We start from the raw sequence: 48899 nt of genomic DNA on the forward strand, positions 1-48899 counted from the left end.
CGGCCCAACATGGCCATCGGCGGCATAACACCTGCCACTAAACTAAAACTGGCAGCGTAACTCTACAGCCAAGCTCCTCCAAAAATGGGGGATTTCCCCTATAACTGATTGGGCCTTTATTCTAATATTTAAAACTAGTGTTATATTATCACATATAACTTCCACTAATAAGCTAAACTATAAGTAACATGATAATAAGTTAATAATATGTAAGATGAATACTTGATTTCTATTCTTGGTTGATATTAGAAATACCAATACTCTTATTGGGGATAGAAATGACAGAACAAACAATGAGCAATGCCACTATTGCCGCGCAATCAATGGCATTTTGTACAACTTGTGGTGAAAAAATAGCCAAAGCAGCTGTAGCTTGTCCAAAGTGTGGAGCACCAAACAGCTTGGCAGAACCGATGACTTCCGAAAAGCGTATGGTGCCAGCAGCTTTACTATGCTTCTTTTTAGGTGCGCTGGGGATCCATCGATTTTATGTAGGTAAAGTTGGTACGGGAATATTGATGCTTTTGACACTTGGTGGTTTGGGTATATGGACGCTAATTGATCTAATAATGATTATTGTTGGTGCTTTCAAAGACAAACAAGGCTTACCTTTGGCACGATGACAACGAATAACTCTTCAATCAATTTAAGTGGTTGGGGGTTTTGTGCCCATTGCGGGTGTAAAATAGCATTTACCGCTAAAATTTGCCCGCAATGTGGTGTACCTCAATTGTATTCATCAAGTAAAAAAGTTGATAATGTAAGTCCTAAAAATTATGGTGTTGCCGTAGCACTTTGTGGTATCTTCGGTATCCTGGGAATTCACCATTTTTATTTGGGTAATTTACTACATGGCCTTTTTGATTTTGGGTTATGCATCGCTGGAATTATGGCTTTCATCTCTGCTACAACTGAACCATCTATGCTTTTCGTTGCCCTTTTTCTGTTTTTATTAGATGCTATCCATACAGTTTTTGTATTTACTAAGCTGATAATTGGAAATCAAAAAGATGGTAAGGGTCGAATAGTATCTGCGCCCTAGCATGTAAAGAGCGTTTCCATCTGCATTCAGGGCTACAACCGATTGCTACTGAAAACGCTCTATAATAAATTATAGGCTCCTACATTTAATGTTTATAGTAAGGGCCTAAGAAACAATGAATAACACGCCAGACTTACCGCCATATTTGGTCGAAATTCAAAGCAGAATCGGCACCATGCCCAAAGGCATGCGCAACACCATCTGCGATGTGCCGGGAGTAAAACTGGCGCATCTCACCCTTAAGGAATGTGAGTGCCAAACCGGCGTCACCGCTTTAACGACACATAATGAGCATCCGTTTTATGTACGCACCCGTGCTGCTGCCCATGTGTTTAACGGCTTCGGTAAGTCCACTGGTCTTGTACAAGTAGAAGAACTGGGAGAGCTGGAAACACCGATTCTACTTACCAATACCTTAAGTGTCGGAGCCGCCAGTGAGGGGCTTATCCGCCACATGCTGGAAATTACACCGGAAATTGGTCTTGAAGCGGGCACAGTTAACCCCGTGGTGTTTGAATGTAATGATGGCTATTTGAACGATATTCGCGCCCTCAGTATACGGCCCGAACATGTGCTGGAAGCGCTGGGCAATGTCTCGCGGGATTTTGAACAAGGTGCTGTCGGGGCAGGGCGGGGCATGTCATGCTTTGGCTTGAAAGGCGGTATTGGTAGCGCATCGCGTCAGGTAAAAGTCGGCAATAATACATTCCATCTCGGCGTTCTGGTCCTATCCAATATGGGTCGGCTGCCAGACTTCATTTTAGCTGGTGAACCAATGGGTGAAGAGCTGCAACATTCAATTGATAAAATTGAAAATGGTCCTGAAAAAGGCTCGATTATTATGATCGTGGGTACGGACTTGCCTTTATCAGAGCGTCAGTTGAAGCGGGTCGCTAAACGCACAGGCGTTGGCTTGGCGCGTACCGGCTCCTATCTTGGCCATGGTAGCGGCGATATCGCGCTGGCATTCACAACCGCCGATCCGGTTTTATTCAAATCCCGCCGCAAAACCATGACAGTGGAACAGATTGACGAGCGGCGTATAGACCGTGTTTTCCGCGCAACTGCTGAAGCCACGGAAGAAGCTATCGTGAATTCAATGCTTTATGCGCAACCGGTCATAGGACGGGCTGGGAATAATCGTTATGCATTGGCCGATCTTCTTGCTGACTTGCAGAACAAGATGTGAACCGTGCCTATTAGGCAGGCGACGCCAGCGGTAAAATCGGCTATGAAACCATTTCAAAGTAAGATCGAACAAATTAGGGGCAGGGCCGCACTGTATGGATTGGTCACCACAACAGGATAACGCACTCAAGGAAGCCGCGGAATGGCTACGTTATGGCGGCCAACAGGTCTTCCGCCTCTTTGGCTACGCTGGGACAGGGAAAACAACACTGGCCCGCCATCTCGCCGAAGATGTGAACGGTGATGTGGCATTTGGCGCATTTACCGGCAAAGCGGCCCATGTTTTGCGGCAAAAAGGCTGTGAGGATGCCTCTACCATCCACTCGCTCATCTATCGTCCGAAAGGCACCAAACAAAGCGAAGAGGATGAAGACGAGGTCACGCCGCAGTTTACCATCAACCGCGACAGCGCTGCCGCCAAGTGTGATCTGATCATCATCGATGAATGCTCCATGGTCGATGAAGAGCTGGGGCGCGACTTGCTCTCCTTTGGCAAGAAAGTGCTCGTACTGGGCGATCCGGCCCAGTTGCCTCCAGTTAAGGGTGGCGGCTTTTTTACCGAGCAAGAACCGGATTTTATGCTCACCGAGGTACACCGCCAAGCACGCGACAACCCAATTGTCCGCCTTTCAATGGATATCCGCGAAGGGGGGGAGTTGAGTTATGGCCAGCATGGCGAAAGCGCGGTGATCTCAAGACGCGATATTAATAAGGATATCATCCTTGACGCCGATCAGGTGCTGGTAGGCACCAACAAAACCCGCAGGTTATATAACAACCGTATCCGCGAACTCAAAGGTTTTACAACGCAAATGCCTGCGGTTGATGACAAGCTGGTTTGTTTGCGCAACGACAAGCAAAAAGGCCTTCTCAATGGGGGGCTGTGGCACGTGAAGCGGTTGCGTCCGCCACGCGGCAATACCCTGCGCTTTGATGTGGTTTCGGAGGATGATTTTTCCAAATCCAGCGTTCAGGTTAAAGTACTCCCCTCCATGTTTGAAGAGGGAGCCGAACAACTGCCCTATGCCATTCGCCGCCGTGCAGACGAGTTTGATTACGGTTACGCCCTCACGGTGCATAAGTCACAAGGTTCGCAATGGGATAATGTGGTGCTGTTCGATGAAAGCTGGGCATTCCGCGATCATAAGCAACGCTGGCTCTACACAGCCGTAACGAGGGCCGCCCACAAAATCACTGTCGTGCGCTAACCCGCAATTCATTCTTTCATTCCTGGATCAAGCAAGAGAACTGCATGTCTGATTTCTCCGTTTCTTCAACACCATCTACACCAGCTGCTAAAGAGCTCTCTCCCGATATCGCACTGCGCATTGCCCGTAATATTGCCAGTGAAATTGGTTGTCAGCCCAATCAGGTAAACGCCACAGTACAGTTGTTGGATGAAGGCTCGACAGTACCGTTCATTGCCCGCTATCGTAAAGAGGTTACAGGCGGGTTAGATGATACACAGCTGCGCCAATTGGAAGAGCGCTTGATCTACATGCGCGAAATGGAAGATCGCCGTAAAGCCATTGTCAAATCGATCGATGAACAAGGCAAACTGACCGACGATCTGGCAAAGCTCATTGCGCAGGCAGATACCAAATCGGCATTGGAAGATTTATACCTGCCGTATCGCAAAAAGCGCCGTACCAAAGCCCAAATCGCCAAAGAAGCGGGCTTGGAACCTCTGGCAGATATGTTGTTGCAAGACCCCAACAAAACACCCGAGCAAGAGGCAACGGCCTTTATCGATGCCGAGAAAGGCTTTGCCGATAGCAAAGCGGTGCTGGATGGTGCGCGGCAAATTCTCATGGAACGCTTCTCCGAGGATGCCCAGCTGGTGGGTAAACTGCGTGATTACGTGTCCAAAAGCGGTACGGTCGGCTCATCTGTGGTCGAAGGCAAAGAGCAGGAAGGCGCGAAGTTCGCCGACTACTTCGACTATAATGAAAGCTGGAAGAATATTCCGAGCCACCGCGCCCTTGCGCTTCTGCGCGGGCGTAATGAAGGCATTCTGGCGATTGAGCTGAAGGTTGACGAAGACGACCAAAGCCCGGTGAAACCTGTAGAGCAGATGATTGCATCAGCCGCTGGGATAAAAAACAATGGCCGCCCGGCAGATAAATGGCTTTCCGATGTGGCCCGTTGGACTTGGAAGGTCAAGATCGGCTTGCACCTTGAGCTGGACCTTATGAATTCACTGCGTGAACGCGCCGAAGAAGAAGCCATTAACGTCTTCGCTCGTAATCTGAAAGACCTGCTACTAGCAGCTCCTGCCGGTGCTCGCGCTACGCTGGCGCTTGATCCGGGTATTCGTACCGGTGTTAAAGTGGCGGTGATTGATGCCACGGGTAAGCTGGTGGACACAGCAACCATATACCCATTTGCACCCAAGCACGATACCATGGGCTCGCTCGCCGTCCTTAAGGCGCTCATTGCCAAGCATGGTGTTTCGCTGATCGCCATTGGCAACGGTACAGCCAGCCGCGAAACCGATAAACTGGCAGCGGATCTCATCAAGGATATTCCGACAGAATTCCGCCCTACCAAGGTTGTGGTGAATGAAGCAGGCGCTTCGGTTTATTCAGCCTCCGCGCTGGCTGCAAAAGAAATGCCGGATGTGGACGTATCGCTGCGCGGTGCCGCTTCCATCGGTCGCCGTTTGCAAGACCCGCTTGCCGAGCTGGTAAAAATCGAACCCAAATCTATTGGTGTTGGCCAGTACCAGCACGATGTCAACCAAACCAAACTGGCCCGCTCGTTGGATGGTGTGGTAGAAGATGCAGTGAACGCCGTTGGTGTGGATTTGAATACCGCATCTGCAGCACTTCTTTCCCACATTTCTGGTTTAACCGAGTCGCTAGCCAAAGGCATCGTGGAATACCGTGATACGGTGGGGGCTTTTAAAAACCGCCGCGAAATTCTCAAAGTCTCGCGCTTGGGACCTAAAGCGTTTGAACAGTGCGCGGGCTTCCTGCGTATTACTGGTGGTGATAATCCGTTGGATGCTTCCTCAGTTCACCCCGAAGCATACCCTGTGGCGGAAAAAATCATCAAGGCTTGTGGCCGTGACCTAAGAGAAATAATGGGCTCTAAAGTGCTGGCGTCACTTGACCCGAAAGAGTTTATTTCCGAGCAATTCGGTCTGCCAACGGTAAAGGATATTTTTGCCGAGCTGGAAAAACCGGGCCGTGACCCGCGCCCAGAGTTTAAAACCGCCACCTTCCAAGAGGGCGTGGAAAAAATCTCCGACCTTAAACCGGGAATGATGCTTGAAGGCTCAGTGACCAATGTAACCAACTTCGGTGCCTTTGTGGATATCGGCGTGCATCAGGACGGTCTCGTCCACGTTTCGCAGCTCTCCGATAGCTTTGTTGATGACCCCCATAAAATCGTCAAGGCAGGCGATATCGTCAAGGTTAAGGTGGTTGAAGTCGATGTCCCGCGCAAGCGTATCGGTTTGACCATGAAAAGCGATAGTGCCGAAGCTCGTGAACAAGCCCGCGAGCGCGGTGCCGGTGGTCCGCGCTCTGGTGCCAACCGCAACAGCCCGCGTACTCACGCCGGACAAGGTGGCAAACCGCGCGGTGGTCAAGGGACACGCCAAAACCACGGTAAGGCAAATGCGGGGGGTCGTCAGGCACAAGATACCGGCAACAATGCCATGGCCGCAGCACTCGCAGCTGCATTCAACAAAAAGAAATAGGACCAAGGAGCATCCGCATGGCGCAAATTACCTCTAAAATCTATGTGGATGCCGACGCTTGCCCGGTAAAGGAGGAAATTTACCGGGTGGCAGAACGCTATAATCTGCCCGTCTATCTGGTCTCCAACAGCTTCATGCGTGTCCCGCGCGATCAGGAAGTCTTTTTCATTAAGGTGGAGGATGGTCCCGATGTGGCCGACGATTGGATCGCCGATACAGCCCAGCAGGGCGATGTGGTCATCACCCAAGATATTCCGCTAGCGCACCGCTGCTTGCAAAACAGTGTGCGGGTTCTCTCGCCCAAGGGCAAAGAATTTGATGACGCTTCTATCGGTATGGCATTGGCTACACGCGATTTGAAAGAGGACTTACGCTCGTTTGGCGAAATGACCGGTGGCCCCAAACCCTTCTCGGCGAAGGACCGTTCAACCTTTTTGCAGTCTTTGGACCGCGTACTCGTCTCGCTACGAAAATAACAGCGCTAATTCTATGATTTCCTCATAAAAGGCAAAAGAAAAGGGCGGTTCATGACCGCCCTTAATCATTTTAATCTTTGGAGCTTGGTTTGCCATCACGTGGCCCGCGCTCTCGGCGTTCACGACGCTCGCCGCGCTCACCACCACGTTCACGGTAAGGGCGCTTGCCACCGCCACCGCGATGACCACCACCACCGCCACCACGACGTGGCGGACGACGACCACCGCCTCCGCGGCCAGCTTCAGGGTTACCTTCAATACGGGTAATGGTGATGGACTTTTCGCCCGTACCATTTTCTTTAACCGCTTCAAGGAACTTGTCCGCGTGCTGTGGTGCCAGCTCAAAACGGCTGTCCGCATCAAAAATACGAATGGCACCAATATCTTTTTTGGTGATGTGGCCGGCACGGCAAATCATCGGTAGCAACCAGCGCGGCTCGGCATTGTGCTTACGGCCAACATTCAACCGGAACCAGACGCCACCTTCAAAGTCTTTGCGCTCACGCCGTTCACGTGGCTCACCACCTTCAACCTTTTCCAAAAGCTCTTCAGGTGCTGGCAGTGTCGCCTGCATTTGGCGCAGGTACGCAGCGGCCAGCTGCTCTGGAGAATACGCTTCCAGAAGCTCGGCAACAGCCTTGGCTTCGTCCTCACCAACAGGAGCAGATTCACTCAACGCTTCAAGCATACGCTTGTGGTCACGCTCCAAAATAGCATCGGCTGTCGGCGCGCTTTCCCACTCGGCTTTCACCTTGGCAAAGTGCAGCAAACGGCTGGCTGTACGCTTGCGGGTGTAAGGCACAATCAGTGCGCACACACCTTTACGGCCCGCACGGCCCGTACGACCGGAGCGGTGCAATAAAGTCTCGCCATTGGTTGGCAGATCAGCATGAACCACCAGATCAAGGTTCGGCAAATCGATACCACGGGCAGCAACGTCAGTTGCCACACAAATACGGGCACGACCATTACGCATGGCTTGTAGGGCGTTGTTACGCTCGGCCTGTGTCAATTCACCAGAAAGCGACACTACAGAGAAACCACGGTTGCCAAGGCGGGCAGACAGGTGCTTTACTGTTTCACGAGTACCGCAGAAGATTATTGTGTTTTGTGCTTCATGGTAGCGCAGCACGTTGATGATCGCGTTTTCACGGTCATTCGGCGCTACTTGTAGCACTTTGTAGCTGATGTCTTGGTGTTGCTCACGTGCCGCAATTGTTGAAATGCGCTTTGCGTCCCGCTGGAACTTCTTGGCAAGCGATTCAATTTGAGGGGGGACAGTTGCCGAAAATAGCAGTGTGCGGCGCTCGGAAGGCGCGGCACCTAAGATAAATTCAAGATCCTCGCGAAAACCCAGATCAAGCATTTCATCAGCTTCATCCAGCACGACAGTGCGCAAGGAAGACATGTCTAATGAACCGCGCTCAATATGGTCACGCAAGCGACCTGGCGTGCCGACCACGATATTGGCACCATGTTGCAGGTTGCGCCGCTCTCGGCGCATATCCATACCGCCAACACATGTTGCGATGCGTGCACCGGCTTCACCGTAAAGCCACTCAAGCTCGCGACTTACTTGTAGTGCCAACTCGCGTGTTGGAGCCACGGCAAGAGCAAGTGGTTCACGATTTTGGGAAATCTTTGATCCATCTGGCAGCAGTTCGGGGGCAATAGCCAGACCAAATGCAACTGTTTTACCAGACCCTGTTTGGGCAGATACCAGTAGATCTTGTCCTTGGAGCTCTTCAGCTAATACAGATTCCTGGACAGCAGTAAGGGTGGAATAACCTCGTTTTTCAAGCGCAGCAGTTAGGGTCGGGGCAACCCCTTCAGGTATCGTCATTCAGTTTTTTCTTTCAAAGGAAACCAGTGGTTGAAGCTGTTTCCGGGTGTTTGGCAACTGATGTCATCATATTCAGCCTAATCTTATAAAGATCATAAGGTCGTTGCACCGCGTATAAAACGCGGCAGCCGGTCCTCAAAGCGGTTCGTGCCATTTGCAAGAGTGTTTCTTGCAATTATATGACCTCACTGTCAGTATCTACTTAATGAATTCACAAAGTAGTCAGGAGGCAATCTGCGATGAACGCGTCGCCATTAGAGTAGGGTACATGCGCAGATAAACGAACCTGCGCCACATGCCTCAATACATAGGTTATTATCATTTCGTCAAGTGCGAACACGTTGCACAGGCAATAAGAATGCCGTATCCCTCTAACAAACAGCTATAAATACTCAATTGGGGAAACAAAGTAAGGTGCAAATGGGTGATTATCTAACGCAAATACCCAGCTGGTGGGGCGTGGTTTTTCTTGTAGTCTTTGCCATGGCAGGCAATCGCTTTCGCAACACATGGAAACAGCGCCCGAAAGGTTGGCAATTACACTGCTGGCTTTATGCAATTATAACCATATTGAGTTTTTCACTCATGGTATTTGGCAGTTTCGACTTCAGCCAAAACCTTACCAACGTAATGTAACCTGTTGATAGGATAAGCGAACTTATCGCTTGTCTATGCGAAAGTTAACAGGGCTTACCCTTTCCCACGAACCAGCCGTATTTAAGATGATAGGGTTTGATCGGCTTCAGCCTCAGCCTTTTGGCGGTTCTTACAAGGCTGCAGTTTTTCTTTAAGAGGGCTGTTTTTATCAATAGGCCGGTTACAAACCACACAATGGTCGGCATCGGAAATCGCGTTCAGCCCGCCACAACTACCGGTAATCGGTTTATTGCGAAACACTGCCCCAATAGACATACCGGCAACGATGAGCAACAGAACAACAAACGCAATGATAAAAGTCGACATTTCATTAATCCCTAACGCAAAAGCGTGATCTCGTTCACTAGCCCTTATGCCTTTCTGCGCGGATTTGCAAGGATATCTGTAGGGGCACAAGAAAAGAAGCGCCGCATAAGCAGCGCTTCACATAAAATTATTCAGCTTTTTCATAGGCCTTGAAGGCGGGTGAGCCAACCTGCCTGAAACCAGCACCATCACGGATAATCATAAACACAGGCAGCTGTAAACGTTCGGCTAAAGCCATGCCCTTTGTCTCGCCCAATGCAAATATTGCAGTGGCGAGGCCATCAGCACGAGTCGCATTTTCGGCAATAACAGTTACCGAGGCCAAACGATGTGCAATGGGCATACCCGTTACAGCATTAAGGATGTGTGAGGCTCGTTTGCCATTCACTTCCTTGTAATTCCGATAGTCACCTGAAGTCGCCATGCCTTTACCGCTGAGGTGAACAATGTGCTGCACACTGCCGGCAGCAGCATCCGGCTTTTCAATGCCAAGTACCCAGTCTTGTTTATGGGCATTATGACCTTTTGCAAATAAATCGCCGCCAATCTCGACCATATAATTGTCAAAGCCATTGGCTTCCAGAGTTGCCGCAACCTTATCAATACCGAAACCTTTGGCAATGGCAGAGAGGTTGACAGTGGTCTCGGGGTTCACCTTGCGCAGGGCAGGCGGATTATCTGCGTATTCCAGCATGCTGCTCATGCCAACGGAGGCTAATGCTTCTTGGATCGCTGCATCACTCGGGCGGGGTGGAGTGTCTTTTGAAGGTCCAAAGCCCCACAAGTCGATTAATGGGGCAAGAGTTACATCAAAATACCCGCTACTCTCGCGGTGTATTCTTAAGGCCTCGGACATCACCTTGCTAAAATCGCCGGAAATTGGGGTCCATTCTGTACTGCGTGATCGGTTGAAGTTTTCGACTTCAGAATCTTTGACCCAGTTAGAAAGACCCTGGTTTACTTTTTTCAAAGTCTGTTCAATCTCACGGTGGAGTACTTGCGCCGAAGCGGTTTTTTCGCCGACAATGGCTTTCACATGGTAAGTGGTACCCATTGTTTTGCCGGTTATAGTTATTTCTTCAAGGTTTGAAGAGCCTTGACCACAGCCGACTAAAACAAGGAAACAAATGATAACAATGAGTTTACGCATAAGCCGCCCCGACTATTAAAAGTGGGTTCCTTTTTCTAAGTACTTTTATATCTGTCAAGATACAAAATATGAGCAACAGGTGTTTAAAAGCAGTATATCTGTATCTAATCCTTCAACATAAATGCTGCCAGTACTAGAAAATAGCATAGATTCAAAACCTTATGACAGCACTTTCTGATATATTATAAATTATTGCAAAAACTAACCTATTAATTTTATGTAAGAAAATCTCAAGTTTTGTTGGTTCCCTTGGGTTATCCCTATTGAAAAATGTCGCAACTCAGGTTATTGCCCCGTAAAAATCCGTGTGACTTCATGTCAGTTAGGCAAAATCGACGCACTCTATTTGTGCGTGAGAGTTTTGCTTAGCGTGTGGATCTATGGATTGTCAGCCTTGAAAGATTGAGAAATACGCATTTAGGCCGTGCGTATTTCTGGACTGTAATTAACGTTATGAGACGCGATTGTGCTCTTGCATGGCTTTTGAGAGGGGCAATACAGCGAGCTGGAATATGAAGGCTCAGTTGTTTTGTAAAAGCCGGATGTATCGCTTCACAAAACCATATTTAGGTCACGCTAGAGCCAAGTAGGGCAAGGGATGAAAATAACAAAAGGTTTGGACCTGCCGATGACAGGCGCACCACTCCAAGAGATCTCAATGGGTCTCGCGGTGGGGCGTGTTGCCGTCAACGGTGGAGATTACATTGGGCTTAAACCGCGCATGCTGGTTGCCGAAGGTGAGACTGTCAAAAAAGGGCAACCTTTATTTGTCGACAAAAATTCACCGGAAATAAACTTTGTCGCACCAGGTGCTGGTGTGATTGAGGCGATCAACCGTGGGCCACGCCGCGTTTTGGAAACAGTTGTCATTCGCTTGGCTTCAACAGAAGAAGAGCTGGTTTTTGATAGCTATTCGGATGTCGAACTAAAAGCGGCTTCCGTTGATGCGGTGAAAAAGCAGTTGGCAGTCACAGGATTATGGAGTGCGTTCAAAACGCGCCCTTACTCCAAGATGCCAGCGCTGGAAAGTACGCCGCGCTCCATCTTTGTCACCGCGATGGATTCAAACCCATTGGCTGCTGATGCTGGCGTAATCATCAAGGCGAATGAAAAGGCATTTGAAGCGGGTTTACTTGTTCTGTCCAAATTGACAGAAGGCAAGGTTTTTGTCTGCCATTACTCTAAAGACAACCTGCCAGGCCAACAGGTAGAGCAAACCCAGTTTGCAGCCTTTGATGGCGTTCATCCAGCAGGTCTGGCTGGCACCCACATTCATTACCTTGATCCAGTCAATGAAGAAAAAACCGTTTGGTCCATCGGTTACCAAGACGTGATTGCTATTGGTAATCTGTTCTTGACCGGTAAGATCGACAGCCGCCGCACCATCGCTATTAGCGGTCCAATGGCCACAAAGCCGCGTCTTGTTACCACCCGTGAAGGTGCTGACCTTTCCAGCTTGCTAACTGGCGAATTCGATAAGGAACAGCCAACCCGGGTTATCTCCGGCTCGGTTCTGAGCGGCCGCCATGCACACGATCAGTTTGCCTATTTGGGACGTTTTCACACTCAAATTACTTTGATGGCAGAAGACACCAAACAAGATGTAATGGGCTGGGTACGCCCGTTCATGTCCAAGTGGTCGAATCTCAACGTCCATCCCTCCAGTTTGCTCCGCGGCAGCCTGAAGTTTCCGTTTGGCACCAATAAAAACGGTTCCATTCGTGCGATCGTGCCTTTGGGAACCTATGAAAAAGTCATGCCGCTTGATGTGCTGCCCACCCAATTGCTGCGTGCACTCATGGTGTTGGATACAGATATGGCACAAAAGCTGGGTGCACTTGAGCTGGACGAAGAAGATTTGGCTCTGTGTACCTTCATTTGTCATTCTAAAAACGAGTACGGTGCGGCCCTGCGTGCCAACCTCGAAAAAATCGAGAAAGAGGGCTGATCGTGGGATTACGTAATCAACTCGATAAAATAGCGCCGCTCTTTGAAAAGGGCGGTAAGTACGAGAAGTTCTACGCCATCTACGAGATGGTTGATACTTTCCTCTACACCCCCAAAACCGTAACCTCCGTTGCCCCGCATGCCCGTGATCACGCCGATTTGAAACGCGTGATGACTTACGTGGTACTGGCAACAATCCCCGCGATTTTGATGGGTATGTACAACACCGGCTATCAGGTAAACATGGCTATCTCAGCTGTGGGCTCTATTGAAGCTGGTGGCTGGCGTGCTGTTATCCTTGACATGTTGGGTGTTGGCTTCAATGCCAACAGCATTTTTGCAAATATTGCCCACGGCGCTCTTTACTTCCTGCCAATCTATATTGTCACGCTGGCTGTTGGCGGTATTTTCGAAGTAATCTTTGCCACCGTACGCGGCCATGAAGTCAACGAAGGCTTCTTCGTGACTTCCATGCTCTACACGCTCATCATGCCCGCAGGCACGCCATTGTGGCAGGTTGCCCTTGGCATCGCCTTTGGTGTGGTATTGGGTAAAGAAGTCTTTGGCGGTACCGGCAAAAACTTCCTCAACCCGGCACTGACAGGGCGTGCGTTCCTCTACTTCGCTTATCCGGCATCCATGACAGGTGATACCGTCTGGACGCCAGTTGACGGCTTCTCTGGTGCGACCGCACTGGGCATCACTGCAAACGAAGGCGTTGCCGGTCTTGCAGACCACGGCATCAACTGGATGGATGCATTTATTGGTACTGTTCAAGGCTCGTTTGGCGAAACCTCGGTTGTGGCAATTACAATCGGTATGGTGTTCTTGGTTGCCACAGGCATTGCCAACTACCGCCTGATTGTCGGCTGTTTAGCGGGCATGATCGGCTTTACACTGTTGCTCAATTTTGTCGGATCCGACACCAACCCGATGTTTGCCATGCCTTGGTATTGGCATCTGGTAACAGGCGGCTTCTACTTCGGTCTGGTGTTCATGGTCACCGAGCCGGTAACTGCTGCCATGACCAACCCGGGCCGTTATATTTACGGTGCCCTGATTGGCTTCATGTGCATCATGATCCGCGTCATCAACCCGGCGTTCCCGGAAGGCATGATGCTGGCCATCCTGTTTTCTAATATCTTCGCCCCGCTCATCGACTATTTCGTCGTAAAAGCCAACATCAAGCGGAGGATGCAGCGCCATGCTTAAGGCCAATCCTGAATTTACCCCAAAGCAGGGTTTATGGGCCCGCTTTATGGCAATGCCGCTGGATTCTGCCCCGCGTACCATTGCGATTACCGTTGTGCTTTGTCTGTTCTGCGCCATGATTGTGTCAGCTGCGGCTGTGATGCTCAAGCCACAGCAGGAACTGAACAAAACCCTCGATAAAAAAGTCAATATCCTCAAAGTTGCTGGCCTCTATAAAGAAGGCATCAACGTGGATGAGGTCTATAAAAGTGTCGAGCCACGCGTTGTCGATCTCAAGAGCGGCAAATTCGTCAAAGATATTGATGCAGCGTCCTTTGACCAGCGCAAGGCTGCCAAAAATCCGGCAACCAGCACCAAACTGGTAAACGATCCCGCTTCCATCAAGCGTCAGGCAAAACAGGCATCTGTTTACCTCATTCGCAACGATGCTGGTGATATCGAGCGCATTATACTGCCAGTTCATGGCTATGGTCTGTGGTCAACGCTGTACGGCTTCATTGCTCTGAACGCCGATGGCAACGACATCTACGGCCTGCGTTTCTACCAGCATGGTGAAACACCGGGTCTGGGTGCGGAAGTTGAGAATCCCAAATGGATGGCTCAATGGCCGGGCAAAAAGGTATATGGCGACAATGGCGATGTCCGCATCACCGTTTCTAAAACCGCGGGTCCGGATGCGGATAAATTCCACATCGATGCGCTGGCTGGTGCAACCTTGACCTCACGCGGCGTCGACAATCTTGTAAAATTCTGGATGGGCGAGCAGGGCTTCCAGCTCTTCCTTGATAATTTGAAGAAGGGAGCGGCATAAAATGGCTTTAAAAGACAAAACCATGCTTATCGACCCGCTTGTCGATAACAACCCAATTACCCTTCAGGTTCTGGGTATCTGTTCGGCACTGGCGGTAACCTCTTCACTCAAAGTGGCATTGGTGATGGCGATCGCCGTGACTTTGGTGACAGCGTTCTCCAACTTCTTCATCTCACTGATCCGTAACCAGATCCCGTCTTCTGTACGCATCATCATCCAGATGGTAATTATTGCCTCGCTGGTGATCTTGGTGGACCAGATCCTCAAAGCGTACTTCTTTGAAATCTCCAAAACCCTCGCGGTTTTTGTGGGTCTTATCATCACCAACTGTATCGTGATGGGCCGTGCAGAGGCATATGCCATGAAGAACCCGCCCATCCCGTCTTTCTTGGACGGTATCGGTAATGGTTTGGGCTATGGCCTCATTCTCATGCTGGTGGGTACCATCCGCGAGCTGTTTGGCTCCGGCTCTCTGTTTGGCGTTCAGATTCTGGAAACCGTTAACAACGGTGGCTGGTATGTGCCAAACGGCTTGTTGTTGCTGCCGCCTTCATCCTTCTTCGTGATTGGCCTGCTGATTTGGGCATTCCGCACATGGAAGCCGGGGCAGGTTGAAAAACGTGAATATAAAATCATGGAATCCGAGGGGTCGCACTAAGCCATGGAAGGTCTCGTATCTCTCTTCGTCAAGGCGATCTTTATCGAAAACCTTGCACTTTCCTTCTTCCTCGGCATGTGTACCTTCCTTGCCGTTTCCAAGAAGGTAGAAACCGCCCTTGGTCTGGGTATTTCAGTTGTCGTTGTGCAGGCCATCACCATACCGGTGAACAACCTGCTATACACCACACTGCTGAATGACGGGGCATTGGCTTGGGCTGGCCTGCCGGATGTTGATTTGCGCTTCTTGGGTCTAATCAGCTTTATTGGTGTGATTGCCGCTATTGTGCAGATTCTCGAAATGGTGCTCGATAAGTATGTGCCAGCGCTTTACAACGCGCTTGGCATCTTCTTGCCGCTGATTACCGTGAACTGCGCCATTATGGGTGGCTCGCTGTTCATGATGGAGCGCGATTACACATTCGTTGAATCATCCGTTTACGGTGTGTCCTCCGGTATTGGCTGGGCACTGGCGATTACTGCAATGGCCGGTGTGCGTGAAAAACTGAAATACTCTGACGTTCCAGATGGTCTGCAAGGCCTTGGCATCACCTTCATCACTGCGGGTTTGATGGCCATGGGCTTTATGGCCTTCTCTGGCGTCAAACTGTAAGGGGAGCTGAAAAATGATTGAGTTTTCAGCGGGTATTACCCTCTTTATCCTGATCGTGCTGGCTTTGGTCACCATTATTCTAATGGCGCGTAAAAAGCTGGTTTCCTCCGGTAACGTTAGCATTGATATTAACGGCGAAAAAACGATTTCCGTTCCTGCCGGTGGTAAGCTGCTCAACGTTCTGGCAGATCAGAAAATCTTCGTCCCCTCCGCTTGTGGTGGTGGCGGTACCTGTGCCCAGTGCCGCGTAAAGGTGCACGAAGGTGGCGGTTCTATTCTGGCAACAGAAGAAAGCCACATCACCAAGCGCGAAGCCCGCTCTGGTGACCGCTTATCCTGTCAGGTTGCTGTAAAGCAGGACATGAAAATCGAAGTGCCGGAAGAAGTATTTGGCGTGAAGAAGTGGGAGTGTACAGTGCGCTCCAACGAAAACGTTGCCACCTTCATCAAGGCACTGGTGTTGGATCTGCCAGAGGGCGAGGATGTTAACTTCCGCGCTGGTGGTTATATCCAGATCGAAGCACCAGCCCACAAGCTGAAGTATACCGATTTCGACATCGAAGAGCAGTACCGTGAAGACTGGGACAAGTTCAACCTGTGGCAGTACGAGTCCATCGTTGATGAGCCTGTCGAACGCGCCTACTCCATGGCCAACTATCCGGAAGAAAAAGGCATGATCATGCTGAACGTGCGTGTGGCTTCCCCACCGCCGGGTAGCACAGGCATTCCAGCCGGTAAGATGTCATCGTTCATCTTTAACCTGAAGCCGGGTGACAAGGTGACAATTTCCGGTCCGTTTGGTGAGTTCTTTGCCCGCGAAACCGACAAGGAAATGGTGTTCATAGGTGGTGGTGCCGGTATGGCGCCAATGCGCTCGCACATCTTCGACCAGCTCAAGCGTTTGGAAAACCGTGACCGTAAGATTACCTTCTGGTACGGTGCCCGCTCCAAGAAAGAAATGTTCTTCGTTGAAGATTTCGACCAGCTGGCCAAAGAATTCCCGAACTTCACATGGCATGTGGCGCTTTCTGATCCGCAGCCAGATGATGACTGGGACGGTTACACCGGCTTTATCCATAACGTACTCTACAACGAGTACCTGAAGGATCACGCCGCACCGGAAGACTGCGAATACTACATGTGTGGTCCGCCAATCATGAACTCCTCCGTGATCAACATGCTGCTTGATCTGGGCGTTGAGCGTGAAGACATCATGCTCGATGATTTCGGCGGCTAAACCACTTGCTTAAAAGCTGAAAACCGGCCTTCTGAACGAGGCCGGTTTTTTTGTCGCAAAATTACATCTTGCAGCCAAAAGCAAAAGCGACCAAATAAAGCAGGCATTAATAAAGGACAGGTCAACATGTTCGGTTTTGATAATCTCATTGAGCGGCAAATTCAAAAGGCGCAGCAAGAAGGGCAATTCGATAACCTCGAAGGGGCAGGCAAGCCGTTTCCCAAGCGCAACCCGCACGTTGACCCCATGGAAGAATTCCTCTATCGCGTGATGGCAGAAAATGGTGCCGTTCCTAAAGAAGTCGAGCTGAAAAAAGAAGTTGATGCACTTAGAGAGCAACTGGCGAGCTTGACAGATGAAACAGAGCGCAAGGCAATAATGCGCCAGATGGCCGATGTGCAACTGAAAATAGATATGGAACGCGAAGCCCGCCTCAAGCTCGCTAGGCATAAGTGATAGGTGCGGAGCTATTTACCAATTCATCTATGGGGGCTAGGCTAAGTCATTTCAAATAGTGAGTTAGCCAATGTATATTGATCGATTAAGCCTCATTTTCATTTTAAGGTTATTTTTTGTATTCTATTTTTTTATACGATGCCTTCCGTGGTATATTGGGCGGTATTTGAAAGCGAAGCCACATTACCACCCTTAGGTATTTCAGAAAATATGTGGCCTATGGTAGCTGTTTTTGCTTTTATGATGCCTTCATTACTTTATAAAGAACACAAATTACGCTTGAAACTGCCGGCAGTTTTCATCCTCACTACAATCGGGACAATTTGGGTTGTGTTTGCGAATGCACTTGCGGTTTACTTGAGTTTGTTTTTTGTGCAATCAGAGAGTATTACCGCTCTAAACATCCTACTTGATGCGATTCACATAATAAGTATCGCCCCCGCCCTTTTTCTGGGCCTTTGGTTGGGAGGGAAGTTTGAACACTGGCGGCATAATTAATTATTTATTTGAACATTATAAACGACAGTAAAAGGTGGGTTCTTGGTATCAATCAGAGACTTTAATTGCTCAAGTTCCTCTTGAGAACCAATCTTACCAACGACATAAATTTTGCAAACATCCTCGGCATTCCCGCTAATAAGAATGTCATCGTAGGCAGGGTTATTTCGAATTTTATTTGTATACCATGGCTCAAGCCAGCGATTTAGGACCAACACAGTTTTACCTAAATCGCTTTGCATATAGTCAATATCGCAAGACATTTCACGAACGGCAAAATTAAGATCATCACGCAGGTCTTTAGTTATAAAAGGTTTGATTTGTAATAGTATTTTTCGAATATTAGATAGCTCTTTTTTTGAGCTGACTGGCTTAAGAAGAGTACTTTCCATATCTTTGTTAAAGTTAGTACCGAGTTCCGTTCTTATTTCATCAATTAAGTTATCATCAAGTTGAATAGTTGATAAAAATTTTTCCCATGTACTCAAAACGATATACCCTCAAATTTGAAATGATAAATAATGAATGTTCTTAGTATTAGGCGGTATAGATATTATTATAATTTGTCTGCTTTTACTTTTAGCGTTTTGATGCCACATCGTCAAAACATGAATTGAAGAATACTATTGGATTTCAATAGAGACATTTATAAAGTATATCAGGTCGCGCTACTTAAAAACGCCATCTGGCACCAATATATCCATAGGGTGAGAAAAAGCCTATCGCGGAGGTTACCATGGCCAGAGGGTTGGACGCATTAATCGAACGTCAGATGATGAAAGCCAAAAGCCAAGGGCAGCTCTCTGATATTGCCGGTGAGGGCAAACCCCTGCCACGCCGTTATGGTGTACACCCCAAAGATGTCAGCGAAGCCCTGCAATTTCGAATGAAAGCTGATAACCAGCTCCACAAAGACCCACAGCAGCTGGATGAAGCTATTCAAATGGCCCGCCAGGCCGTCATGGCTGCAAGCGATGCAGCAACCAAAAAACTGGCACAAAAGAAACTTGCGACCCTGGAACTACAAAAAACCATCGAGGCTGAAGCGAGAGCAGGCCTACTGCGCTAAGCCTCTGTGCTAGCGCGATTACCAGCTATGAATGGCGTTGCTGGCGCAAGCGTTGTAAGGCGCGCCAAAAGGTTAAAAGCCCGGCAAGCATTGCGACAAACGCCAGTAAAAACGGCGCACCGGGGAAATAAACAGTTTCCTCATGGTGTGTCGCCGCTGTAAACAATTGCGTCATAACCAGCGTAGAAACCACCATCGTCAGCCCGAAGAGGCTGGAAAGCGCTCCTTGCATGGTGCCTTGATAATCTTGTGGCACCAAGCAGCTCATCAATCCGGTAAGGGCAGGGGGTACTAATGCCCCTAAAACAGAAAGCGGTAGCAACAGCATAATGGTTAGGTTGTTTTGCGCCAAAGCAAAACCCAAAAGTGCCAGTGTTGCGCATAAAAAGCCCACCAGTGCCGTGGTTGCTTCACCGTATTTGGGCACAACAAAACGAATAAGCCCGCCTTTCACGCCGGAAAAACCAAAACCGACAACAGCGAGCGAGAGCCCCACCTGTGTACTCGACCAACCAAACGCCTCCATCGTAAAATATGGCCAAATAACGGTATAAGCATTATTGGCAAACTGGAACAATACCAGCGCGGTCATAAACCAGCCTATGCGACTTAGCCGCACAATTTGCGTGACTGCACCAATCGGGTTGGCTTTATGAAAGGAAAAAGCGCGCCGCCGATCATTTGGCAATGTTTCAGGCATATAAAACAGCCCATAGGTCAAGGTTAGCGCCATTAAAATGGCGGCGCAATAAAACGGCACCCGCGTACCGATTTCCCCCAGCACACCGCCAATAACCGGCCCAAAAATAAACCCGGCCCCAATGCATGCTCCCACCATGCCAAAACGTTTGGCGCGGGTTCGGTTGCCAGAAATATCGGCAATCGAGGCATAGGCTGTGGCATAGGTTGCACTTGCAGCCCCCGCAATCAGCCTGCCAACAAATAATAGCCATAGGCTCTGCGTAAAAGTCATGATTAAATAATCAATCACCAGTACAAATAGCGAAAAGAGCAATACCGGCCGTCGTCCAAATCGGTCCGAAAGTGCGCCATAGGTCGAGCCACATAAAAATTGCATACCAGCATAAAGCGCCGCGATGTAGCCGCCAAGTGCTGCGGCCCCGCTAATATCGCGAGCACTGAGTTCGGTAATCAGTGAAGGCATTACGGGTATAATTAAACCCGCCCCCACAGCATTTAAAAAGCTGGTGCCACCAATGAAAATTAAAATTGCGATAGGGCGCTTGTTCTTTGCTTGGGGCACAGGGGAAGCAGGCATTGTTTTCTCTTTAAATCAACATGCCGCTATGTATCAGACAAGCCGGTGAAGTAAAGAAAAAACAATGCGCTTAATATAAGGACTAATCGGCAGCCTTTGCGTTTTTCATTTGCTCCTTAGCGCCCATTTGGGCAAAAAACGATGCAATTGCCTTCTGTGCTTCATCACTTTCCCATCGGTCTGCCAGTTTTTCTACTGAATGGGCCACCTGTTCCTTTTGAGAAGAGCGAGACAAGTACAGGCAAAGTTGCTTGGCTTCACTTACTGCCCCGGGTGCGCAGCGCAAGAACGCATCCGCTTCTTCCAATGTGGCATCTCCAAGCTGACGCGAGTTCACAACCTGGCTGACCAGCCCCAGCCGTTGCGCCTCATGCGCCGAAAAACTTTTAGCATTCATAAAAACTTGCCGTGCAGCACCTTCTCCGAGGCGGCGTACCACGTATGGGCCAATAGTTGCCGGTATAAGCCCAAGTCGGGTTTCGGTAAGCGCAAACTGGCAATCATCTGCAGCCACCACAATATCGCAAACGCTCAACAAACCAACGCCACCGCCGTAAGCTGGTCCATTGACCTTGGCAATAATCGGCTTAGTGAAATTGTCTATGCGCTCTAACATCTTGGCAAGGCGCGTTGCTTCGTCAATTTTTGCCTGCCGCGGTTTTCGTGCTTGGTCTTGCATCCACTTCAAATCGCCACCAGCACAAAAAGTTCTACCAATAGCTGCAAGTATAACCACACGGGTTTCCGTGTCTTTTTCAAGTATATTTAAAATTGAAACAAACTCATCCATCATTTGGGAATTGATGGCATTACGTTTTTCAGGCCGATCTAGGCTAATTGTTGTTATTCCAGATTCCAGATTTTCAATGCGCAGCGTTTCATAAAACATGGTTGCGTTCCTTCAACTGGTGGCAATATCTTTCCGCTTTCTCCAATGCATCTACGTCAAGCCCTGTAATATATCCTAAAGAATGCGCCAGCCTTGCAACTGCAACCGTACTAACGTTTCCCTTGGCTCCGGGCGCATAGGGGCAACCTCCCATACCGCCAATCGCGCTGTCAAAAACACGTAAACCTAGATTGAGTGACGCCGCCACATTTTCAAGCGCCCGATCTCCCGTATCATGAAAATGACCAGCTACTTGTGCTGCATCACATGTTTTCAGCACGGCGTTCAGCATTGCTTCTGTTGTTGCCGGTGTGCCAGCGCCAATCGTATCTCCAAGCGAAACCTCGTAGCAGCCCATATCCAGCAGCCGCCGTGTTACCTTTGCCACCTGCTCGGGCGTTGTTGGCCCATCATAAGGGCAGGCAATCACACAGGAAACATAGCCGCGCACGGGCATGCCCTCGGTGCGGGCGCGAGTAATAACGGGGGCAAAACGCCCAAACGCCTCATCAATGGAGCAATTGATGTTGGCCTTGCTAAACCCTTCAGAGGCAGAGCCAAACACAGCAACCTCGTCAGCGCCAGCTGCAACCGCCGCCTCATAGCCACGCATATTTGGGGTGAGGGCGGTATACTTCACCCCTTCCTTGCGCGTGATGCCCGCCATAACTTGTGCAGCGTCGGCCAGCTGTGGCACCCATTTAGGCGAAACAAAACTGGTTGCCTCTATCTTTTCATAGCCACAAGCTGAGAGCAGATTGATAAGTTCTATCTTTGCCTCGGTCGCAATGATGCGCTTTTCGTTCTGCAAGCCGTCACGCGGTGCCATTTCGACGATTTTTACCTGCTTACTCATGCCGCTTCCTCCTCTAGGGAAAGCAGCAGTTGCCCCTCATTGACTTGCGCGCCCTCTGCCACATGCACGCTGGCCACCACGCCATCTCGCGGGGCTTTGAGCGCATGTTCCATCTTCATTGCTTCGCTAATCACCAGCGTTTGCCCTGCTTGCACTGTGTCGCCTGCCGCCACTTGTACCGCCAAAACAAGCCCTGGCATGGCAGCGCAAATGCTATTGCCAGCCTCTGTGCTGTCATCCTCGGCAGTTAATTGGTCAAGCGCAGTGAAAGCGTAGTGCTCTGCCTCGCATGCAACTGAAATTTGCATTCTGTGTTGTGAAACGCGGTAGGTCCTTTGCTGCCCTTGGCTCTTCACGCGCAGGTTTTCGCCTTCCTTGGCGATGATTTGCAGCTCAACATGCTCATCACCAATCGCAGCAGTAAAGCGGTTTGCCGCTAGAATGCCAAGTGTGACATCAAGCAGCGCATCGCCCCATTGCAAATGGCAATGCTGTGTTGCAGATCCAAAGTGCCGCCAGCCGGTGAGCGATGCAAACGGCTCTTTTGCATCTTGTCCGGCTTGATCTTGTAGCAAACCCAGCTCGGCAATGGCAGCGAGCGCGATTATGAGAGATGACGGCTTTGCCGGCAGGGTGAGGCTCTCGAGCTGGCGGTCAATAAGCAGGGTGTTCATTTCGCCAGCCACAAATTCTGGCTGTTGTGATAGGCGAAGCAAAAACGCTGCGTTGGTTGTGGTGCCTTCTATATTCGTTGCGAGAAGGGCCGCTTTCAGCTTGGCAAGCGCGCTGGCGCGGTCATTTCCATGCACAATGAGCTTGGCGATCATCGGGTCGTAATAGGGAGTAATGCTATCACCAGCACGTACCCCGCTATCCACTCGCGCCAATTCAAAGGGTAAGTTAAGAGCCGCAATCTCGCCAATGGCTGGCAGAAAGTTGTTTGCTGGATCTTCTGCATAAACGCGCGCCTCAAAGCTGTGGCCGCGCATTTGCAACGCGTTCTGCCTTTTTGGCAAAGGAGCACCTGCCGCCACTTGCAACTGCCACAACACCAGATCTTCGCCGGTGATTGCTTCGGTTACGGGGTGCTCCACCTGCAAGCGGGTGTTCATCTCCATAAACCAGAACTTGTCAGCCTGTAGCCCGTTTGAGCTATCGCAGATGAATTCAACCGTGCCAGCCCCCTCATAGCCCACCGCTTGCGCGGCTTTTACAGCAGCAGCGCCCATGATTTCGCGCATATCGAAGCTCATGCCGGGGGCGGGGGCTTCCTCAATCACCTTTTGGTGGCGCCGCTGTAGCGAACAATCGCGCTCGAACAAATGCACAGCATTGCCGTGGCTATCGGCAAAAACCTGTACTTCCACATGGCGGGGGCTGGCGATGTACTTCTCTATCAGCACATGCCCATCGCCAAAGCTGGCAAGGCCCTCGCGCTGGGCGCTTAGCAAAGCCTCATGAAAATCATCCGCCTGCTCTACTTTGCGCATGCCTTTGCCGCCACCGCCCGCGCGGGCCTTGATCAACACCGGATAGCCGATCAGTTCGGCCTGCCTTGCTAAAAAATCCACTTCCTGTTCCTCGCCATGATATCCCGGCACCACCGGCACACCCGAGCGCGCCATTAAGGCTTTGGCGGTATCTTTTAGCCCCATGGCGCGAATAGCACGGGCAGGCGGGCCGATAAACGTCAGCCCGGCCGCTTCCACGGCCTCGACAAACGCCGGATTTTCAGAAAGGAAACCATAGCCGGGGTGTATCGCCTGTGCGCCGCTGGCGAGCGCTGCGGCTATGATCCGCTCAATGTTGAGATAGCTCTCGCCAACGGTAGAGCCGCCAATGTGATAGGCCTCATCTGCCATGGCCACATGCAGCGCGTTTTCATCCGCATCAGAGTACACCGCCACAACACAAATGCCTTGCGCCTTGGCGGTGCGGGCAATGCGGCAGGCAATTTCACCACGATTTGCAATCAGGATTTTGCTGAACATCTCCGCGCTCCTACATTCTGAATACGCCAAAGCGCGTCTCTTCAATGGGGGCATTCAGGCAAGCGGCTAAGGATAGGCCAAGCACCTCGCGCGTTTTGCGCGGGTCGATCACCCCGTCATCCCACAGGCGGGCGGAGGCATAAAGCGGATGCCCTTGCTCTTCAAACTGCGTCACTATCGGGGCCTTGAAGGCCTCTTCATCTGCGGCGCTCCACGTGCCGCCCTTGCGCTCGATACCATCGCGGCGCACAGTTGCCAGCACGCCGGCTGCCTGTGCCCCGCCCATGACAGAAATGCGTGAATTCGGCCATGTCCATAAAAAGCGCGGCGAGTACGCCCGCCCGCACATGCCATAATTGCCTGCGCCAAACGAGCCGCCAATGATTACAGTGAGTTTGGGAACTTTGGCGCAGGCCACCGCTGTCACCAGCTTGGCGCCATCCTTGGCGATACCGCCCGCCTCGTATTTTTGGCCCACCATGAAACCGGTGATGTTTTGTAGGAAAATCAACGGGATTTTCCGCTGGCAACACAGCTCGACAAAATGTGCACCTTTCAAGGCGGCCTCGGAAAATAGAATGCCGTTATTGGCGATTATGCCTACTGGCATGCCATTGAGATGCGCAAAGCCCGTAACCAGCGTGGTGCCATAGCGGGCTTTAAATTCGTCAAAACGGGAGCCGTCGGTAATACGGGCAATCACCTCGCGTACATCATAGGGGGTTTTCAAGTCGGCTGGGACAACACCCAGCAGCTCTGCGGGGTCGTAGAGCGGCTCTTCCACCTTGCGCCTTGCCAATTGCGCGGGCTTTGTTCGGTTCAAATTACGCAGGGCTTGCCGAGCAAGGGCTAGGGCATGGGCATCGTCCCGCGCCAAAACATCCGCGACACCGGAGAGGCGCGTATGGACATCGCCGCCGCCGAGATCTTCCGCGCTCACCACTTCGCCCGTGGCCGCTTTCACCAGTGGCGGACCGGCAAGGAAGATTGTTCCCTGTTCGCGCACGATAATGGTTTCATCGCACATGGCGGGCACATAGGCACCACCTGCGGTGCATGAACCCATCACCACCGCAATCTGGGCGATGCCCTCGGCTGACATGGTGGCTTGATTAAAGAAGATACGGCCAAAATGCTCTTTGTCTGGAAATACCTCGTCTTGCTGAGGCAGATTTGCCCCGCCAGAATCCACTAGGTAGATACAGGGCAGGCGGTTTTCCCGCGCAATTTCTTGCGCCCGCAAATGCTTCTTGACGGAGAGCGGGAAGTAGGTGCCGCCTTTAACTGTGGCATCATTGGCCAGCACCATGCATTCTTGGCCTTCGATGCGGCCGATGCCAGCAATCATCCCTGCGGCGGGACACGCGCCCTCATACATGCCATGGGCTGCAAACTGCCCCACCTCCAAAAACGGCGAGCCGGGGTCGAGTAGCCGCGCCACCCGCTCGCGCGGCAGTATCTTGCCGCGCCCTTCGTGCCGGTTGCGTGCTTCTGCGCCGCCGCCTGCCACTGCCAGAGCGCTGGCATTTTCTACCTGCGCCAGCGCGGCCAAATGTGCCGCTTCATTTGCCGCGTAGTCGGGCGATGCAGCGCCTAGGGTGGATCGGAGCGCACTCATTACGCGGTTTCCTTGAAGAGCTCGCGCCCGATGAGCATGCGGCGAATTTCCGAGGTGCCCGCGCCGATCTCATAAAGCTTGGCATCTCGCACAAGGCGGCCTGTTGGATACTCGTTGATATAACCATTGCCGCCAAGGCTTTGCAGTGCCTCAAGTGCCACCTGCGTTGCTTTCTCGGCTGAGTATAATATGCAGCCAGCCGCGTCCTTACGCGTTGTCTCACCGCGATCACATGCCTGTGCCACTGCATAAACATAGGCGCGGCAAGCATTGGTGGTGGCGTACATATCGGCGATTTTGCCTTGCATCAGCTGAAATTCGCCTATGGCTTGGTCAAATTGCTTGCGCTCGTGAATGTAAGGCATCACCACATCCAGCGCCGCCGCCATAATGCCGAGTGGCCCGCCGGAAAGCACCACGCGCTCATAATCAAGGCCCGACATCAGCACCCGCACGCCGCCGCCCAGTTGGCCCAGAACATTTTCTTCCGGCACCATGCAATCTTCAAACACCAGCTCGCAAGTATTGGAGCCGCGCATGCCCAACTTGTCGAGCTTCTGCGCTGTCGAAAACCCGGCAAACCCGCGCTCGATAATAAAGGCTGTGATGCCACGCGACCCGGCCTCGGGATCGGTTTTGGCGTAAACCACCAGCGTGTGCGCATCCGGCCCGTTGGTGATCCACATTTTGTTGCCATTCAAAACGTAATGATCGCCGCGTTTTTCTGCCCGTAGCCGCATGCCAACAACGTCTGATCCCGCTCCCGGTTCTGACATGGCCAGCGCGCCAATATGTTCGCCGCTGCATAGTTTAGGTAGATACTTTGCTTTCTGCTCGGGCGTGCCATGCCGGTTGATCTGGTTCACGCACAAATTTGAATGCGCCCCGTACGATAGACCGATTGAAGCCGAGGCACGGGAAATCTCCTCTACCGCCACCACATGGGCCAGATACCCCATGCCAGAGCCGCCATAGGCAGGATCGGCGGTGACCCCCAGCAGGCCAAGTTCTCCCAACTGCGGCCATAAATCTGCAGCAAACGTGTTGGTCGCATCAATCTGCGCAGCCCGTGGTGCCAACTTCTCTTGCGCCCATCGCTGCGTCATCTCGCGTAGGGCATCAATCTCTTCGCCCAATCCAAAATTCAAACTATTGCTGAACATCTCAAGAAGGCCTCCCGCTTTAACGCCACAGCCGGGCGTAACCGCCAATACAAATAACTGGTAATTAAACGAACGTACGTTTGAATATATAATGCAAAACAGTTAAGCTGCAATCAAACCTTGGAATAGGTCTGCGCGAAAACGAATGGGTATTTGAGAGTAGGAATATGGCTAGAACCAAAGGTTCCATAGGCAAGGACACACAGGCGGCCATTTGGCAAACCGCAAAAAAACTGATCGTAGCACACGGCTTTGAAGCGATGACGCTGCGCCAGCTGGCGCGAGAAGTAGGGCTGCAACCTGCTTCGATCTACCGCTATATCAATAGCAAAGATGAGCTGCTGCAAAGCCTGATGCTAGAGCATATGGGCCAACTACTCACTGCTTGTCAAAAGGCTGTGCCTCAACATGCCACCGCCTCGCAGAAGCTGAAAGCGTTTGTCGCCTTCCATATCCGCTACCATATCGAGCGCCGCGCGGATGTCATCCTTGCAAACTTGGAGCTACGCTCCATGCAGGGCGAAGCCCGCGCCCAAGTGGTTACCAAGCGCCGCACCTATGAAGAGCAGCTCATCGCCATACTCGAGCACGGGCGAAATGAAGGGGCATTCGCCATCGAGGAGTTGGAAGTCGCGGCCTACGCCATTCTTGCCATGCTGACGGGTGTTTGTTTTTGGTACAATGCGGAGGGTCGCCTTTCGATCGAACAAATCATTGCTGAGCATCAGGCACTTGTCATGCAAGGCGTGGCACGTACGGCGTTATAGTACGTTATACGGCAGAGTTATATTTTAGTAAAAACGTAGTTTAAAATAATTCTAAGCAATAATACTTCATTTGATATATATCAGTGAGGAAGCTGAGAATAATTCTAGTCTTTTCCAATGGGGCAGAACCTCCTGGGAGAGAGTGATGAAACATCAATTTATTGCATCAGTATTTCTATTATTTGGTACGCAAGTTGCAACAGCATCTGAGCTACTTGAAGAAGCGATCGTTAACTTTAAGCCATTGCCATCCACCATACCGACAGTGCAGGGGCAAAGGATTACAGAAGAAAAAATAGAGCTTGGTAAAGCATTGTTTTTTGACCCAAGATTATCCGCCTCGGGCGTATTTAGCTGTAATTCTTGTCATAACCTTGCCACAGGCGGCGATGATAACTTGGAAACCTCCATAGGCCACGGTTGGCAAAAAGGCCCACGCAATGCGCCAACGGTTTTAAATGCAGTTTTCAATACTGCGCAATTTTGGGATGGGCGGGCACCAGATTTAGCAGAACAGGCCAAGGGCCCAATTCAGGCCTCTGTTGAAATGGCAAACACACCGGAAAATACAGTAGCAACTCTTAAAAGTATGCCGCAGTATGTTGAATGGTTTAAAAAAGCCTTCCCCGATCAAAAAGAGCCAGTCACATTTAATAATCTTGCACTATCTATTGAGGCTTTCGAGGCAACGCTCATCACACCGAGCCGGTTTGATGCATTCTTGAATGGTGATGTTGAAGCATTGAACGCGCAAGAGCAAAAAGGCTTGGCGCTGTTTATGGATAATGGTTGTGCAGCCTGTCACAACGACGTGAATTTGGGCGGGACTGGTTACTACCCCTTTGGTCTGGTGGAAAAGCCGGGAGCTGAAATTTTGCCCCCCAACGATAAAGGTAGATTCGCAGTAACTGAAACAGTTGACGATGAATATGTATTCCGCGCGGCCCCATTACGCAATATTGCAATAACGGCTCCATATTTCCATTCTGGCAAAGTTTGGAATTTAAAAACAGCTGTAGAGATCATGGCGGATTCGCAGTTAGGCACCTCTCTTAGTGATGACGAATCAGAGGCGATTGTTGCGTTCTTGCATACACTAACCGGCAAGCAACCACAGGTTACCATCCCTGAACTTCCTGCGGAAACAGCAACAACGCCAAAACCTGTTTCACAGATTTTGCCATGAGCAATTTATGTCACCAAATATGAGAGTACCTTTGGTGCATAACTACAAAAAATGACAGGATTTCAACTGTTAACTATGTGATTTGAATGCGCCCTTGCCATTAAAACGCTAAGGGCGCATTAGAAATTTTAACTAACTACAACCCATGCAAGAAACTCTGATATTTTTTCCCGTTGACAAATGCAAAAAAATGGCGATAGATTTGCTTTGTAACACTTCGGAAACTTAAGTAATAGTTTTACGAAGACTGATGAGGATATCACCATGAGCCGGTCTCTTCTGGTTCCAGTACATAACGCTCCAGCGTTTACAAAATGGTATAATCGCGACGTCATGCTCGCCTACGATTTCCCTCGCGCCTAATCCTGCAAGGAATTATAATCCTGTAATCTACTGAAATAACATATAAATTGTTATTACTAGCATGCCATTGGGAGATGGTGGGTGGTCGGTAGATAACATAATCATGCAGCCAAACTCTCAAAAAGAATCAATCAATAGCTGGTCTATAGCATGGCATAAACATTTATTCGTTTAAGCCTCAATAGTACTCTATTGTCTATTTCAGTTTTGTAATGCTGAAATTTAGAGAGTTTGAAGCGAGATTAAAGATAAATAAAAGTAGAACCCAAGTAATTCTGTGTCTTTAGATTCAGTCTGTGGGAGAGCTACGTCAAGTAAATTGGATGAAAATCATGAAACGTATTCCAGAGCCATTCCGCATTAAAATGGTCGAGCCAATCAAAATGACCAGCTTTGAAGACCGTCAAAAAGCATTGGAAGCCGCTGGTTACAACCCGTTCCTGCTTAAAAGCGATGATGTTTATATCGATCTGCTCACTGACAGTGGCACCGGTGCCATGAGTGATAACCAGTGGGCTGGCTTGATGATGGGCGATGAAGCCTATGCCGGGAGCCGCAACTTCTACAACTTAAAAGCGGCCATGCAGCACTTCTTTGGCTACGAGTATCTTATTCCAACCCATCAGGGGCGCGGTGCCGAGCAAATTCTGTTTCCATGCCTGATAAGGCGTATGAAAGAAGTGCGCGGCGGTGAAAATCCGGTATTTATCTCCAACTACCATTTCGACACCACCGCAGCCCATGTGGAGCTGAATGGTGCCAAAGCCATAAATGTTGTGACAGAGAAGGCCTTCGACACCACAACCTATTACGATTGGAAAGGTGATTTCGACCTCGAAAAGCTCGAAGCGACAATCAAAGAACATGGCGCGAAAAACGTTGCCGCCATTGTCACCACCGTCACCTGTAATTCATCCGGCGGTCAGCCAATTTCCATGGCGAATATGTGTGCTGTCTATGAAATCGCGCAGAAAAACGACATTCCGGTGGTCATCGATTCCGCCCGCTATTGCGAAAATGCCTACTTCATTAAGAAGCGCGAGCAAGGCTACGCCGATAAGTCCATAACTGACATTATCCGTGAAATGTACTCTTATGGCGATATGCTCACCATGTCCGCCAAAAAAGACCCCATGGTCAACATCGGCGGCATGTGCGCCATTCGCGAAAAAACCGAGTTGTTCCAGGCGGTGCAAACCCTTTGTGTGCCACTGGAAGGTTTTGTCACCTATGGTGGTCTGGCTGGGCGCGATATGGAAGCACTGGCGCGTGGTCTCTACGAAGGTGCCGATGAGCACCACTTACACTACCGCATTTCGCAGGTTGAGTACTTGGGTGAAAGGCTGCGGGCAGGCGGTGTGCCTATCCAGTATCCGACAGGTGGTCACGCCGTGTTTGTTGATGCAAGGAAAATCCTGCCGCATATACCAGGCGACCAGTTCCCCGCGCAAGCACTTTGTAATGCGCTCTATCTGGAATCCGGTGTGCGTGCGGTGGAAATCGGTTCCTTCTTGTTAGGCCGCGACCCAGCTACGGGCATACAAAAGGAATCGCCACTTGAGTTAATGCGTCTCACCATTCCGCGGCGTGTTTACACCAACGACCACATGGATTACATCGCAGATGCATTGATTGAAGTGGCTAAAAACGCGAGCTCGATCAAGGGGTTTGATTTTGACTATGAACCGCCCGTTCTGCGTCACTTCACGGCTCGCCTCAAACCACTCTAATTTGAGCAGGGGAGACGGTGGGACGTCTCCCCTTTTTTTGATGCTAGCAAACTAGCACCTGCCTCACTTCATGGGAGCGAAGTAAGATGGCTGAAACTATTGAAACTGGAAATATTTCGCAAGGTAAAGATAAGGTCTCACCTTCATTTATCGGGGGGGCAATGATAATTGCCGGCACAGCAGTCGGGGCGGGCATGTTCTCTGTACCCACAGTCAGTGCCGGAATGTGGAGCATTTGGGCAATCATTGCTTTGGTATTCACTTGGTTTTGCATGTTGCATTCGGGGCTGATGATTTTGGAAACCAACCTTAATTATCCTGTTGGTTCCAGCTTTGACACTATGGTAAAGGACACGCTTGGCAATGCGTGGAATATCGTCAACAACCTTTCGGTAGCGTTTGTCGGTTATATCCTTTGTTATGCTTATATCTCTGGCGGCGGCTCTATTGTTAGCCATACACTTACCGCCACCATTGGCTTTGCCCCGCAGCCAATGATTTCAGGCCTGATATTTGCCTTGGGTTTGGCATTTTTTGTCTGGTGGTCCACCAAAGCGGTAGATCGCATCACCACAATTATGCTGGGCGGTATGATCATCACCTTCTTCATGTCGGTCACCGGCTACACATTAAATGTGAGTGCAACTAAGTTCTTTGATAGCGACAGTAATATGGGTTTGTTTTCATACTTCCCGTTCCTGTTTGCAGCATTACCCTTCTGCCTGGCCTCTTTTGGCTACCACCATAATGTACCCAGCTTGATGAAGTACTACGGTAAAAAACCGCAGGTCATCACCAAATGCCTTGTAACCGGTACAGTCATTGCGCTGCTGCTCTATCTGTTCTGGCTACTGGCAACACTGGGGAATATCTCGCGGCCAGACTTTATTCCGGTTATCGAAAAAGGCGGCAATATCGGCGTTCTTGTGGCGGCCCTAAGTGAAACCGTCAGTAGCGCTACAACATCCAACCTGCTATCCGCATTTGGGAACATGGCGGTTGCCAGCTCGTTCCTTGGCGTATCGTTGGGCCTGTTTGACTTTTTGGCAGACTTGCTGAAGTTTGATGATAGCCGACAGGGTAGGGGTAAAACAGCGCTTGTTACATTCCTGCCACCGCTTATTGGCGGTATCTTCTTCCCTGATGGCTTTATTATGGCTATTGGTTTCGCAGGTCTTGCCGCAACAGTTTGGGCCGCTATTGTGCCAGCATTAATGGTGCGTCAAAGCCGGAAGAAATTCGCAGGCCAAACCTACAGGGTCTGGGGTGGCGACGCCTTGGTCTTCACTGTTGTAGGCTTTGGTCTACTCATTGCTATTAGTCATATTCTCGGCATGTTGCATATGCTGCCGGTCTATCCATAACACGAGGCACGCACATGAAAGGCGTTCTTTCCATCCAGTCACATGTCACCTACGGTCATGCCGGCAACAGCTGTGCGGTATTTCCAATGCAGCGCAGCGGTCTGGAAGTCTGGCCTATTTATACGGTTCAGTTTTCCAATCACACCCAGTATCCGCAGGGTTGGACAGGCCGCGCCATGAGCGGCGATGAAATCCGTGAAGTGTTCAATGGCTTGTGCAAGTTAGAATGCCTTTCAGACATTAAAGCCATCGTTACCGGATATCTTGGGGCACCAGGGCACAGCGAAGTTATCGCAGATATTGTAAAAGAAGTGAAACAACACAATCCAGATTGCCTGTTCGTCTGTGACCCGGTTATGGGTGATCCGGCAAAAGGTTGTATTGTCTCCGATGGCGTGGCAGAGAACCTTATCGATATTCTGCTACCCATGGCAGATGTTATTGTCCCCAATCAGTATGAGTTGACCCAGTTCACTGGGGTAGAAATCAACTCCCTACAAGATGTGAAAGCAGCCTGCACCAAAGCGCATGGCAAAGGGCCGCAAACCATCGTGGCTAAGCATTTGCACAGCTTGTCTGACCAAGCCTTTTCCATGGCACTTTCAAATGGCGGCGAATATTATCTAGCGCAACGCCCGCACTTGCCGTTCGAGCGGCAACCGGTTGGTGTTGGCGATCTTATTTCTGCGTTATACACCGCAGGTGTGCTGAACGAAAAAACACCACAACAAGCCTTTGAGCATCTTAACAATGCAGTTTATGGTGTCTTGAAAGCAACAAAAGCGCAAGGTGAATGGGAGCTACAAACCATTGCAGCTCAAGAAGAGCTGGTTGCGCCAACCGCGTCATATAAACTTGAAAAATTCTAGGAGGCATCATGAGCGCAATTACAACAGATAAAGCCCCGGCTGCCATCGGTCCCTACGTACAGGGTATGAAAATGGGCAATCAGGTCATCACTTCTGGCCAATTGCCAATTGATGTGGCAACAGGTGAAATGCCAATCGATCCGGCCGAGCAGGCAACTCAGTCTCTCAATAACGCTCTGGCAATTATCGAAGCGGGTGGCCTGAGCGCGCAAGATGTGGTCAAAGCCACTGTATTCGTCAAAGACCTCAACCACTTTGGTGTCATCAATGAAGCCTATGCTGCATTCTTTGATAGTCATCAAGCAGGCTATCCAGCCCGTTCGTGTGTTGAAGTAGCGCGCCTGCCAAAAGATGCATTGGTCGAAATCGAACTCACTGCAGTTAAAAGCTAGGCGTATTAACGGGGCCAAATGCTGGCCCCGTTGCCTTTTCATTAAAACTTGTAGGAACCAATTGCTTGCGTGAGTGTGTCTGCGGCACGTTTCACATCACTGGAAACCTGATCAGTCCGCTGGGCATTTTGTGCAGTTACTTCAGCTTCACTATGAAAAGCCTCCATGGACATGTGCAATGCCTGCGCACCCGCAGCAGCTTCTTGGGCGCCACTGGCAATCTGCCTGCTATTGTCGCTGATCTGGTCAATGCTCTGGCTCACTTGCTGCGTGCTGGCAACGGATGAGATTAAACGCGAAGAAATTTCCTGAGCCGCATCATTTTGTGTGGTAGAAATTGAGCTGATTTGGCTCACGGCGTTATGCATGTCGCTTATAATCTCGGTTATGCTTCCGATAATTTCATTCACGTTTCCGCTGGAACACTGAATATTTTCAATTCTTTGCTGAATATCCTGCGTTGCTTTTGCGGTTTCCTCGGCCAATTGCTTTACTTCACTTGCAACAACCGAAAAACCTTTGCCTGCTTCACCAGCGCGTGCCGCTTCAATGGTGGCGTTCAAAGCAAGCAGATTGGTTTGGTTCGCAATCTTTTTGATTATCTCCACCACTTCACCAATACCGTCAGCTGCCATGCTGAGCGTTCCAACAGTTTCATTTGCTTGTGCCGTTAACTGGTCGGCATGTTGGGCAACGTTGGAAGCTTGTTCCGACCTATTCGCCACTTCACCAATAGAGGCTGTCAGCTCATGCAAAGCATCGCCCACCAGCTCCATGTTCTGTGAAAGAGTTGATGCACTCTGCGAAATACCACTGATTTCGCCATCAATAGATTGCAAGAGCTCACTCATACCATCCACCTCCTGCGCCATTGCTTGGTTACTGGCAGTGACATCACGAGATTGCTGCGACATCTCCTCGGCGCTGGAGGCAAGTACGCCACTAACCGAGCGCATATGGACCGAATGATCCTGCAGATTGTCGGAGGCGCTGTTTATTTGCCGCAGCAAGTGCTGTATGCGTTCAAGAAACGTATTGAACAAATAAGCAATTTCGGCAGCTTCATCGCCATTTTCCACCTGTAATCGCTTGGTCAAATCACCACTACCAAAAACGACATCTTCCAAGCGTTGTTGTAAAAGGCCAGTCCCAAGGCTTGCCTTATGCTCGGCTATATTCAAACCGACAACTTCTTGTTCCGCGCTCACACGTAATTTGAAAAAGCGATTGACGGCTAAGCACATGATATAGGCAACGCTAAATGAATAGAGGAAGATATAGACAACACCTTCCAACTGGATAATAAACTGATCCCAGTGAGAGCCCGATACCAGTAAGCTTTCATCGCCAACGAGTGCAAGCAATAGCGTGCCGACAGCACCGCTCACCCCATGCACAGGAACAGAGCCAATAACATCATCTATTTTAAGGTAATGCGTCATAATATAGCTGCTGAAATGCATCGCCAGTCCACTGGCCACACCAATTGTTATGGCTCCCCATGCATCCACCACATTACATCCAGCAGTAATACCAACCAATCCGGCAATGACCCCATTCAAAGCCTGATCGGGGTGGAAGTGTTGGGTTTTGATACGGTCCGCAATAATGGCAGCAGCGCCACCGAAAACCGATGAGAGAATCGTGTTGAATACGATAGGTGCAAAGTCAGAGTTACCAACTGTTGTTGAACCGCCGTTAAAACCGATCCAGCCAACCCACAATATAATTGTGCCAAGCGAGCTTAAAACAAGACTATGCCCTTCCATCGGGTTAACGGTGCCGGTTTTCCCATCATATCTACCAAGGCGTGGCCCTATGACAAGACAAGCTGCCAAAGCTACCCAGCCCCCGACGGAATGCACAACTGTTGAACCGGCAAAGTCCATGAAGCCGTGACGTATGAGGTAGGTATCGACTTCGGGGTTCAAAAGGTTACCCCAGGCCCAGTGCCCGACAACAGGGTATATAAAGAGCGCGATTATAATGGTGACTAAAATATAGCCGGTAAAGCGCATACGCTCGGCTACCGCGCCAGAAACAATTGTTCCGGCAGTACCGGCAAAGACGGCTTGAAAAACAAAGAAAGTATAAACCCAAGGATCGTCGGCGCTACGAAAAGCAGCTAGCGAACTGCTAAAACCAAACCAGTCGCCTATAGGGCTGCCAAACATAATGGCGAAACCTAAAAAATAAAAAACAGTAACGTTGATTATTAAATCAACAATGTTCTTTTGAGCGACACTAATTGAATTTTTTGAACGCACCTTGCCAGCTTCAAGCAGCAGAAAGCCACCTTGCATAAACAGCACTAAAGCAGCGGCGAGCATGGTCCAAATGTGATTCAGGCTATCTTGCTGCTCGGCAAACTTTGCCTCAACAGCGGCACTTAAAACACTTTCTGTTTCGGCAAAGCTATTAGTTGAGAATAAAAGAATGGTTAGTATTGTAATAAAGGTGAAACTTCTTCTTCGCATACATAACTTCCTAACTAGTTACTAGCTAGAACATCAGGATAGAAACAGTGTTTCAAATAGACTAAAGTATAATAGCCCGTAATGTAAGACTATATTTATGGGGTAAGCAAAAATATCAGCCATTAAAAGCCTAGTAATATTGAATAGTTAGGGTTCTATGACTAATTACTAAGCACACAATGCATTAATAGTTATCATTCTATGTAAATGTAGCCTGTGCATATGCGATTGGGATCAGAAATGTTTTAGAATCCTGTCGTATTAGTTAATAAAATTCATCATTATTAATATTATCAAATGAAATCCATTGGACCTCCGCACGCTCAAGATGATTCCGCATGGCTAGGTCAGTTTGTTCCGCATCACCAGTACGGATGGCGTCAAGAACTTTTATATGCCCATCAAGGCTCTCTCTATTATGGGAAATAATATTCTCTTCTTGTATGCCACGCCGCGCAACCAGCCAGCCCATGGCTGTCCGGTGCACACTAACTAAAAGTGCATTACCAGACATTTGTGAGAGATAGCAATGAAACGCTATATCTAATTCACTAAACCTTTCGCGGCTATGAATATTTTTTTCGGACCTATCAATTACTTCTGTAAGGTAGGCAATGTCTTCATCGGTAGCATTATCAGCAGCTTCTCTAGCCAAACTACGTTCTAATAAAATTCGTGCTTCATTGAAATTATGCAATCCTTTGGGGGTTCTAAGTAAATTAGTAACCATTCTATCAAAACCACGAAACATAACCGATGTATCTTGCTCAATTACGAGTGGTCTTTCACCCCGCCGTATTTGCAAATGACCTTTTTGTTGTAGGGATGCAAGTGCTTCACGAATTGATGGGCGACCTACTTGAAACTGTTCCATTAATGTGCGTTCAGATGGTAATCGGTCTCCCGGTTTAAAAAATCCTTCATTTAGTAAGCGCGTTATTTCTTTTTCTATGAGCTCCGAAAGTCGCATAATTCTATCACCTATTACTTATGTTGTTAGAGGGCGTTATTTATTCGAAGTTGTTTCTGTCAATGATCTGTTGATTTTCTAGCAAAAAAAATCTTCTTCTTTCATTTTATATCCTTACTCTAGGGTAAAAGGTATGCGCAATCAATATGATGCATTTTTTAAACATAAGGTTTGACAAAACTGGTATAACAACCTTACAAAATATTACCGATAATATAATAAAAAATATTGTTCGGTGTGAAAAAAATAATAAGTAAGTACTGGGAGAGAGTAAATCTAACTTTATGCGTAAATTATAAATAGATAAAAATTCACGGATGTTATTTATTCCTACACATCGGTTGATGTTTGTGTTGTGTAAATAGTCATTTAATGCATAAATTTACGTATAGTTGATTGACTTGAAACTTACTTGATATTGGAGGATTACTAGTGAAATTATCCGGTCTCAATAAGCTATCAAAAGTGATTGCGGTTGCGTCACTCTCAGCAATGGCAGCAGTTGGAATTGCATCGTCAGCACAAGCAAAATATCCTGATAAACCAATAACAATAATAGTACCATGGGGTGCTGGTGGTGGTACAGATACAACGGCACGTATCATTGGCAAGCTAATGCAGGAAAAATTGGGTGTTCCTGTGAACGTTGTGAATCGTACGGGAGGGCAGGGTGTTATCGGGCATACTGAAATTGCTAAAGCTAAGCCCGATGGATGTACACTTGGAATTATTACTGCTGAAATAACTATGATGCATTGGCAGGGACTAACTGACCTGACCTATAAGGATTATACGCCGCTTGGAAAAATGGTCGGTGTCGTAGGTGGTATAGAAGTCAAAAAGGGCTCAAAATTCAAAGATGCTAAATCATTATTTGACTACATTCGCGCCAATCCGGGTAAATTAACTGCCTCAGGTACAAGTTATGGCGGCATTTGGCATTTAAACATGCTCGGAATGCTCTCTTCTGCAGGATTAAAGCCTGATGCAGTACGTTGGGTGCCGGCAGAAGGTGCGGCGCCAGCTTTGCAAGAATTGGTTGCAAATGGTGTTGATTTCGCGACCACTTCAATTAATGAATCTGCGGCAATGATAGAGGCTGGTGAGGTGACTGGCTTAGCTGTTACCGGCCAAAAGCGTTCTGTTCACTTTCCTGACGTTCCAACTTTGAAGGAAGCGACTGGATACACCTGGAAAATCGGTTCATGGAACGGTTTGGTAGGTCCTAAGGGGCTGCCAAAGGTAGTTATGGATAAGCTCCTTCCTATCACTAAAGAAATTCAGGCAGACCCTGAGTTGAAGGACTTTGTGACAAAACGTAAATTGAACCTTTACGCTTTACCAGCCGACGAATGGTCATCCGAATTGGCCGTTGTTGATGCAGCAATTGGTAAAACAATGAAAGAGGCGGGGCTTATTAAGTAATATCTTCGGTTTAAGGAGGGGGCGATGCGCCTCCTCTGTTTATGCAATTTCTCCATAAAAAGCGCATATCGTTCTTTTTATTAAGAATATGCAATAGCCAAGATCAAGGTAGTTTGATTTTAGTGAAATGATATTGGGCTACCTTTAAAAAAGCAAAAAAATAACCTTTCGTGCGGTACTAGGCATATTTAGCCATGACAAATAAAGATCGAATTTGGGGCGCATTATTGGTAATGCTCTCGCTAGGATTGCTATATAAAACTAGTAGTTTTCCCTCTCTTCCTGGGCAGTTGGTGGGCGCGGGTACATTTCCAGAAGTAATTGCTACCCTTTTGGGTGTTTGTGGAATACTTCTCTTTTTCACTAAAGATAAAAAGAAATTTGATCAGCAGGTTATACCAAATGAAATTCAATTGCGTGTAGTAATTTCTTTAGTTTCACTGTTTGCAGTGCCATTATTCTGTAGTTTTTTCTCAAGTATCATTGGTTTTACTTTGTCAGCAGCGATACCCACTGGAGTTTTGATGATTTCCTTAAGAGGGGGCAAGTGGCTGCAATCAGTGTTTCTAAGTGCTTTGCTTACTTCGATTGTATTCGTTGTGTTTACAAAAGCGCTTTTGGTTCCGCTGGCCGATGGCCCATTGGGCACACCAATTGGCTTTTAATATAATCTTTCAATGATATTCGGAGATTTCCGATGGATGTATATGTTCAAGCCATGGAAATGGTTTTTCGACTAGATGTCTTTCTCACGCTTTTGGCCGGTGGTGCGTTTGGTCTTTTCATGGGGGCTATGCCAGGTTTAACCTCTACCATGGCTATGGCACTACTAGTTCCGGTTACATTTTTTCTCCCCCCTGTACCAGCTCTCGCATTAATGGTTGCCGCTAGCTCAATGGCAATTTTTTCAGGAGATCTACCTGGGGCACTAATGCGTATACCAGGAACACCGGCATCAGCTGCTTATTGCGAAGATACCTATTATCTCACAAAAACCGGTAGGGCTTCAATAGGTTTGGGGCTGGGCTTGGGGGCTTCTGTTGTGGGTGGTATGGCTGGTGCTCTCATATTATCACTAAGCGCACCATTGCTGGCTAAGGTGGCATTAAATTTTAGTTCCTACGAGTATTTTTGGCTGGCTTGTTTGGGGCTCACCTGTGCTACTTTGGTTTCGCAATCAACAGCCGTTAAAGGGCTCGTATCATTACTAATTGGCTTATTGGCTGCGACTGTTGGCTTGGATGCGACGACCGGGTTTCCGCGTTTCACCTTCGGCCTAACCGAGATGATGGGCGGCATTTCTTTTATTCCGGCAATGATTGGAATGTTTGCAGTTGCTGAGCTGATTTCGACCATTTTACGAAATGAGAAGCAAGCGACGGTGCCGCAATACGAAATGGGTTCCCTTTGGAAAGTAATTTCAACACGCATGTGGCATCATAAGGCAAATGCGGTAAGGGGTAGTTTAATCGGTACTTTGGTTGGTGCGCTGCCTGGTGCTGGCGCAGATATTGCGGCATGGGTTTCCTATGCAATTGCTAAGAAGTTATCAAAAAAAACGGAAGAATTTGGAAAAGGGACTGAAGAGGGGATTGTTGCGGCCTCATCCTCAAATAATTCCAGTATTGCAGGAGGCTGGATACCAACTCTTGTTTTCGGCATCCCAGGAGATTCTGGGGCTGCCATCATTATAGGTGTGCTATATTTGAAAGACTTGGCACCAGGGCCAACTCTATTTCTATATAAGCCTGAGGTTCTTTATGCTGTATTTGCAACCTTTTTTATAGCCAATATCCTGCTATTCTTAATGGGGACGGTAATGATAAAGCTGTCAAGTCATATACTCAAAGTGCCCTATGGTGTTTTAGCGCCGTGTATAATGATGTTTTGTGTTGTCGGGGCTTTTGCAATGAATAATAGCTACTTTGGTGTGGCTGTGATGATGGCAGCAGGCGTATTGGCGTGGTTTATGAAAGGTAATGGAATACCGGTTGCGCCGGCAATTCTGGGAATGGTTCTGGGTAATTTGCTAGAAAAAAATTTCTTAACATCAATGGTTAAGGCGAATGGTGACCCACTCTTGTTTTTCTCAAGACCAATATCGGCAGCTCTTGGTATTGTAACTATACTGATTTGGTGCTTGCAAATTTATAGCAGCTTTAAATCTGGCCGAAGGCATCAGCAGAATATAGGCAACCTATGATATGCCACCTCGAATAGAGTAGCTTCAAGCAAGCATTTAAATAGTAAGGGCGCTATCCGTTAGGATGGCGTCTTTTTTGTTTGAAGAGATTATACAGGAAGAGCAATACGTACTAGCATTAGAATTCAATAATATAAATAAAATTGATTAATTCCACATTGGCTTGATGTTTTTGATTTAGTGATTGTAATCACAATAATCAAAAAACCATTAGGTAAATCAAAATCTAAATCTTGCCAGCATTTTATTGTGTCGAAAATTTAGCATGATAAGTGTTGTAAAACAACAACATCGCCTTAAATCATCAGTATTGATTATAATTTACGACTATTCAACACAAATTATGATGAGTATTTATTATCTGTCAATTGCTTGTGATTCATCACTGATAACGATGATTCATAACGATAATTAATAAATGCGATTGCGCATGAGGTATGAGCCAGTTTGGGTAATAGCCGCTGGTTCCTATGAGTTGGGAATAGAATAATGAATGTAAAAGCTATCGCTTTGGCAGCAGCAGCAGCGGCTGCAGCTACTTCTGCAAATGCAGCAGACCTGCCTTCTGCAAATGCTGTTGACTATGTAAAAGCATGCGATGCCTACGGTTCTGGTTTCTTCGTAATGCCAGGTTCCGATACATGCTTGAAAGTTGGCGGCCGTGTACGTATCGAAGCACGTTTCAACAACTTCTCTGATGATGGTGTTTGGGGCGATAAAACTAAAAACAGCACCAACTTCTATGCACGTGGATATGCACGTTTGGATGCGCGTACTCAAAGCGAGCTTGGCCTAATCCGCTCTTACGCTTCTCTTTACATCACCGACACTTCAGATGGCAGCAGTTCAGCAACTCTTGAGTCTGGTTTTGTTCAAGTGGGCGGCTTCTTCGTTGGTCGTGATTACTCCCAGTTCGACCAATTCACTGGTTATGTAAATGGTGATGCTGTTCGTCGCGGTTATTCTGACCAAACAACATGGTCCGCAACATATACAGCTGACCTGGGTCAGGGCTTCACTGCAAAAATCGGTACTGAAGACGCAACCGACCGTGTTGTTGGTGTAGTTGACGCATCAGGTACTTTGACTGAAGCTGGTACACGTCTCCCAACCATTATGGGTGGTCTGAACTTTAACCAGGGTTGGGGTTCTGCAGCACTGTACGCAGCGGCTCAAGAGCTTCGTTCTATCGACGCAGGTGTTGATTCCACAGTTGGTTACGGTGTTCAGGCAACAGTTAAGTTGAACCTGGATATGCTGACACCCGGCTCTCAAGCTGTGTTCCAGGCAGCCTATGCTGATGGTGCGATGTCCTACATCGGTGCAGACCAGAAATATGATGCAGATGGTGCCGTTAGCGGTACAAAAATTGAAAAATCTAAAGGTTACACATTCGGCGGTGGTCTGAATATCAACCTGACAGATACAGTTTCAGCCCGCGGCGAAGGCACTTACATGTCTGTTAAAAACGACGTAACAGGCGATTACAAGCGCTACGCAACTGCAGGTTCCTTGGAATATGCAACAAGCGAAGGTCTTCGTTTGGCTGGCGTTGTTTCCTATGCCAACACAGACTTCTCTACCGATTCTGCTAATGTCGATACGAAAGATACCCGCTTCACATTCCGCGTGCAGCGTGACTTCTAAGTTGGGCACCCTCGCTTAACTGATTTCATGACAGTCTCATTTTCCGGCGGGTCCAAACCGCCGGAATTTTCGTTCACAGTTGTAGTTTCCCTTAGTGGAGGGGTTTTTCGTCGTAAATTTCATTAAAATTAAAGGGATTGCCAGCATTTTTATTTCTTGACCTAAGGTTTTCAGTAATTGTCACTGTGCCAATAATGACACAGAGCTGTTGTAGATCTGCAATTAATGAAAACTATTCAATGCATGCTCCTTGCAAAAAACAATCCTCTGATGCATCAAAGTCTCGTTGACGCGGTAGAGATACCAGCAAAGCCAACTCTTAGTTGTGCTTCGCTTTTGGTATTTCCCGTCAAACAGGGTTTAGAGAATTGAGGTCTGCTCCAACCAGACTTCAACGAAATTCTCTTTGAAAAATGAGACTCTTTGGAGGTCAGGAATTATGAACGCTAAGCTTATCGCTATGGCTGCAGCTACTGCTGCACTTGCAACTTCTGCTCAGGCAGCCGATCTTCCAGCAGCAGCTGGTCCAGTTGACTATGTTCAAGCATGTGACGCATTTGGCGCAGGCTTCTTCAAACTCCCAGGTAAAGACACCTGCATCCGTGTTGGTGGTCGTGTGCGTACACAGCTGGAATCAGGTGATCTGAAAAGCGACGCCAACAAATACGCTGGTTATGCAAAAGGTTATTTCCGTTTGACATCCATGACCGATTCCGAAATCGGCATGATCAAAACTTACTCCGAACTGTCTATCCTTCATGACTTTAACGGTGTTGAAGGTGCTGACGACGCTGGTGCTGAAGACGTTTACGTTCAAATCTCCAACAACATCGGCAGCTTCCTGATCGGTAAAACAACATCACAGTTTGATGGTTACACAGGTAGTGCAGCAGTTGGTATCATCGGTCGTAACTGGTCCGACACAGGCTTGATGCAGGTTTCTTACACAGCTTCCTTAGGCGCTGGTGTATCTGCAGCCGTTTCTGCAGAAGCTTCAGGCTACCGTGGTGGTGAAGACAACCGTGCCGACTTCGTTGGTAAATTGAAAATCGCACAGGGCTGGGGCTCTGCTCAAGTTGCTGGTGCATACCACGACGTTAAAGGCAGCGACGATGCAGGTTACGCTTTCGGCGGTAACGTAAACTTTGACTTGGGTACAGTAGGTGTTGAAGGCACTTCTGTTGTATTCCAGGCTCAGTATGCCAATAAAGCTATGAACTACCTTGGCTATGCGACTGCAGACGAAGCTAACCAGTCTGGTTATGCATTCTCAGCTGGTACCAATGTTGCTCTGACAGATACAGTTTCCTTCCAGTTGGACGGTTCTTACCTGAAAGTTGACAACAAATCCATCAAAGACGTAACACGTACAGCTATTGATGGTTCTATCTCCTGGACACCAGAAGCAAACATGCTGTTCGCTTTGGACGCAGGCTTTGCTAAAGAAAAAGCAGTTGCTACAACTGACTCTGCAAAAGTTGCAGCACGTGTACAGTACACTTTCTAATATTTAAGCAGCACAAGATGCTTATTTAAGAGCCCGGCCTGTATTGCAGGCCGGGTTTTTGCGTTTTTATGGTCCCATCAAAGGCTAGCAAAAGCCTAAATAATTCTTTTTATCGTAAAGCGTCCAATGTAAACGGTATTTACTTCATTTCTGTATGCAATAAATTGCAAAGATTATGAAAACTGGAGTGTTGCAGTATTCATCTGTTTTGCTGGGTTTAATTAGCTGCATTGCTGATGAGGCTGCTTGAGCAGCTAGAGCATCCAAAAATATTCATTAAAGTGAAAATATTTGCCTGCTCAAAAATGAAGCCTCCTTGTTAAGTGTAAGCTTGAAGTTAAGTGTAAGCTTGAATTCCTCAGGACCAAATTAAACGAAGAGCAAACTCTCTTCCTTGAATGCATCTTTGATGTTTCAATTCACCTATCAAGAGATAGCAAGAATTATCTTAAAACCTAACAAAACATGTGAGCGAAACAGACGCTTGAATGCCAAGTGGTCACATATGGCGCGTTTAACGACATAAATAGCGAAGAATCAAAAATCTAAATGCGATTGAAAATCTTATTTCACTAAATTCAATCAAATAAAAATCCACAACCTAAAATATACATGCATATAACATATAAATAATTAACAAGTTAAATTGTCATAACGTCATTTATAAAAATTGACGAAGCGTATAAAAAGAAAAATTAAGTATGTATAGAGTATAAATTAATCGATTTTATCTATACTATTGCAAATATAAATGTGATTAAAACGCAACAATACAACATTTCTGAAGTGATAATGACTATGGGTAAACTTAATTAGCTGTTTTAAACCCAATAAAACTCAGTAGTTATTAGCTGAAGCAAATTTGGTGCTCGCATCAATTCCTGCTCAGCGCAAAGCGAAGGCTTTGCAACAACCTATTAAGATTTTGGGATAAAATTCATGAACGCGAAAATTATCGCTATGGCTGCAGCTGCTGCAGCTGCTGCAACTTCTGCACAAGCTGCTGACCTTCCAACTGCTGCTGAGCCAGTAGACTACGTACAAGCATGTGACGCATTTGGCGCTGGCTTCTTCAAAATGCCAGGTAAAGACACCTGCATCAAAGTTCACGGCCGTATCCGTGCGGAAGTAAAGTCTGGCGATTTGGTTGACCCAACAGAATCCAAGGTTGACCGTGCGCGCCCGATGAAAACTTCTTACTACGTGAAGGGTTATGTTAAGCTGACCTCCATGACCGACACTGAAATCGGCATGATCAAAACTTATTCTGAAATTGTCACTAAATTTGACCAAGATTCTGCTAGCGAAGTAACAGCTGGCGATGCATACGTTCAGTTCTCTACTGGCGCTGGCGATTTCCAAATTGGTAAATTGGGTTCTAAGTTTGACGGCTTCACAGGTGCAGCAGCTGCTGGTGCTGTTGGCCGTAACTGGTCCGACACAGGCACTCTTCAAGCTTCTTATGCCGCTGATCTTGGCTATGGCCTGACAGCAGCTGTATCCGTTGAAGATTCTAGCTACCGTAAAGGTGCTGAAAATACTGTAGACGGTGTTGCAAACGTTAAGTTCACCCAAGGCTGGGGTTACGTACGTGCAGCTGGTGCACTTCATGCTTATGAAGACGAAGTAGAAGTACCAGGTACAGTAGATAAAGAAGGTGAAGACGCTAAAAACAAATACGGCTTTGCTGCTGCCGGTACTGTTGGTGTGAACCTTGACATGATTGGCCTTGCAGGTGGTGAAGTTACTTTCCAAGCTGCATATGCTAAGAGCGCAACATCCTACTTGGGCTATGACAGCAGCAATGAAATCGACAAAAACGAAACTAAAGGCTTCAACGTAAGCGGTGGTGTTAAACTGCCTGTTACTGAAGAAGTAACTATTGCTGCTGATGGTAGCTTCCTGAAACTTTCCGACAAAAACGACAAAGACACAAAGCGCTTTGCAGTCGACGGTTCTATTGCTTACTCCCCAGTGTCCGATCTCGTAATCGCACTTGACGGTGGTTTTGCTAAGACATCAGTTACACCAAAAGGTGGTAAAACTGGTGATACTAAAGAAGCAAAAGCAAAAGTACGCGTTCAGTACAGCTTCTAATATTGCTTAAAGTGGTCCGGCGCTCCGCGCCGGATCATTCTTAAAAATGTAGAGTCCTAATCAATAATCAAAAATAACAGCTGGCAAAAATACCCTACCAAAGCTTCGGCTGGTTTGCTTGGCATATATATGCTACAAGAATTCATAGATAGTGGATATTTCATAAATAATATGAATGTGTCGCAGATTACTTCAGGAACAGCAGTTAACTGTTAACCTGACATCCTGATTGAAGCTTTATCCTGACCTTCAATCAGTCTCAAGCCCGGCGGTTCCAACCCGTCGGGCTTCCCTGCTTAGGTCTACCCACTCTTGCCTTTCAGTATTATTATCTTGCGCCACACGGGTATTTTTGAGTGTTTTTTCCAGTTGCAGGATTGATCTTTCTTGGTTTACAACATATCCAGCAGCCATCAAGTACTTCCAGCATTCTTACAGGTTGAATAAGTTATATACTTGCCAGAGCGTCTATCAGCGCTTCAAATGTACGTGCTCCCAAGCGTCACTTTTGAGTTTTTAAAACGCCATCTCGACTGGGTTGAGATCTGGAGAATATGGCTAAACTCATAAAACTTGATTGCACTGTTTTCATGGCTACTCTGCTTCGTTTCGTTGTAATTTTCTCTCCAATCGTGAGAAGGAATGACTGTCAATCAGACAAGTTGCTAAGCGCTTTTGCATCGGTGTGGCCAATGTTACCCACTGGGTTGAAAAACCCGAGCCACAACTGCCTTGCAATAAGCCAGCTACAAAGATAGACCAGCCACCAAGTTAGAAATGAAAGCTCTTGCAGCAGATGTTCGCCTGTATCCCGATGCCTATCAATATGAGCGGGCCGCAAGGCGTGGTGTGAGCCCCAAGGGCATTGCCCACGCCCTGAAGCGTCTTGGTGTCAGTAATAAAAACCATTGCGCCATGCAAAGGCAAGCGAAGAAGAATAGCAAGCCTACCTTGAAAAGATCAGCGCCTATAAAAGCAAGGCGAACAATGTTTACATAGATGAAAGCGGCTTTGCACGCATATGCTGCGCACCTATGGGTATGCGCGCATTGGCGAGCGGTGTTTTGAGGTTCACAACTGGCAGGTTAGGGGCCGTGTGAATGCGATTGGTGCACTGGTGGGTGTAAACCCTCTGAGTATCGGGTTGTTTGAAGCGAATGTGAATGCGGACATCTTTACTGCCTGGATTGAACGGGAATTCCTCCCCTAACTACCCGGTGCCAGCGTGCTGATTATGGATAATGCAGCCTTTCATAAATGCGAGGACACAGGAAAGCTAATTGCCAAAGCGATCCGCAGGAAAACGGGCCAATCAGCAGATGATCTGTTTAAGCTGAATCAATCTATATGACGATAGCACTAAGTACTGCTAGTTGATCCTGGTGTCCCAGTTGAATTTCAAAACCATAACACTTGTCATATCCGTCCTCTTGTCAGGAACGACTGTTATCGGCATCCCCTACATGGTAATAATGGCTTTGACCTCGCGTACAAGGTGGGTACCCGATATTAAGGTATCGAAAGAAAGTGTCACAAATTCGCAGCAATAGCTATCAATCAATGCCAGATTGGACTGGCTTAAGATAAAGTGGAGTACCTGCTTTTCAGTATACTCGTTCCGCTTTTCAAGCATCATTGGCAATTGATCGCCCAATGCTGAGTGCCATCTGTTTGGACTATAAAAGCCCTCAATGTAAAGGCCAAGTGCTTTTTCCGTCTTGAACACGCTCTCCACTTTAGCGTGTCGGAACAGTTTCCTTTGCTGCTCATTGAAGCTGCTATCCCATGCTTCTTCATGAGCTTTTGATTAGCGCCGGAGCAATGCTGGCTCCCCTTGTCACTGTGATGGATAAAGTCCGTCAGGTTTGTACGTGTTGTTAGGGCACAGCCCATCGCCTCCATAGCAAGTCCCGTTTTCATACGGTTGCTGGTTGCCCAGTCGACAAAGCGGTGAGAGAGCACCTCTACGGCAATGGCCAAATACAGTCAGCTTTCCCCTTAAAATCTTGGGGATCTCATCAACACTGCTATTTCATGGCATGTCGTTGGTACTCATCCCGCCAGTCACCCTACCTACTGTATGCTTAAGTTCTTTTGTCTGCTTTGTTTCTTCTCTAAATCCTTTTTGATTTTTTGGGCTGCTATTCGTTTTGTCATGATCAAGCCGGTAATGCCTGCATTTGTGGTTAAAGTTTTCTGCTTGGTCCAATGTGTACTTCTTTGCAATATGTGCTTCTCTGTGGATGTTTGCTTTGGTGTTTTGTGTTTTGCTGGAGCTATCCTGCTTGTTTTTTAGTTTGGTCGCAATCCGTGCAATTTTGTTCCTCAAATGTTCCTATTTGTTCTTGCTTGGTGTTTATGTGGGGCTGGTGCTTTGGTTTTTGGGCGTGGTATTTGTGGGAGAGAACGGTTGCTTTTTTAGTTTTCTTATTGTGTTGGCTTGGTGTGTTTTTGGTCTGTTATTGGTACGAGGCTGATACGTTTTAGGTACGTTTTTGATATGGTGAGTGAGGGGGATAAGCTGCTTTGGTTTGGGGGCTTTGCGTTATTTATCCGCGTAAGGGCCTTGTGTGAGTGGTTATCGGTCTTAGTGAGCCTCTTTGTATTGGTTGCGGGGATATGTGTTTAGCTGGCTTATCAAGCCGGGGCAGGCTTTAGGCTTTTGCCTCTGCTTTAAAATAAGGAGCTCATCCCAATGTATGACAGTTGCGGTCCACTTTGTTAGTGTGCTTTTTTCCCGCTGGTTGCTTTTGGGCTGTGAGTGTCCAGCTGCGCTTTCTTTTTTGCCAGAGCTTGGCTTGCCTCGTGCTTTTCTTCGTTTTTCTCCTAAACGCTTCTGTGTTTTTTCTGGCCGCATGAAGTTTTCCGTGATTGTAATTACACAAAGGGTCTTCCACTTTTCTTGATGCAGCCACTCTTGTTTGTATCTTCACTTTCCTATGTATCCTTCGTTTTGTTTTTCCTGGCATCTCCTCTTCACTTCTGTCGCTCTTTTTTGCTGCTCACTCTTTGCTTGGTTATCTTTGGCCAGTCCATTTCTCGTTTGGAGCTCACTTATTTATTGATCTTTGCGCTTGGAGTTTGTCTGGTTGTTCGCTCTCCACTTTGTTTCTGTGTTTGAGTTTCCTCTCCCTCTGGCAGGCGTGGTTTTCGTTGTTTTGCTTGTGCTGTTGATTTTAGTAGTTTGTTAAGGATTGGTGGAAAAGAGGGTTGTTTATAATGGTTTAGTTGAATTGCT

General features: G+C 48.2%; 46 protein-coding genes and 1 pseudogene. 31 read left to right on the forward strand and 16 right to left on the reverse strand.

Features of this window, described 5'->3' with window-relative positions; genetic code table 11:
• Positions 1 to 278 precede the first annotated feature (278 nt).
• The 6 genes from AYK67_RS06145 to AYK67_RS06170 all read left to right on the forward strand — a co-directional run bounded on the left by AYK67_RS06145 (position 279) and on the right by AYK67_RS06170 (position 6412).
• Positions 279 to 623 (forward strand): TM2 domain-containing protein, encoded by a 345-nt coding sequence (locus AYK67_RS06145; protein ID WP_082735675.1) that lies wholly within the window; start codon positions 279 to 281, stop codon positions 621 to 623.
• The gene (locus AYK67_RS06150; RefSeq protein WP_068083825.1) at positions 620 to 1042 is read left to right on the forward strand and encodes an NINE protein; all 423 of its coding nucleotides are present in this window, start codon (positions 620 to 622) and stop codon (positions 1040 to 1042) included. The genes AYK67_RS06145 and AYK67_RS06150 overlap by 4 nt, the downstream gene beginning before the upstream one ends.
• A 115-nt stretch (positions 1043 to 1157) precedes the next feature.
• Positions 1158 to 2231 carry a DmpA family aminopeptidase gene (locus AYK67_RS06155; RefSeq protein ID WP_068083827.1) on the forward strand — a complete coding sequence of 358 codons (1074 nt, stop codon included), beginning with the start codon at positions 1158 to 1160 and terminating at the stop codon, positions 2229 to 2231.
• Between the two features lie 94 nt (positions 2232 to 2325).
• Positions 2326 to 3438 carry an ATP-dependent DNA helicase gene (locus AYK67_RS06160; RefSeq protein WP_068083829.1) on the forward strand — a complete coding sequence of 371 codons (1113 nt, stop codon included), beginning with the start codon at positions 2326 to 2328 and terminating at the stop codon, positions 3436 to 3438.
• Between the two features lie 44 nt (positions 3439 to 3482).
• Positions 3483 to 5936, forward strand: a complete 2454-nt coding sequence (locus AYK67_RS06165; protein WP_068083831.1) for a Tex family protein — start codon at positions 3483 to 3485, stop codon at positions 5934 to 5936.
• 17 nt (positions 5937 to 5953) lie between these two features.
• Entirely contained in the window at positions 5954 to 6412 is a 459-nt protein-coding gene (locus AYK67_RS06170) for a YaiI/YqxD family protein (RefSeq protein WP_068083832.1), read from the forward strand.
• Between the two features lie 70 nt (positions 6413 to 6482).
• On the opposite strand, the gene AYK67_RS06175 is transcribed toward AYK67_RS06170, so the two are convergent.
• Positions 6483 to 8255, reverse strand: coding sequence for a DEAD/DEAH box helicase (locus AYK67_RS06175; protein ID WP_068083835.1), 1773 nt, complete (start codon positions 8253 to 8255; stop codon positions 6483 to 6485).
• A 420-nt stretch (positions 8256 to 8675) separates the two neighbouring features.
• On the opposite strand from AYK67_RS06175, the gene AYK67_RS06180 reads away from it, so the two are divergent.
• Positions 8676 to 8891 carry a hypothetical protein gene (locus AYK67_RS06180; RefSeq protein ID WP_068083837.1) on the forward strand — a complete coding sequence of 72 codons (216 nt, stop codon included), beginning with the start codon at positions 8676 to 8678 and terminating at the stop codon, positions 8889 to 8891.
• 81 nt (positions 8892 to 8972) lie between these two features.
• On the opposite strand, the gene nqrM is transcribed toward AYK67_RS06180, so the two are convergent.
• Complete coding sequence (nqrM, locus tag AYK67_RS06185) at positions 8973 to 9218, reverse strand: (Na+)-NQR maturation NqrM (protein WP_068083842.1); 246 nt, start codon at positions 9216 to 9218, stop codon at positions 8973 to 8975.
• A gap of 127 nt (positions 9219 to 9345) precedes the next feature.
• A complete protein-coding gene (locus tag AYK67_RS06190) occupies positions 9346 to 10368 on the reverse strand; it encodes an FAD:protein FMN transferase (RefSeq protein WP_068083846.1) in 1023 nt (340 codons plus the stop codon).
• A gap of 598 nt (positions 10369 to 10966) precedes the next feature.
• Between AYK67_RS06190 and AYK67_RS06195 the strand changes: the two genes are divergently transcribed.
• From AYK67_RS06195 to AYK67_RS06230, 8 genes are all read left to right on the forward strand, one after another.
• The gene (locus AYK67_RS06195; protein WP_068083848.1) at positions 10967 to 12316 is read left to right on the forward strand and encodes a Na(+)-translocating NADH-quinone reductase subunit A; all 1350 of its coding nucleotides are present in this window, start codon (positions 10967 to 10969) and stop codon (positions 12314 to 12316) included.
• Between the two features lie 2 nt (positions 12317 to 12318).
• Positions 12319 to 13527 (forward strand): NADH:ubiquinone reductase (Na(+)-transporting) subunit B, encoded by a 1209-nt coding sequence (locus AYK67_RS06200; RefSeq protein ID WP_068083850.1) that lies wholly within the window; start codon positions 12319 to 12321, stop codon positions 13525 to 13527.
• Positions 13520 to 14338, forward strand: coding sequence for a Na(+)-translocating NADH-quinone reductase subunit C (locus AYK67_RS06205; RefSeq protein WP_068083853.1), 819 nt, complete (start codon positions 13520 to 13522; stop codon positions 14336 to 14338). The genes AYK67_RS06200 and AYK67_RS06205 overlap by 8 nt, the downstream gene beginning before the upstream one ends.
• A 1-nt stretch (position 14339) precedes the next feature.
• On the forward strand, positions 14340 to 14996 hold the full coding sequence (locus AYK67_RS06210) for an NADH:ubiquinone reductase (Na(+)-transporting) subunit D (RefSeq protein ID WP_068083855.1): 657 nt from the start codon (positions 14340 to 14342) through the stop codon (positions 14994 to 14996).
• Positions 14997 to 14999: 3 nt separating this feature from the next.
• Entirely contained in the window at positions 15000 to 15608 is a 609-nt protein-coding gene (nqrE, locus tag AYK67_RS06215; RefSeq protein WP_068083856.1) for an NADH:ubiquinone reductase (Na(+)-transporting) subunit E, read from the forward strand.
• A gap of 13 nt (positions 15609 to 15621) precedes the next feature.
• Entirely contained in the window at positions 15622 to 16845 is a 1224-nt protein-coding gene (gene nqrF / locus AYK67_RS06220) for an NADH:ubiquinone reductase (Na(+)-transporting) subunit F (RefSeq protein ID WP_068083857.1), read from the forward strand.
• 126 nt (positions 16846 to 16971) lie between these two features.
• Positions 16972 to 17301 carry a DnaJ family domain-containing protein gene (locus AYK67_RS06225; protein ID WP_068083858.1) on the forward strand — a complete coding sequence of 110 codons (330 nt, stop codon included), beginning with the start codon at positions 16972 to 16974 and terminating at the stop codon, positions 17299 to 17301.
• 147 nt (positions 17302 to 17448) lie between these two features.
• Complete coding sequence (locus tag AYK67_RS06230; RefSeq protein WP_162265087.1) at positions 17449 to 17799, forward strand: hypothetical protein; 351 nt, start codon at positions 17449 to 17451, stop codon at positions 17797 to 17799.
• On the opposite strand, the gene AYK67_RS06235 is transcribed toward AYK67_RS06230, so the two are convergent.
• The gene (locus AYK67_RS06235; protein ID WP_068083864.1) at positions 17796 to 18287 is read right to left on the reverse strand and encodes a hypothetical protein; all 492 of its coding nucleotides are present in this window, start codon (positions 18285 to 18287) and stop codon (positions 17796 to 17798) included. The two genes, AYK67_RS06230 and AYK67_RS06235, sit on opposite strands and share 4 nt — an antisense overlap.
• Positions 18288 to 18535: 248 nt before the next feature.
• Between AYK67_RS06235 and AYK67_RS06240 the strand changes: the two genes are divergently transcribed.
• Positions 18536 to 18868 carry a DnaJ family domain-containing protein gene (locus tag AYK67_RS06240; protein ID WP_068083867.1) on the forward strand — a complete coding sequence of 111 codons (333 nt, stop codon included), beginning with the start codon at positions 18536 to 18538 and terminating at the stop codon, positions 18866 to 18868.
• Positions 18869 to 18893: 25 nt separating this feature from the next.
• Here AYK67_RS06240 and AYK67_RS06245 read toward each other — a convergent pair whose 3' ends face one another.
• The 6 genes from AYK67_RS06245 to AYK67_RS06270 all read right to left on the reverse strand — a co-directional run bounded on the left by AYK67_RS06245 (position 18894) and on the right by AYK67_RS06270 (position 26649).
• A complete protein-coding gene (locus tag AYK67_RS06245; protein WP_068083869.1) occupies positions 18894 to 20147 on the reverse strand; it encodes a TCR/Tet family MFS transporter in 1254 nt (417 codons plus the stop codon).
• A gap of 82 nt (positions 20148 to 20229) precedes the next feature.
• Positions 20230 to 21036 carry an enoyl-CoA hydratase-related protein gene (locus AYK67_RS06250; RefSeq protein ID WP_068083871.1) on the reverse strand — a complete coding sequence of 269 codons (807 nt, stop codon included), beginning with the start codon at positions 21034 to 21036 and terminating at the stop codon, positions 20230 to 20232.
• Positions 21026 to 21892, reverse strand: a complete 867-nt coding sequence (locus AYK67_RS06255; protein WP_068083873.1) for a hydroxymethylglutaryl-CoA lyase — start codon at positions 21890 to 21892, stop codon at positions 21026 to 21028. The genes AYK67_RS06250 and AYK67_RS06255 overlap by 11 nt, the downstream gene beginning before the upstream one ends.
• Entirely contained in the window at positions 21889 to 23883 is a 1995-nt protein-coding gene (locus AYK67_RS06260) for an acetyl/propionyl/methylcrotonyl-CoA carboxylase subunit alpha (protein ID WP_068083876.1), read from the reverse strand. The genes AYK67_RS06255 and AYK67_RS06260 overlap by 4 nt, the downstream gene beginning before the upstream one ends.
• Before the next feature lie 10 nt (positions 23884 to 23893).
• Complete coding sequence (locus tag AYK67_RS06265; protein WP_068083879.1) at positions 23894 to 25501, reverse strand: carboxyl transferase domain-containing protein; 1608 nt, start codon at positions 25499 to 25501, stop codon at positions 23894 to 23896.
• The gene (locus AYK67_RS06270) at positions 25501 to 26649 is read right to left on the reverse strand and encodes an isovaleryl-CoA dehydrogenase (protein ID WP_476641863.1); all 1149 of its coding nucleotides are present in this window, start codon (positions 26647 to 26649) and stop codon (positions 25501 to 25503) included. The genes AYK67_RS06265 and AYK67_RS06270 overlap by 1 nt, the downstream gene beginning before the upstream one ends.
• A gap of 182 nt (positions 26650 to 26831) precedes the next feature.
• Here AYK67_RS06270 and AYK67_RS06275 point away from each other — a divergent pair, with 182 nt between their 5' ends.
• The 6 genes from AYK67_RS06275 to AYK67_RS06300 all read left to right on the forward strand — a co-directional run bounded on the left by AYK67_RS06275 (position 26832) and on the right by AYK67_RS06300 (position 33335).
• On the forward strand, positions 26832 to 27431 hold the full coding sequence (locus AYK67_RS06275) for a TetR/AcrR family transcriptional regulator (RefSeq protein WP_068083884.1): 600 nt from the start codon (positions 26832 to 26834) through the stop codon (positions 27429 to 27431).
• A gap of 145 nt (positions 27432 to 27576) precedes the next feature.
• Positions 27577 to 28617, forward strand: a complete 1041-nt coding sequence (locus AYK67_RS06280) for a cytochrome-c peroxidase (RefSeq protein ID WP_068083886.1) — start codon at positions 27577 to 27579, stop codon at positions 28615 to 28617.
• Positions 28618 to 29312: 695 nt separating this feature from the next.
• The gene (locus AYK67_RS06285) at positions 29313 to 30710 is read left to right on the forward strand and encodes a tryptophanase (protein ID WP_068083927.1); all 1398 of its coding nucleotides are present in this window, start codon (positions 29313 to 29315) and stop codon (positions 30708 to 30710) included.
• 86 nt (positions 30711 to 30796) lie between these two features.
• The gene (gene mtr / locus AYK67_RS06290; protein ID WP_068083888.1) at positions 30797 to 32074 is read left to right on the forward strand and encodes a tryptophan permease; all 1278 of its coding nucleotides are present in this window, start codon (positions 30797 to 30799) and stop codon (positions 32072 to 32074) included.
• Between the two features lie 14 nt (positions 32075 to 32088).
• Positions 32089 to 32943 (forward strand): pyridoxal kinase PdxY, encoded by an 855-nt coding sequence (pdxY, locus tag AYK67_RS06295; protein ID WP_068083891.1) that lies wholly within the window; start codon positions 32089 to 32091, stop codon positions 32941 to 32943.
• An 8-nt stretch (positions 32944 to 32951) separates the two neighbouring features.
• A complete protein-coding gene (locus AYK67_RS06300) occupies positions 32952 to 33335 on the forward strand; it encodes a Rid family detoxifying hydrolase (protein WP_068083894.1) in 384 nt (127 codons plus the stop codon).
• Between the two features lie 41 nt (positions 33336 to 33376).
• On the opposite strand, the gene amt is transcribed toward AYK67_RS06300, so the two are convergent.
• Entirely contained in the window at positions 33377 to 35812 is a 2436-nt protein-coding gene (gene amt, locus AYK67_RS06305; protein ID WP_068083895.1) for an ammonium transporter, read from the reverse strand.
• 265 nt (positions 35813 to 36077) lie between these two features.
• On the reverse strand, positions 36078 to 36782 hold the full coding sequence (locus tag AYK67_RS06310; protein WP_068083896.1) for an FCD domain-containing protein: 705 nt from the start codon (positions 36780 to 36782) through the stop codon (positions 36078 to 36080).
• 432 nt (positions 36783 to 37214) lie between these two features.
• Here AYK67_RS06310 and AYK67_RS06315 point away from each other — a divergent pair, with 432 nt between their 5' ends.
• From AYK67_RS06315 to AYK67_RS06340, 6 genes are all read left to right on the forward strand, one after another.
• Positions 37215 to 38207 (forward strand): Bug family tripartite tricarboxylate transporter substrate binding protein, encoded by a 993-nt coding sequence (locus tag AYK67_RS06315; protein ID WP_068083898.1) that lies wholly within the window; start codon positions 37215 to 37217, stop codon positions 38205 to 38207.
• Positions 38208 to 38401: 194 nt separating this feature from the next.
• Positions 38402 to 38872, forward strand: coding sequence for a tripartite tricarboxylate transporter TctB family protein (locus AYK67_RS06320; RefSeq protein WP_068083900.1), 471 nt, complete (start codon positions 38402 to 38404; stop codon positions 38870 to 38872).
• A gap of 32 nt (positions 38873 to 38904) precedes the next feature.
• Positions 38905 to 40410, forward strand: a complete 1506-nt coding sequence (locus AYK67_RS06325; RefSeq protein WP_068083902.1) for a tripartite tricarboxylate transporter permease — start codon at positions 38905 to 38907, stop codon at positions 40408 to 40410.
• A 489-nt stretch (positions 40411 to 40899) separates the two neighbouring features.
• Positions 40900 to 42057, forward strand: a complete 1158-nt coding sequence (locus tag AYK67_RS06330; protein ID WP_068083904.1) for a porin — start codon at positions 40900 to 40902, stop codon at positions 42055 to 42057.
• A gap of 439 nt (positions 42058 to 42496) precedes the next feature.
• Complete coding sequence (locus AYK67_RS06335; RefSeq protein WP_068083906.1) at positions 42497 to 43564, forward strand: porin; 1068 nt, start codon at positions 42497 to 42499, stop codon at positions 43562 to 43564.
• Positions 43565 to 44503: 939 nt separating this feature from the next.
• Positions 44504 to 45661, forward strand: coding sequence for a porin (locus AYK67_RS06340; protein ID WP_068083908.1), 1158 nt, complete (start codon positions 44504 to 44506; stop codon positions 45659 to 45661).
• A gap of 249 nt (positions 45662 to 45910) precedes the next feature.
• Here AYK67_RS06340 and AYK67_RS17110 read toward each other — a convergent pair whose 3' ends face one another.
• On the reverse strand, positions 45911 to 46075 hold the full coding sequence (locus tag AYK67_RS17110) for a hypothetical protein (protein ID WP_156453077.1): 165 nt from the start codon (positions 46073 to 46075) through the stop codon (positions 45911 to 45913).
• 360 nt (positions 46076 to 46435) lie between these two features.
• Between AYK67_RS17110 and AYK67_RS17350 the strand changes: the two are divergent.
• Both AYK67_RS17350 and AYK67_RS17115 read left to right on the forward strand, forming a co-directional pair.
• Positions 46436 to 46660 (forward strand): annotated as a pseudogene (locus tag AYK67_RS17350) (IS630 transposase-related protein); the annotation flags it as partial.
• Between the two features lie 22 nt (positions 46661 to 46682).
• Positions 46683 to 46871 (forward strand): hypothetical protein, encoded by a 189-nt coding sequence (locus tag AYK67_RS17115; RefSeq protein WP_068083914.1) that lies wholly within the window; start codon positions 46683 to 46685, stop codon positions 46869 to 46871.
• A 249-nt stretch (positions 46872 to 47120) separates the two neighbouring features.
• On the opposite strand, the gene AYK67_RS17120 is transcribed toward AYK67_RS17115, so the two are convergent.
• The gene (locus AYK67_RS17120) at positions 47121 to 47387 is read right to left on the reverse strand and encodes a hypothetical protein (RefSeq protein WP_068083915.1); all 267 of its coding nucleotides are present in this window, start codon (positions 47385 to 47387) and stop codon (positions 47121 to 47123) included.
• Positions 47294 to 47641, reverse strand: a complete 348-nt coding sequence (locus AYK67_RS17765) for a DDE-type integrase/transposase/recombinase (RefSeq protein ID WP_162265088.1) — start codon at positions 47639 to 47641, stop codon at positions 47294 to 47296. The genes AYK67_RS17120 and AYK67_RS17765 overlap by 94 nt, the downstream gene beginning before the upstream one ends.
• Positions 47642 to 48360: 719 nt before the next feature.
• On the opposite strand from AYK67_RS17765, the gene AYK67_RS17130 reads away from it, so the two are divergent.
• Positions 48361 to 48567 (forward strand): hypothetical protein, encoded by a 207-nt coding sequence (locus tag AYK67_RS17130; protein ID WP_156453079.1) that lies wholly within the window; start codon positions 48361 to 48363, stop codon positions 48565 to 48567.
• 148 nt (positions 48568 to 48715) lie between these two features.
• On the opposite strand, the gene AYK67_RS17355 is transcribed toward AYK67_RS17130, so the two are convergent.
• Positions 48716 to 48899, reverse strand: a 184-nt coding sequence (locus tag AYK67_RS17355; protein WP_206597508.1) for a hypothetical protein, incomplete at its 5' end; no start/stop codon positions are given.

The organism is Polycladidibacter stylochi (assembly GCF_001562055.1).
GTDB lineage: Bacteria > Pseudomonadota > Alphaproteobacteria > Rhizobiales > Stappiaceae > Pseudovibrio > Pseudovibrio stylochi.

Bases quoted from the DNA above. Each gene is read 5' to 3' on its own strand.
- AYK67_RS06150 (WP_068083825.1), top strand. From the start codon at position 620: ATGACAACGAATAACTCTTCAATCAATTTAAGTGGTTGGGGGTTTTGT.
- nqrF (WP_068083857.1), top strand. From the start codon at position 15,622: ATGATTGAGTTTTCAGCGGGTATTACCCTCTTTATCCTGATCGTGCTG.
- AYK67_RS06145 (WP_082735675.1), top strand. From the start codon at position 279: ATGACAGAACAAACAATGAGCAATGCCACTATTGCCGCGCAATCAATG.
- AYK67_RS06190 (WP_068083846.1), bottom strand. From the start codon at position 10,368: ATGCGTAAACTCATTGTTATCATTTGTTTCCTTGTTTTAGTCGGCTGT.
- AYK67_RS06255 (WP_068083873.1), bottom strand. From the start codon at position 21,892: ATGAGTAAGCAGGTAAAAATCGTCGAAATGGCACCGCGTGACGGCTTG.
- amt (WP_068083895.1), bottom strand. From the start codon at position 35,812: ATGCGAAGAAGAAGTTTCACCTTTATTACAATACTAACCATTCTTTTA.
- AYK67_RS06195 (WP_068083848.1), top strand. From the start codon at position 10,967: ATGAAAATAACAAAAGGTTTGGACCTGCCGATGACAGGCGCACCACTC.
- AYK67_RS06340 (WP_068083908.1), top strand. From the start codon at position 44,504: ATGAACGCGAAAATTATCGCTATGGCTGCAGCTGCTGCAGCTGCTGCA.
- AYK67_RS06180 (WP_068083837.1), top strand. From the start codon at position 8,676: ATGGGTGATTATCTAACGCAAATACCCAGCTGGTGGGGCGTGGTTTTT.
- nqrE (WP_068083856.1), top strand. From the start codon at position 15,000: ATGGAAGGTCTCGTATCTCTCTTCGTCAAGGCGATCTTTATCGAAAAC.
- AYK67_RS06300 (WP_068083894.1), top strand. From the start codon at position 32,952: ATGAGCGCAATTACAACAGATAAAGCCCCGGCTGCCATCGGTCCCTAC.
- AYK67_RS06285 (WP_068083927.1), top strand. From the start codon at position 29,313: ATGAAACGTATTCCAGAGCCATTCCGCATTAAAATGGTCGAGCCAATC.
- mtr (WP_068083888.1), top strand. From the start codon at position 30,797: ATGGCTGAAACTATTGAAACTGGAAATATTTCGCAAGGTAAAGATAAG.
- AYK67_RS06245 (WP_068083869.1), bottom strand. From the start codon at position 20,147: ATGCCTGCTTCCCCTGTGCCCCAAGCAAAGAACAAGCGCCCTATCGCA.
- AYK67_RS06320 (WP_068083900.1), top strand. From the start codon at position 38,402: ATGACAAATAAAGATCGAATTTGGGGCGCATTATTGGTAATGCTCTCG.
- AYK67_RS17130 (WP_156453079.1), top strand. From the start codon at position 48,361: ATGACAGTTGCGGTCCACTTTGTTAGTGTGCTTTTTTCCCGCTGGTTG.
- AYK67_RS06225 (WP_068083858.1), top strand. From the start codon at position 16,972: ATGTTCGGTTTTGATAATCTCATTGAGCGGCAAATTCAAAAGGCGCAG.
- AYK67_RS06280 (WP_068083886.1), top strand. From the start codon at position 27,577: ATGAAACATCAATTTATTGCATCAGTATTTCTATTATTTGGTACGCAA.
- AYK67_RS06335 (WP_068083906.1), top strand. From the start codon at position 42,497: ATGAACGCTAAGCTTATCGCTATGGCTGCAGCTACTGCTGCACTTGCA.
- AYK67_RS06260 (WP_068083876.1), bottom strand. From the start codon at position 23,883: ATGTTCAGCAAAATCCTGATTGCAAATCGTGGTGAAATTGCCTGCCGC.
- AYK67_RS06210 (WP_068083855.1), top strand. From the start codon at position 14,340: ATGGCTTTAAAAGACAAAACCATGCTTATCGACCCGCTTGTCGATAAC.
- AYK67_RS06330 (WP_068083904.1), top strand. From the start codon at position 40,900: ATGAATGTAAAAGCTATCGCTTTGGCAGCAGCAGCAGCGGCTGCAGCT.
- AYK67_RS06310 (WP_068083896.1), bottom strand. From the start codon at position 36,782: ATGCGACTTTCGGAGCTCATAGAAAAAGAAATAACGCGCTTACTAAAT.
- AYK67_RS06155 (WP_068083827.1), top strand. From the start codon at position 1,158: ATGAATAACACGCCAGACTTACCGCCATATTTGGTCGAAATTCAAAGC.
- AYK67_RS06205 (WP_068083853.1), top strand. From the start codon at position 13,520: ATGCTTAAGGCCAATCCTGAATTTACCCCAAAGCAGGGTTTATGGGCC.
- AYK67_RS17115 (WP_068083914.1), top strand. From the start codon at position 46,683: ATGCTGCGCACCTATGGGTATGCGCGCATTGGCGAGCGGTGTTTTGAG.
- nqrM (WP_068083842.1), bottom strand. From the start codon at position 9,218: ATGTCGACTTTTATCATTGCGTTTGTTGTTCTGTTGCTCATCGTTGCC.
- AYK67_RS06275 (WP_068083884.1), top strand. From the start codon at position 26,832: ATGGCTAGAACCAAAGGTTCCATAGGCAAGGACACACAGGCGGCCATT.
- AYK67_RS06175 (WP_068083835.1), bottom strand. From the start codon at position 8,255: ATGACGATACCTGAAGGGGTTGCCCCGACCCTAACTGCTGCGCTTGAA.
- AYK67_RS06325 (WP_068083902.1), top strand. From the start codon at position 38,905: ATGGATGTATATGTTCAAGCCATGGAAATGGTTTTTCGACTAGATGTC.
- AYK67_RS06240 (WP_068083867.1), top strand. From the start codon at position 18,536: ATGGCCAGAGGGTTGGACGCATTAATCGAACGTCAGATGATGAAAGCC.
- AYK67_RS06165 (WP_068083831.1), top strand. From the start codon at position 3,483: ATGTCTGATTTCTCCGTTTCTTCAACACCATCTACACCAGCTGCTAAA.
- AYK67_RS17110 (WP_156453077.1), bottom strand. From the start codon at position 46,075: ATGGCTGCTGGATATGTTGTAAACCAAGAAAGATCAATCCTGCAACTG.
- pdxY (WP_068083891.1), top strand. From the start codon at position 32,089: ATGAAAGGCGTTCTTTCCATCCAGTCACATGTCACCTACGGTCATGCC.
- AYK67_RS06170 (WP_068083832.1), top strand. From the start codon at position 5,954: ATGGCGCAAATTACCTCTAAAATCTATGTGGATGCCGACGCTTGCCCG.
- AYK67_RS06160 (WP_068083829.1), top strand. From the start codon at position 2,326: ATGGATTGGTCACCACAACAGGATAACGCACTCAAGGAAGCCGCGGAA.
- AYK67_RS06250 (WP_068083871.1), bottom strand. From the start codon at position 21,036: ATGTTTTATGAAACGCTGCGCATTGAAAATCTGGAATCTGGAATAACA.
- AYK67_RS06265 (WP_068083879.1), bottom strand. From the start codon at position 25,501: ATGAGTGCGCTCCGATCCACCCTAGGCGCTGCATCGCCCGACTACGCG.